We start from the raw sequence: 57671 nt of genomic DNA, 5'->3' as shown, positions 1-57671 counted from the left end.
AAAAACAAGGGTCAAATGAAAAATAAAGTTAAATACCATACATTTTTTTGTGCTTAGCTATTGCGTGAATGAAAAAAGCCGTATATTTGCACTGTGTTTTTCATGGTATTAGATTTAAGGTTAATGAAAGATTGGTTGTCGAGATGACAACCTTCTTTTTTTTAAGGGGGTACATCCGTTCGGGTGTGCCCCCTTTTCAGTCCGGAGCGTATGAGAGGGAGCGGTTCCGAAAAAATACGATTCTTTTTTTTGTTTCCGGCGTGATTTTTCCGTATGTTTGTTCCGTTAAATAGAGAATATCATGAAAAAAACTTGGATTTTTTTGCTTTTGGGAGCTTTGTGCCACGGGTGCAAAGATAAGAACCCCAGTTTTCGCCTTCCTCCCGATGCTGTGGCCGAAATCTCCGTGACTTCCTTGTCGGTGGATACCTTGTGGTTGGATACGGTGCCCACGTCTTATATGATTGAATCCGGAGTTTGCGATGACTATCTGTACGTGGTGGATAAGAAACTTTGTGTGCTATACCGTTATGAACCCACGGGACGGTTGCGTGATAAGAAACTGGGGGTGGGACATGCCCGCAATGAAACGGAAGTAGGGCAGGTGTACGGATGTTGCATGCTTGACGGAGGTGGAATTTTGCTCAGTAATTCCAGTGGGTGGTATTATTCCTATGACAAGGATTTCCTTTTCAAAGACCATTTCTTCATTTCCTACAATGGACGCAAGGACAAGGACCAGTTGGACGAAAGCGTCTTTTCAGATCCGCTGTATTACGCGCACGGGTCGGACATGCACTTCCGTTCCCATGGGAATAAGATTTATAGTACAGTACATGATTTGTGGGGGTATGATTATTTGGAAGATACGGGGATTTATCTCGACAAGGCTGCTAATATACGGGAAATAGACTTAGGAAAACATGACTTCGGGCGATTGTTGGCATTCGGCTATCCTGAGAGTTATTACGACAAGCCTCTCACCAAAACGCTTTTTGCTCAACTGAATTTCGATATTGCGGACAATGGGGATTTTTACGTGTCGTTCGAGGCCGATTCTTTAATGTACCGTTACGACCATGATTATAACCAGTTGGCCTGTTTCGGCTTTGCCGGACGGGACATGGATTTGAACTACCTCCGTTGGGACAGTTATGACCAGCCTTGGAAGGAAAGGTTGGCCGAGCGTATGTCGAGGGGCTTTTATAATGCTGTGGAATATGTGGACGAGACGGGATTGTTGTTCCGTTCTTACCGGAAAGGCGGCGGTTCGGCTACGGACGGGTTGCAGGTCTACCGTGATGGAGTTTTGGTAGGCGATGTAGACGTTCCCCTGGGATTCCGGATGGCCGGTTATGTGGCTCCTTATTATTATTCCTATGTGGTGCCTGACGAAGAGGGGGAGCGGCTGTATATGTTCCGTTTCAAATGGCCTTCCGCACCGGAAGAATAAGTTCCGTGCTCTTGCCGGTGCTTTTCGCTCTTCTTTATTTACATGAATCATTCTGCTGAGAATGGAAAATCAATCTCAGCAGAATGAAAAATCGTTTGGCTGAGAACGGAAAATCGTTTGGCGCAGATTGATTTTATGGGTTGTGGAGGATGCCCGATGATGTTATTTAAAGCTTTTTTTTCTAATTCATTTTAAGAGGGTTAGGTGTGCTGTACGAGCGGAAATCTTGTACCTTTCTTGGGTTTTATTTATCTTTACATCCGATGAAATATGATAGAGTGTATGTCGATGAAACAAGTTTGGATTGGAACAGCAGTTTGCTTGTGCCTGTCGTGCACGCGGATGCGAGACGGGCAGGAGGGCGTGGTGCTCGATTTGACGGAGACGGGGATGGATACGTTAGGATTCGGCGACGTTTTCGAGGTGGTAGGCGTTGTCCCGTTGGAGACAAAAGACGAATGCCTTTTAGGGTATGTGAGTAAGGTGGAAGTCGTGGATGGAAACTATTATGTGCTGGACGGCCAACGGAAGGCGGTGTTCGTCTTCGACGGACAAGGGACGTTTCTGCGTCGCATCGGAATCGTGGGGCACGGGCACGGCGAATACGAGCGTGCCTCGGATTTTACGGTAGACCGCGACCGCGGACGTGTGGTCATTCTCTGCGGCCCCCGGGAGGTGTATATGTATGATTTACAGGGACGGTTTGTCGGCAAGAAAGATGTCAGTCCTTGGTTGGTCTGGAAGATAGCCTCTTGTCCGGAAGGCTTTGTCGGTTCGACGGAAGACGCCACCTACTCCGAAGGCGAGATGGCTTATTTGTTTTATGCTTTCGACCCCGAATTTCATGCACGGGGCAAGTGGGTCGGAGTGCGTCGGGACTATGCCATGTCGACGGCCTATTTCCCTTTGCAAAAGGCCGGCGGCAAGGTGTTCGGCTTCGACGGCGCAAGGAATGCCGTCCACGTGTGGGACGGACAGGCCGACAGCGTGAGGACGGCATACGCCGTCCGTTTCGCCTCTCCCATGCCCGGAGGCATGAAAGGCCAGGAGGAATACATGCGGAACATGTTTCTTTACGACGTGCTGATGGGCGGCGCGTGGGGCGGTGACGGTTTGGTGTTGTTTTATTTGCACGAGGCCCGTCAGCACGTCGCTGTGTTTGCCCCGGACGGGGAACGGCGTATGTCGGGGCCGTACCGGGATGTCTTTCCGGACTTGTACGTCGGGCGTGAGGGAGAAGTGCTGATCGTGCCTTCCGCTGCGCGGTTCCTGGAACTTGTACGTCGGCATCCGGATGTAGTGCCCGGTGCGCCCGTGTCGGAAGACGGCAACCACGTGGTGTTGCGTTGCAGGTTGAGGTAATCCGTGGTTTGGGATTTTTTAATGGATATTTGTGTCGCTTTTTTTGTCCGCACCGGCATGGAAACGGATTTTTTTGTGTAAGTTTGCATATCATAATAGACTGTGGAATACATAAAACGTGAGAGCTATGAAATTAAAGATGCGCTTGACGGTGATGAACTTCCTGGAATACGCCGTGTGGGGGGCTTATCTGACCTCGATGGGAAGTTATTTGGTGAAAATCGGTATGGCCGAGAATATCGGTTGGTTTTATTCGGTTCAGGGCATCGTGTCTTTGTTCATGCCCGCGCTGATAGGTATTATTGCAGACCGTTGGATGCAGGGGCAAAAGGTGTTGAGCCTCTGTCATTTTCTGGCGGGCGTTTTCATGCTGGGAGCTTCGCTTTATGGGTTTGAAGCCGGCGCGGAAGCTTCATTTTCCACCTTGTTCACTCTTTATTCGTTGAGCGTGGCTTTCTTTATGCCCACTATCGCGTTGGCCAATTCCGTGGCTTATTCCGCCTTGGAGGGAGCCGGTCTGGATACGGTGAAAGACTTCCCGCCGATACGCGTGTTCGGTACGGTCGGTTTCATTTGTTCCATGTGGGCCGTAGATTTGGGCGGTATGCAGGAGAATGCGGGACAGTTCGCCTTTTCCGGTGTTCTGAGCTTGTTGTTGGCGGCTTACGCCTTGACCCTTCCGGCATGTCCGGTAAGCCATGCGGCGGAACGCAAGAGCGTGGTGGAGGCTTTGGGGCTTCGTGCCTTTACGCTGTTCCGGCAAAAGCGTATGGCCTTGTTTTTCATCTTTTCCATGTGTCTGGGCATCTGTTTGCAGATCACCAACGGTTTTGCCAGTCCCTTCATCTTCTCTTTCGGGGGGATTCCCGAATATGCGGATACGTTCGGGGTGCAGCATGCCAATATCCTGATTTCCATATCCCAAATCAGTGAGACATTTTGTATTTTGTTGATACCGTTCTTTTTGGGGCGTTTCGGCATCAAGCGGGTGATGCTCATAGCGATGTTGGCGTGGGTGTTCCGTTTCGGGTTCTTCGCCTTGGGCAATCCCGGGTCGGGCGTGTGGTTGTTTGTCCTGTCCATGCTGGTTTACGGGGTGGCTTTCGACTTTTTCAATGTTTCGGGTTCCTTGTTTGTCGACAAGGAGACGGACATCAGCATACGCAGTAGTGCGCAGGGATTGTTCATGATGATGACCAATGGTTTGGGTGCAACCATAGGAACGTTGTCGGCTCAGGCCGTCATCAATCGTTTTGTGTACGCTTTGCCGGAAACGGCCTCCGGACAAGAGGTCATAGCCGGGTGGAACACCTGTTGGTATATATTTGCAGCCTACGCTTTGGTCGTAGCAGCCTTGTTTGCCATATTTTTTAAGTATAAACATGTAGTTAAAGATGAATGCGGAAGATGAATGAGGCGATAAAAGAACTGAAAGTGGTGACCGTGTCCAAATGTACGGAAGACGGTGCTGCATACATAGCTGTCCTGAAGGAAAAGGACGGTGAACGTATCTTGCCGGTCTTGATAGAGAGAAGCGAGGCTTACCTCTTGTTGATGAAGATGAAAGGGAATAAAAAGAATGCTTTGCCCTCTTCCATGTCCGACATTATGCGGGCGGCTTTCATGCAATGCAATATGAGCATAGAAGAAGTGCGCATAGCCACTGTGGAGGGAGGCGTAACCTATTGTCACGTCCTTTACCGGCAAGAAAGCGTTTTTCACATGATTCGTTATTGCAAGGCGTCCGATTGCCTGATTCTGGCCTATACGTTCGATTGCCCGATTACCATCGGCGAGGCGTTGCTGGAGCACCAGTATATGCGCGAAGTAGGAGACGGAATGTATTCCATCCCGGTAAATTCGGTGAGCGTGGATGCATTGAAAGAGGCGTTGAAAAGGGCTGTGGAAGACGAGAACTATGAACTGGCCTCGCAGTTGCGTGACGAAATAGAACGACGAAAATGAAGGAAATCCGTTTTTTTTATGCACCGGACGTCGCGGTGGATGCCGAACTGCCGGCAGATGAGGCCGCGCATTGCTTGCGGGTCTTGCGCTTGCAGGCGGGCGATGAGATTCGTCTGACCGACGGGAAAGGAATGTTTTATAAAGCCGAGATTACGACGGCCACCGGAAAACGTTGCCTCTTTAAGGTCTTGGAAGCCGTTCCGCATCCCAAGGAGTGGAGCGGGCACCTGCATTTGGCCTTGGCGCCTACCAAGAATATGGATCGGATAGAGTGGTTGGCGGAGAAGGCTACCGAGATCGGCTTCGACGAGTTGACGTTTTTGGATTGCCGCTACTCGGAGCGCAAAGTGGTCAAGACGGAACGCATAGACAAGATTTTGGTGTCGGCCATGAAGCAGAGCCACAAGGCCCGTAAACCGCTATTGAACGAGATGGAGGATTTCAAGCGTTTTGTGGCCCGCCCCTTCGCCGGACAGAAGTTCATCGCGCATTGTTATGACGAAGCCGATGTGGCCGGTGTGGCCAAAGCATCCGAAGACAAGGCCATGGACGGCGGAAAGCCTTTTCTGTTGGACGAATTGGATGCCGGACAGGATGCTTTGGTATTGGTGGGGCCGGAAGGGGATTTTAGCATCGACGAGGTGCGGTTGGCGCAGGCTCACGGTTTCCGTTCCGTAAGTTTGGGCCGGAGCCGCCTGCGTACGGAGACGGCGGCGTTGGTGGCGGTTCATCTGATGCACATCCACCATGCCCGCATGTAAAAGCTTGCAAGATTAACACAATACTGAGATAAAATGAAAAAGAAATGGATATGGGGCGCAGCCGTGGTGTTGGTTTTGGCGCTTTCACTGGGGCTTTACAGGTTTTTCACGGCAGACGATTACCGCCGTACCTTGCCATCGCGTCCCTTGGCTTTGGCAGCCGTAGACTGGGTGCGCTTGTCGGAAGAAAACGACATGGGCATGCAGGATTGGAAGAAACTGTTGCCGGAAGGACTGGAACCCGGACAGACCGGAATCGACTGGTCGAAGAAAATGTATGCCTTTGTTTCTTCCAAAGAATACGTAGGCTTGTTGGCCGCTGTCTGCGACGAGGCAGACTTGCGGCGTTTGTTGGATGAGGCCGCAAAGAAAGGCCGGTGCACGCCTGTGGAAGACTACCGGGGCTACTCTTGGACGGTATGGGACGGCAGTTGGATGGTGGGTTTCGGTGACGGTGCGTTGCTTATGATGGGGCCGGGACTGAAAGCCGACATGGATGCGTTGCGCTATGACATGCTGGCTTGTTTCAGGCAGAAAGAGGCGGAAAGCGGGATGTCTTCGCCCCTCTTTGCTGAGTTGGACCGTAAGGATGCTTCTTTCCGCGTCGTGTCGCGGTTGGACGTGTTGCCCAACTTTCGCGGTGTGGAATTTTTGGAGGGCTTGCCCGAGCATGCGAATCTGAGCGATGTGTATGTCTGTGCCGGTTTGAACCTCTCTCCGCACGGGGTGACTATGGAGGCGGAAATCAGTTCGCAGAACAGTGACATCAATAAGTATTATGAGCGGTTGGCTTTCTTGGGCAAACCGTTGGACGGCGAATTTGCCGGACGGGTGCCGGAGGATGCTTTGGCGTGGGCTTGCGTGAATGTGGACGGCGGCTCTTTGTTGGAGATGTTGCGGCAGAATCCCGTGGCGCGTACGTTCCTGATCGGGCTGAACATGGGTGTGGATGCAGACTTGATTATTCGCAGCATCAAGGGGGACGTGGCTGTTACCGTTCCGGCTTCTGCCTTGCAAAATCCCGGTAATGTCCTCGTGACGGCCCATCTGGCAGAGAAGGACTTTTTGAAAGAAGCCGCATATTGGAAGGAAAGCGCTGCGCGAAGCGGCGCATGGACTTTCCGTGATTTCGGGAGCGACCGCTTTTATTTGGCAGCCAATGGCGTACAGACCTATTTCGGGGTAGAAGGGGAGACGCTCTACGTCACGCCTGAAGAGGAAATGACGGGTTGGGTAAGCGGTCCGGAGACAGAGACCCTCTCGGAATGGAACAGCCGGATAAAGGACAGCCGTTTCTTCTTATGGGTGAATTTGGAACAGGTCAAACGTGACCCGATGATGGGTGCGTTGTGCCGGGAAAGCGGAGTGGACGAAGGCCGAAAGATATTGGATTTGTTCGATGCAGTAGTGCTGAGGTCGTCCGACGCCCGCCGTCTGACCTTGGAGTTGCATACGCGTGGGAATCGGAATCTATTGAAGGATTTATTGAAATAATGGACAAGATAGAATTGAAGAATGCGTTGCCGGAGGTGTTTGCCTTACGGGACGACATCCGGAGCGAGATTTGGCACCGGGAAGTGACGTTCGAGCGGGGGCATTTGTATTTGGTCGAGGCAGGTTCCGGTACCGGCAAATCATCCCTTTGCAGTTATATCATCGGTTATCGTAACGACTATCAGGGTATCATCAGCTTTGACGGGAAGAACATCCGCAATTATAAGGTGAAGGATTGGGTGGAGCTTCGGAAACGTTCGTTGAGTCATTTGTTTCAGGAACTCCGTTTATTTCCCGAGTTGACGGCTTACGAGAACGTGGCGATTAAAAACAATTTGACGGGATTCAAGAAGAAAAAACAGATAGAAGCTTGGTTCGACGCGTTGGGCATCGGCGACAAGTTGCATGCTCCGATAAGCCGCATGAGTTTCGGCCAGCAGCAGCGGGTGGCCATGATCCGGGCTTTGGTGCAGCCTTTCGATTTCTTGTTGGCTGACGAACCGATAAGCCATCTGGACGAAGAGAACGGAAAGACGATGGGAGAAATCATGATGGAGGAAGCCCGCTCGCAGGGAGCGGGTGTCATCGTGACCAGTATCGGCAAGCATATCGCATTAGATTACGAAAAGACATTCAGGTTATGAGTTTGGTTTGGAAATTATTGCGTCGGCACGTCAGCGTACCTCAGTTTGCAGGTTTCTTCTTTGCCAATTTGTTGGGTATGCTCATCGTCCTGTTGAGTGTACAATTTTATTATGACGTCCTGCCTGTTTTCACGCAGGGCGACAGTTTCATCAAGAAAGATTATCTGATTGTCTCCAAGCGGATCAGTATGGTCAGCTCTTTCAGTGGCCGGAGCAATACGTTTTCTGCGGCGGACATCGATGAAATCAAGGCGCAGAAGTTTTGCAAAAGCGTAGGGGCTTTCACTTCAAGCCGATATAAGGTGAGTGCGAGCATGGGCGTAGAAGGCATGGCTTACATGAGTACGGAAATGTTCTTTGAATCCGTGCCCGACCGTTTTGTGGACGCAGACCTGAAAGACTGGCACTTCGCGGATGGTGACCCCGTGGTGCCCATCATTTTGCCGCGCAGCTACCTGACGATTTACAATTTCGGCTTTGCCCAAAGCCGTTCGCTGCCTAAGCTTTCGGAAGGAGTGGTCAGCATGCTGGACTTGAACGTACGTTTGCGGGGCAATGGCCGGGAGAGCGTGATGAAAGGACGGGTCATCGGTTTCAGCAATCGGCTGAACACCATCTTGGTGCCCGAGAGTTTCATGAAGTGGAGCAACAGGCTGTATGCCCCGGACGGGGATGCCGGTCCCACACGGCTTATCGTTGAAGTGTACAACCCGGCAGATGATGCCATCGCGCGTTTCTTGCAGCAAAAGGGATATGATACGGAAGAAGACAAGCTGGATGCCGGAAAGACCACTTATTTCCTGAAAATCGTGTCGGGTGTGGTGATGAGCGTAGGACTACTCATCAGCGTCTTGTCATTCTACATCCTGATGCTGAGCATTTATCTGTTGGTGCAGAAGAATACGACGAAGCTGGAGAACCTGCTGCTCATCGGTTACAGCCCTTGGCGGGTCGGTCTGCCTTATCAGATCCTGACGGTAGGAATGAACGTGCTGGTATTGTTGTTGGCCATTGGCTTGCTGACGTGGCTTCGCGGTTATTATCTGGATATGATTCTATTGTTGTTTCCCCAGATGGAGGAGGCAAGCCTTTGGCCTGCATGCGCCTTGGGTGTGGTGCTCTGCGTGGCGGTCAGCGTGCTGAACGTATGTGCCATACAGCGTAAGGTGATGGCCATTTGGAGACATAAAGACTGAGAGACATGGAAGAGTTGTTGCGATTATACGAAGACTGGCGGGGCTGTGCGCCGCAAAGTGTGGAGCAGTTGCCCGGAGCCGGAAGCAACCGTACGTATTACCGGTTCCGGGATGCCGAAGGGGATTCCCTGATAGGCGTGGTGGGTACGTCACGGGAGGAGAACGAGGCTTTCATTTATTTGGCCGGGCATTTCGGGCAGAAACGGTTGCCTATGCCCCGGGTTGTGGCTGTTTCGACGAGCCGTTTGTGCTATTTGCAAACCGATTTGGGGCATCGCAGCCTGTTCGACGTGCTGTCGGAAGGCCGCGAAAAAGGCGGCCGTTACGCTCCTGAAGAGAAGGAACTGTTGCGGCGGACGATAGCGGAATTGCCACGCATCCAGTTTGTCGGGGCGGAAGGCTTGGATTTCGGGCGGTGTTACCCGATGGCTTCCATGGACAGGACGGCTGTTTTCTTCGATTTGAACTATTTTAAATATTGCTTCTTGAAGACTACGGGACTGGACTTTAACGAGGTGAAGTTGGAAGAGGCGTTTTCGGAGATGGCCAAGGATTTGGTGGGAGACCCGGACAGGCACGCGTTCCAATACCGGGATTTCCAGGCGCGTAACGTCATGTTGGACAGGGACGGGCAGCCCCGTTTCATCGACTTCCAAGGCGGGCGGCGCGGGCCGGTGGAGTATGACGTGGCTAGTTTCCTGTGGCAGGCTTCGGCGCATTACGCCCCGGAGCTGCGCCACGAGCTGATGGCGACGTACCTCGATGCGGCACGGCTGTACACGGACGTGGACGAAGGACGGTTCCGTGAACGCATGCGGCTGTTCGTCTTGTTCCGCACGTTGCAGGTGTTGGGGGCATACGGTTTCAGGGGGTACTTCGAGCGGAAGAAGCATTTCTTAGACAGCATCGCCCCGGCCATACGGAACTTGCGCGAGTGGCTCTCGGAGGGCGAATGTCCTTATCCTTATTTATATGACGTGTTGAGCCGGATGGTGGATTTGCCCGCTTTCCGGACAGAAGTTTCCGCACAGCCGGACGAACCGTGCGGAAAGGATACGGGAATGGAGCGTGCAGCCGATGTGCTCCGTGCGGACATCGGGCCGGTTTCGGTTTCCCGATACGATGGCCGGGGGCCGTTGGTCGTGCGCGTGTTCAGTTTCTCCTATAAGAAGGGGATTCCCGAAGACACTAGTGGGAACGGAGGCGGTTATGTGTTCGATTGCCGCAGTACGCACAATCCCGGAAGATATGAACCGTACAAAGCCCTGACGGGCTTGGACGAACCCGTTATCCGTTTTTTGGAAGAGGACGGAGAGATTCTGACGTTCTTGGACAGCGTCTACAAATTGGCGGATGCCCATGTGGCGCGTTACCTCCGACGCGGTTTTACCGACCTGATGTTTGCTTTCGGATGTACGGGCGGCCGTCACCGCAGCGTCTATTCCGCCCAACATCTGGCCGAGCATCTGCATGCGAAGTTCGGCATAGAAGTACGGATATGTCATCGCGAGCAAAATATAGAACGGATATTGCCTCCGACGGAGCTATAGCGCAGCATACGTCATTTTCCTGTCTTTATACATTCATCAAGTCGTTCAAGGCTTCGCTCATGCTGGGATGAGTGAAGATGAAGTCGCGCAGGAATGTGTAATCCATTCCGGCCTTCATCGCTATGGCCACGCTGTTGAGCACTTCGCTCGATTCCGGTCCGAAAAGCGTGCAGCCCACAATCTTGTTTGTGTCAGCGTCTATCACCACTTTAAACAGCCCTTCCGTTTCGCCCAATGTGCGGGCTCTTGGAATACCTGCTACGGGCAGCTTTCCGATTTTTACATTCAAGCCCTTGCGGAGGGCTTCTTCTTCGTTTAAGCCGATACGCGACAGAGGCGGGTCGATGAATACGGAATAGCCTACCGGGTCGCGGTCGGCTGTAGAACGGGCGGAGTCCCCGAAAAGGTCTTCACGGATGATGCGGTAATCATCCAATGAGATGTAGGTGAACTGTAATCCGCCTTTCACATCGCCGATGGCCCATACGTGCGGATTGGTGGTCTGCAAGCGTTCGTTCACTTTGACGGCCCCGCGCTCGTCCGTTTCTACTCCGGCTGCTTCCAGATTCAGCCCTTCCGTGAAGGGGCGTCGGCCGGTAGCCAATAATATGGCATCGGCTTCCAGATGGAAAGGTTCTTCGCTGACAGCATCGCGGACTGCTATTTCTTTTCCCGCTATACTCTGTACCTTAGCATTCATCCGGAAGGTGATACCTTTCTTTTCCAGTACTTCTTTTACGATGTCTGCCACGTCCCGGTCTTCCCGCGGAATCAAATCGGCATGTCCTTCGAGCACGGTCACTTGCGAACCGAAAGAGGCATACATCGAAGCAAATTCCAGTCCGACATACCCTCCACCGATAACAGCCAGTTTTTCCGGAAGCTCTTTCAGTTCCATGATAGAAGTGCTGGTGAAAACGTGCGGATTGCCTTTGATTCCTTCTATGGGCGGAATGATGCTTTCCGCTCCCGTATTGATGAAGATGCGAGGAGCTTGCAACGATTCTTTTTCTCGCCCTGAGAGGCTTACTTCCACCTTGTCCGGGGCGGTAAAACTTCCCGTTCCGGTATACACTGTGACATTCGGATGATGGGTCAAGTTATCGTAATTCTTTTGGCGTAATAGGGATACAACATCCTCCTTTTGCCTGATGGCTTGGGCGTAGTAGTTCTTTTGGTCCGTCCACGAAACGCCATGCGGAGCCAGTTTGGCAGCATGAACCAAGGTTTTTGTAGGGATACATCCGATGTTGATACAGGTGCCTCCGTACATTTTGTCCGAGCGTTCTATCATTGCTACTTTATGCCCTCGTCGAGCCAGTTCGGCAGCCAGCGTCTTTCCGCCTTTACCGAATCCTATGATAATGTCATCATATTGTTTCATCATACTGTCTTTTTTATTTGGTTTAATACTCCTTTGGCACTGTCGGCCAGCACCACGATGGCGCCGGCCAGTATGGCCGTATCCTTTATCACCAGTCGTCCGGCTCCGCTCAACAGTGGGAATCCGTGTTCGCCGCTTCCTAAATCGGGCACCCATACCTCGGGAGTGGTCACAAGGAAAGACAAAGTGCCCAGCGTCATGATGATGGCCAGTCCGGCTCCGGCTAATCCGAGTTTAGGGGAGAAGATACCCAGAAAAGTAAGGATACCGATAGTCATAATCAGGATGCCTAACCCGCGGGAAAAAACATACGTACGGTTGGTCTCGTGCCACTGGTGTTTGGCTGGGTCGAATTCGCCTTCTTTCAGTTTGTATTCCTTATATTCGGGTGCATTTTCAGCATAGAAAAAACTCATGAAAGGGCTGTTGGCTACAAAGGGTACGATACCTTCCGCTTCGTAGTTCCAGAATTTCAGACCGCCGATCCATACGAAGATAATCAGGATGGCTACACGAATCAGGTGTATGCCCAGCTTTTGGGAAGATGCGGCCCATGTAAGAGTGGCCACAAACAAGGATTTTAATTTTCTCATAGTCTGTAATGTTTAGAATTTGACTTTGCAAAGATGCGGATTTCTTCCGTTTGCCGAAATAGCAATTTAACTGTCTGAGTTGGCTATACTTCCTTTTTCTCTTCTCTTCGGAAGTCGGAGATGCTTTTTTGATTCATTTTCTTGAAAAAACGGCTGAAAGTAGCCAAATCTTCAAATCCCAGTATTTCGCTGATTTCCTTGGCGCTCTTCGAGGTATAGAGCAACAGGCGGCGGGCTTCGGCATCCACCCGTTCGTGTATGATGCGCAGCGGTGAGTTCAGTCCGTAGAGCGAGAAGAGGTTGGAAAGGGTCTTGGGAGAACGGTAGAGCATTTCCGCATAGTCCTGCACCTGCTTCTTTTCTTTGAAATGGTTGTCCACCAGCACGTAAAACTGACGGATGATGTCGAAGCCGTTTTCCCGCTCTTGGTCGACTTCCAATCGCAGGCGTGCCATGCGGGTGCATACGATAATGAACCGTTTCAACAGTATACGGAGCATTTCCTCTTGCAGGTTGTCGCGGACGGTGCATTCTTCACGCAGAGTTTCAATGATATGCTCCAGGAGTCTCGATTCCGTGAGGGTAAGTTTCAGCCTCATGACGTTCGACGAACCGTGGAACAGAAAGCCGTTGCACGACACCTCGTTGTCGTGTCCGTAGATACAGTAGAAGTTACTGTTGAAGAGCAACGACAGGTAATCGCCCTCTGCGCGCAGCATGTCCACGTGGTGCAAGGGAGACAGCGAGATGATTTCGTTTTCTTTCAGATGCATGACTACGTGGTCTATTTCGATGTCCAGGCTTCCGTGCCGCACCCAGATGAATTTGTAGAAGCTTTTGTTACGTTGTAAGCCCGCGTCTTCATGAAAGCGGGAAGTCAGGGCGATGGTTCCGTCCAAACGGGTCTTTAACTGGAATTCCATATCGTCGGTTTTTAGTTCATCGGGTAAATATAGGTTTATTTCGCGGACTGAAAAAGGGATGGAGACGATTTCTTCGTTCCATCCCTTCATTTTCAGTGTCAGTATAGCAAGTCATGCTGTCAGGCAGACCGGACTTTACGGTTTTGCGTTTAAAAGAACCTCGTCTATCATTTTTTTAAGTTCTGTTTTGGGCATGGCACCTTGAGTGACGGTCGGTTTGCCGTCCTTTGGAATCCACAACAGGGTGGGGATACTGCGTATGCCGAACGTGGCCGCCAGTTCCTCTTCCTTGTCCACGTCTACTTTGTAGATGTAGATTTTGCCGTCATATTCCTTAGCCAACTCTTCCAACACCGGGGCAAGAGCCTTGCACGGGCCACACCACGTAGCGTAGAAATCTACGATACACGGTTTGTCACCTTCATATTTCCAGTCATTGGGATTGGCCTCGTAGTTATATACCTTGTTTAAGAACTCTGTTTTGGTTAAATGAACGATTTCCATATTTGCTCCTTTCTTATTTTGGTTTTTACTTTCTTTGTTGTTGGCGCATGCGTTGAGGCCTAATGCCAGACACAGCGCGGCGATAATGGGCTTTATCAGTTTCATAATTCTACGTTTTGTGAATACTTTTATTGAACATTGCAAATATCCGATAAAAATCCGGATAATCGCATAGCAATTCTACCGGAAAAGTTAGCAAAACCTCCCGTTAGGGATTTTTGGCTTATTTTTCCGCTTACGGAATGGGTATTGGGCAGAGGAGGAAGTGGCGGTTGCTTCCGAAGTAGAAACTGTTGATATTTTTATTTATATCTAATCGGCTGTGTGTCAGTGTGTAGAGACTTGCTGAAAAATCTGCGCCAAACGATTTTTCAATCTCAGGCGAACGATTTTTCGTTTGGCTGAGATTGATTTTTCGTTTACCGCAGAACGTTTTTTGTATATTCTTTTGTTACATCTTGCCTGTCAATATCTCCTTGCGTCGATAAATTGGTTTTGAGAATGGATTAGGTGTGCAAAGAATGTGCGGCTCCATAGTATTGTAAGGAACATTTTGATAAATTGGTACAATGTCGTATCTTTGTCGTATGTCTAAGGTAGAGCATGGCAATAGAGAATATCATATATTAAAAGCGGAATATGAAGTACAAATTTATGCGATTGCTTACCATGGTTGCGTGGTTTAGCGTGGTTAGTGTCAGTCTTAGTGCGGCCGAAAAGGATAAAGTGTGGCCGGACATCCCGTTGTTGGACGTCATAACGGAAAATGGTGAGTTTCCTGATTGCACGGTATTACATCCACCTGTGGGATGCGTGGGTACAGGCATCACTGCCGATTACGTGCTGGGACGCTTGACAATGACCTTGGCAGGAGATACCTTATATGAGTCGGGCGAATACGTCAAGGGCGAATCGGGCATGAGAATCAAAATCCGTGGTAACTCTACTGGGGCAGCCGCTGGGCAGAAGCCTTATAAGATAAAGTTGTCGAAGAAGTTCGATTTGTTGTGCCGGGGTGATGAGGCTTATAAGGAAAAGGATTGGAATTTATTGAAGATTAGCACATGGAATACTGGGTTGCAAAATGAAGAAAGCAACCTCTTGACCGCCTTGGGGTTTATCTTGAGCAGGACGGTAGGGATGGAATGGGTGCCGGAATACACGTTTGTCAATTTGGTGATGAATGGGCGGTATATGGGGTTGTATTATCTAACCGATGCAGTGGAACGAGGTGACAAACGGGTGGACATCCAAAAGACGGGGTTCTTGATTGAGAATGATGCTTATTGGTGGAAAGAAGACGTTTATTTCAAAACAGCCCACCAAATCACAAGTATGGGATATACTTTTAAATATCCAGATACGGATGATTTGGACGATAAGACCATGGGGCAGATTAGACAATATATGGATGATTTTGAAAAGGTGTTGTTTTCAGGCGGTGATGTCGGCGAGTATATAGATTTACGTTCATTTGCGCGATGGCTCTTGGTGCAGGACATTACTTATAATGACGATGTGGCAGGGAGTAACATGTACCTGTATAAGGATGATTACGATGAATCCGTTCCAATGTCGACCAAACTGAAAATGGGGCCATTGTGGGATTTTGATGCGATGTTTAGGGGAACCTCTTATAAGGATCAATGGGGCTTGTTCCATTCATCGCCTTTTTTCTATTATGGGCAATTGTTCGAAGATGAAAATTTTGTTGAAATTTACAAAGAAGAGTGGGAGGCAGTGAAACCCATTCTCATGGAGTGCGTGGAAAAGGGTTTTGCCGATTTGGAGGCTAAGTTTGGAACTGCGCTTGTGGAGAGTTTCGAGTTGCACAAAACACTTTATCCAAGGGAATGCAAGAACAGTCTGCAAGCGCAGATGGACGAACTCATGGGGTTATTGAGAGAACGTATTAGCGTGATGGATCGTTTGATGGAGGATTGTGGCGAGAGCGGCATCAAGGCACCGGAAGTTGTAGGTGGCAATATGCCGGAAAGGCTGTTCAGCGTGGATGGACGACAGTATCTTGAAAAAGATGGAGAAAAATTCCCTACAGGTCTGTATATCCGTCAGAAAGCCGATGGTACGGTGGAGAAATTCATAAGTCGATAAGAAGAGGGTTGCAAATATGAAAGCCATGATTTTTGCAGCGGGGTTGGGAACCCGCCTGAAGCCTTTGACGGACACGATGCCGAAAGCACTTGTCCCGGTGGGAGGAAAACCCTTGTTGGAGATATTGATTCGTAAACTGGTGGCTTCCGGATTTACGGAGATTGTGATTAATGTGCACCATTTTGCCGACCAGATTATAAGCTTTGTGGAGGAACATGATGCTTTCGGTGCGGATATTCGTTTTAGTGACGAGAGCGGGAAGCTTCTGGAAACAGGAGGAGGCATCAAGAAGGCCATACCTCTTTTATTGGAGAGCGGTGTCGCGGAACGCCCGTTTCTGGTACACAACGTGGATATATTGAGCAATGTGGATTTGCAGGATTTTTATCGGCACGGGGCAGGAGCGGCGGCTTTATTGCTGGTGAGCGAACGGCAGACGCAACGTTATCTGTTGTTCGATGAGGAAAACCGTCTGGTAGGGTGGACGAACGTCAAGACCGGAGAGGTGAAGTCGCCTTACAAGGGGCTGGACGTGGAGGCTTGCCGGAAGTATGCTTTTGCCGGTGTGCATCTGTTTTCTCCGCGGTTGTTCCCTTATTTCGATGCGTGGCCGGACAAGTTTTCCGTGATTGACTTTTATCTTTCGGTGTGCGACCGGGAGCCGATTTATGCTTATCCTTCTCCCGGGCTTAAAATACTGGACGTGGGGAAACAAGACGCTCTGGAGAAGGCGGAGGATTTCTTAACGGGAGAGTGTTGTCAGTCTCGATAATTTGTTGTACTTTTGCGCACAAAATCAGATAAAAATCTTTTTATGCAACAGAAAATCATCATTCTTGATTTCGGGTCACAGACTACACAGCTTATCGGACGTCGTGTCCGGGAGTTGGATACTTTCTGTGAGATATTGCCTTATAACAAGTTCCCGAAAGAAGATCCGTCGGTTATCGGTGTGATTTTAAGCGGTTCGCCTTTCAGCGTATATGATAAGGAGGCATTTAAAATCGACTTGGACGAAATTCGCGGGAAATATCCGATATTGGGTATTTGCTATGGCGCGCAGTTCATGAGTTATACTTTGGGCGGCAATGTGGAACCGGCCGGAACGCGTGAGTACGGGCGTGCCAATTTGGCTTCGTTCGACAAGGAGAATCCTTTGTTCAAGGGATTTGAGGAGCATTCCCAAGTGTGGATGAGCCATGGCGATACCATTACGAAATTGCCCGAGGGCTTTAAGGTTATAGCTTCTACCGACAAAGTCGTGAACGCCGCTTATCAGGCAGAGGGAGAACCGCTATGGGGTGTGCAGTTCCATCCGGAAGTGTTTCATTCCGTACAGGGAACGCTGTTGCTGAAAAACTTTGTAGTGGACATTTGCGGCAGCAAGCAGGATTGGAGTGCGGCTTCGTTCGTAGACACTACGGTGGCCGAGTTGAAGGCGCAGTTGGGAGACGACCGGGTGATTCTCGGATTGAGCGGCGGTGTGGATTCTTCCGTGGCCGCTGTGTTGCTGAACAAAGCTATCGGTAAGAATCTGACCTGTATCTTCGTAGACCACGGGATGTTGCGTAAGAACGAGTTCAAGAATGTGTTGCACGACTACGAGTGTCTGGGGCTGAACGTGATTGGCGTGGACGCCAGTGCGAAGTTCTTCAAGGATTTGGAGGGAGTGACCGATCCGGAGCAAAAGCGTAAGATTATCGGCCGCGACTTCGTGGAGGTGTTCGATGCGGAAGCCCGGAAAATAACCGATGCCAAGTGGTTGGCGCAGGGAACGATTTATCCCGACCGTATCGAGAGCCTGAATATTACGGGAAAGACCATCAAGAGCCATCATAACGTAGGCGGTTTGCCTGAGGAGATGCACCTGCAACTTTGTGAACCGTTGAAGTGGTTGTTCAAGGACGAGGTACGTCGCGTAGGGCGTCAGATGGGAATGCCGGAACATTTGATTACCCGTCATCCGTTCCCCGGACCGGGACTGGCCGTGCGCATCTTGGGTGATATTACGCCGGAGAAGGTACGGGTTTTGCAGGATGCCGATGACATTTTCATCCAAGGGTTGAGAGACTGGGGATTGTACGACCAAGTCTGGCAGGCCGGTGTAATCCTGTTGCCCGTGAAAAGCGTGGGCGTGATGGGGGACGAGCGTACGTATGAACGCGCTGTAGCCCTGCGTGCCGTGACCAGTACGGATGCGATGACAGCCGATTGGGCACATTTGCCTTACGATTTCATGGCGAAGGTGAGCAATGATATAATAAATAAGGTGAAAGGAGTGAATCGTGTATGTTACGATATCTCTTCCAAACCGCCTTCGACGATAGAATGGGAATGACAATCGTATACCGATATATGGTTGATAATAGCCTCAACTTTTGCAGTTGGGGCTATTTTTCATGTCGGAGTTTATTAAAATGAAATAAAAAATCATATCAGAATGAACAGATTGGGCATAAAGGTTTTGTTGTGGTGTGCGCTGCCTGCTTTGACCGGTAGGGCACAATCCGACACGACGTTGACTTATCGTGTCGAGGCCTCTGCGAATGTCAGTTCCGGAGATTATGCACCGTTGTGGTTTACGGCCAATCGGAACGGTCTGTCGAGCCAGAAACCGAACAGTGCTTATTTGCGTGCGGGGCTTACTTATCGTAAATCTTTTAATCATGGTTGGCGGATTGGAGCCGGATTGGATTTGGCTGCGGCCGTGAACAGTCCTTCCGAATTTATCGTGCAACAGGCTTATGCAGACTTTTCGTGGAGAGTTCTTAATTTGAGTATCGGGAACAAGGAACGCAATCCGTTGGGGAAGAACCCGCTGTTGAGCAGCGGCGGAATGGTGGAAGGAAACAATGCGCGACCTGTTCCTCAGATAAGGGCAGAGATTGCGGATTATTATACGGTGCCGGGAACGAAGGGATGGTTTGCTTTTAAAGGCTATATCGCTTACGGACGTTTTACGGACGACCGTTGGCAGCGTGATTTTGCGGGGGCAAACCACCAGACTTACGTGGAGGACATTCTTTATCACAGTAAGGAGTTGATGTTCAAGGTGGGAAACAAGGAAAGGTTTCCTTTGGAAGCAGAGCTCGGCATGCTGATGTCGGCTCAATTCGGAGGAACGCAGCATACCTTTTCTTTGAAAGACGGTGAGTGGAAAGAGACCGTGTACGAGATGCCTCATGGATTGAAGAATTATGCCAAAGTTTTCTTGGCCCAAGCCGGGGGAGACGGCACTACCGGGGGAGATCAGGTGAATGTGGAAGGCAATCATGTGGGCAGTTGGAACTTTTCGTTGAATTATTATTGGCGCGATTGGAAGTTCCGTGCATATTATGAACATTTCTTTGACGACCATTCACAAATGTTCCTCCAATACGGACGTTGGAAAGACGGGCACTTAGGATTTGAGATTACTTTGCCCAGAAACCGTTGGGTCAATACATTGCTTTGGGAGGGATTGGCCACGAAAGACCAGTCGGGTCCTATTTTGTATGACGGAGACGAACGTTTTCCGGGAGCGGCTTTTCCAGGTATGCAAGTGAGTGCTTGTGACGATTACTACAATAATTTCTTTTATCAGTCTTGGCAACATTATGGTCTGGGTGTTGGTAACCCATTGTTGCCCGGACCGATCTACAACCGCGACGGTAGCCTTAAGTTCCGGAGTAACCGCGTGCGTGCCAATCATTGGGCTTTCAGCGGGACACCGTCTGACGAGTGGGCCTATCGCGTACTGATGTCGTATGCGCTTCATTGGGGAACATACGTCAATCCTTTGGATAAGATCTGCAAACAGTTCAGTTCGCTGTATGAAGTGACGTATTCGCCCAAGGCATTGTCCGGATGGCATTTTTCCGTTTCGGCGGCCGTGGATCACGGTGATTATCTCGGTAATAGCGGTGGCGGTATGATAACCATAAGAAAGGAGGGGATATGTATAAAATAAACAGTTTGGTTTTTAAATGGATTTGTTTCTGTCTGCTTGTTCCGTTCTGTTTGTCTTGTACGGATAAGGCTCCGGAATATCCAGACTTGGAAGGATATTGGAAACAAGAGTGGATAGAGGATGAGGCTACGGACGGGCAATCGGAATGTAATCGCCTTTTTTGGGCATTTCAGCTCGGAGTGTCCGAGATTCGGGATTTGGGCGGAAACGGTTATGGGACGTACGTGTGCAGGTATGATTATAATGAGGGAGCTGCTACCTTGCGTATGTATAATTTCAGGGTAAAAGGGAATCAGTCTCAAGAGGCGGATGTGGATAAACTGAAACATTTCGGTATACCTTCCGGAGATGTGACATTTGAGGTCGTACGGCTCGACGGCGACCATATGGTGTTGCGCTCGGGAGGGACTTCCTTGTATTTTCGTTCCTTTTAATTTTTTCCTCTTTTATATGCTCTATTTCAAAAGAAATTCATAAATTTGCAGTGCGCAAGCGGAGGGAGGACAGACTTCAAAATGCTCATGCTGCAAAATAGTAGAAAAGAGTTAAATAACTTATATTAGAACCTTTAATTTTAAAGATTAAGTAAAATGATTAAAGTAGGTATTAATGGTTTCGGTCGTATCGGCCGTTTCGTATTCCGTGCTGCTCAGAACAGAAGCGACATCCAAATCGTAGGTATCAATGACTTGTGTCCGGTAGATTACTTGGCTTACATGCTGAAGTATGACACTATGCACGGTGCTTTCGAGGGTACAATCGAAGCTGATGTTGAAAACAGCAAGTTGATTGTGAACGGCAAGGCAATCCGCGTAACTGCAGAACGTAATCCGGCTGATTTGAAGTGGAACGAAATCGAGGCTGAATATGTAGTTGAGTCTACTGGTTTGTTCCTGACTCAGGAAAAGGCTCAGGCTCATATCGATGCAGGTGCTAAGTACGTAGTTATGTCTGCTCCTTCTAAGGACGCTACTCCGATGTTCGTTTGCGGTGTAAACTTCGACAAATACGTAAAGGGTACTCAATTCGTTTCTAACGCTTCTTGTACGACAAACTGTTTGGCTCCTATCGCTAAGGTTTTGAATGACAACTGGGGTATCACAGACGGTTTGATGACAACTGTTCACTCTACTACTGCTACTCAGAAGACTGTTGACGGTCCTTCTATGAAGGATTGGCGTGGTGGTCGTGCTGCTTCTGGCAACATCATCCCGTCTTCTACAGGTGCTGCTAAGGCTGTAGGTAAGGTTATTCCTGAATTGAACGGTAAGTTGACCGGTATGTCTATGCGCGTTCCGACTTTGGACGTTTCTGTAGTAGACCTGACTGTAAACTTGGCAAAGCCGGCTAAGTATGATGAAATCTGCGCCGCTATGAAGGCTGCTTCAGAAGGCGAATTGAAGGGTGTGCTGGGTTATACTGAAGATGCAGTGGTTTCTTCTGACTTCTTGGGTGACACTCGTACTTCTATCTTCGATGCTAAGGCTGGTATCGCTTTGACTGATACTTTCGTTAAGGTGGTTTCTTGGTATGACAATGAAATCGGTTATTCTAACAAGGTATTGGAATTGATCGCTCACATGAAGAAGGTTAACGGTTAATCCCGTTTTCTACGATAAAATTGAAGCCATCTTCCTTTTGGGAGGGTGGCTTTTTTCGTATCTTTGCTTTTGTTATTATAATATGGTAAACGGAGATACGATGAAATATGATCTTATTACGATATTAGGGCCTACGGCATCGGGAAAGACTGTATTGGCTGTAGCTTTGGCTTACGAACTGAAGACGGAGATAATTAGCGGAGACAGCAGGCAGGTGTACAGGCGTATGGATTTGGGAACCGGAAAAGACTTGAAAGATTATGTTGTCGATGGTCACTTTGTTCCTTACCATTTGATTGATATCGTGGAGCCAGGTACGAAATATAATTTGTTTGAGTATCAGCGGGATTTTTTGAAAGTTTATGAAGCGTTGAAAGCGCGTCGTATGCTTCCTATATTATGTGGAGGTACAGGCTTATATATCGAGTCCGTGTTGAAAGGATATAATCTGATGCCCGTACCGGAAAATCCGGATTTGCGTGCAAACTTGGCTCAAAAGAGCCTTCCCGAACTGACAGAAATACTGAGTTCATATAAGGTGCTTCATAATACGACGGATGTCGATACCGTAAAACGTGCGATACGCGCGATAGAAATAGAAGAGTATTATCGTTTGCATCCTACGGAAGCAAGGGCTTTTCCCGAAATCCGTTCCTTGGTCATAGGAGTGGACATAGAGCGGGATTTGAGACGTAATAAAATAACGAAACGTCTGAGGCAACGTTTGGACGAGGGGATGATTGATGAGATAAAAGGACTGTTAGACGAAGGGATACCGGCGGAAGACCTGATATATTATGGTTTGGAATATAAATATCTGACACGGTATGTACTCGGAGAGTTGACGTATGAGGAGATGTTCTGTGGTTTGGAAACCGCTATCCATCAGTTTGCCAAGAGACAGATGACTTGGTTTCGCGGAATGGAGCGTCGTGGCATCAAGATAAACTGGTTGGACGCAGGTTGGCCGATGGAACAGAAAATCGGCCAGATTAAAGATTGGCTGTTGCAGTGAAGATTTAGAAGAAGATTCAAGTAGAGAATAAATAGTTTTGTGTATATTTGTGCGTTTTTAGCGAATTGAATTATGGAACCATCAAGATGGGGGATTATATATTGTCCGAAAGACGGTGTCCGTCATATACATAAAGAGTGGGAGGCTATACGCTCATATTTGACGGAGAAAGGCGTACTTTATGACTTCGTGCAGAGTGAAGGACCGAAATCCGTAGAACGCTTGGCGGCTATGCTTGCTTCCAATGGTTACACAACGATTATTATCGTCGGGGGCGATGCAGCGTTGAATCGTGCGTTGAACGGAGTGCTGTCGCAAGGAGAGGAGGTGCGTCGTAGCGTTGCTTTCGGGGTTATTCCTAACGGATGGGGAAATGATTTTGCACATTTTTGGGGATTTGAGGAAGATAATTACAAGCAAACGATAGATTGGCTGATAAAGCGAAGAATCCGTAAGGTGGATGTAGGGTATTGTGTTCCGAGGCGGACAGAGGACAGCCATCCCCGTTTCTTTTTGAATTGTGTGAACGTCGGTCTGGTGGCGAACATTATGAATATCAAGCACAAGACACGCCGTTTTTGGGGAATGCTGACCCTTTCTCATCTATCGTCTATGTTTTTGTTGCTGTTTCAGCGTATGGAACACAAGATGCATTTCAAAGTGAATTTGGATGACATCGACAAAAGTGTGATGACGGTATGTATCAGTAGTGCCAGAGGCTATGGCCAGACTCCGAGCGGAGTTCCGTACAATGGATTATTGGATGTTTCAGTCGTGTCGCATCCGGAAATCAGCCAGATGGTGGAAGCTTTATGGATGCTTTTTCGTGGGCGCTTTTTGAATCATAAAGCCGTGAAGTCGTATAGAACTAAGGAAGTGGACTTTTTTGATAACGGAAAGGCTATGATTAGTTTGGATGGGGCAGTATGGGAAAATGGTTCTACGCCCATGAAAATAGGTATACATCAGGAATGGGTGAATTTCATTATACCGGGTTGAACGGTTCGGAGCCGACAACCATGAGACTTATCCTATTTTAGATATCTTTTCCAATCTGTCTTCCGATATAATTTTGATTTTCCGGCCGTCTATCGCAATGATTTTCTCTGAAGCGAAATTCGTCAATGTGCGAATGGCGTTGGAGGTTGTCATGTTGGACAGACTGGCCAAATCTTCGCGGGATAGATAGATGCTGAGCGTGCAACCATCTTCTTCCAGTCCGTAACTCTCCTTCAAAAACAGAATAGACTCGGCCAACCGTCCCCGTATATGTTTTTGAGTCAAGTTGACCGTACGTTCGTCGGCTATACCCAAATCTACAGATAATTGTTTGATGAAGAACCACGCCAAGTCATTATTGCTACTTACCAACTTTGTGATGGTAGTCATAGGAATCATGGCTATCGTTGAGGCTTCGAATGCGGCTGCAGCAGTCAGAAATTCCTGATGGGCAAAATACGCACGATAAGCAAAGTATTCTACGGGCTTGATGACGCGAATGATTTGATTACGCCCGCTGACACCGTTCTTGAATATTTTTACCTTTCCGGATAAAAGACACATAAGTTGAGTCGGGAATTCACCTTCACTGTAAATCGCTTCGTTTTTTCTAAATGTATAAACCGTGAGGTTTTCTGTTAAATATTCGCGTTGTTCTGGGGTGAGTGGTTTACATAAATCAGAGATTTTTTCCAGAATCTCTTTGTTGTCCATTTCCTTTTTGACCATAAATCAAATCTGCTGCAAATTATGTTTTACGACACAAAATTAGTAAATCTTGATAGATTCATGAAATCTTAAGATTATAAAAACATATTCTACAGCATATTTTTATGAATTCTTAAAAATATGTTATCAAAAAATTTCGCGCATAATTGGATTTTTATTATTTTTGGGTTGCATAAATAAAAACAGAGACAAAATAAACAGTAAAGTGAAAACCTTATATATAATTTCTAGACTATGAGTTACATTCATTTTGATAAGACTCTGATGACCAATTTGGAGGAAGCGTTACCCAAAGAGATTTTGAGGTCTAATCGCTCGGGTGCTTATTCTTGTTCTACGATCGTGGATTGTAATACAAGAAAATATCATGGTTTGCTGGTCGTCCCGATACCGGAATTGGGCGATGAGAATTATGTGTTGCTGTCTTCGTTGGACGAGACGGTGGTGCAACACGGGGCTGAGTTTAACTTAGGGCTTCACAAGTATCAAGGGAACAATTTCAGTCCGAATGGTCATAAGTACATTCGAGAATTTAATTGTGATCAGGTGCCTACTACAATCTATCGTGTAGGAGGGGTGGTTCTGAAGAAAGAAAAGGTGTTTCAACATTATGAAAACCGCATTATCATCCGTTATACGCTTTTGGACGCCCATTCCGAAACGACTTTGAAGCTCCGTCCATTTCTGGCATTCCGTTGTGTGAGGGAGTACACACATGAAAACACAAGGGTGAACCGGGACTATCAAGAAGTGTCGAATGGTATCAAAACTTGTATGTATGACGGTTATCCCGAGCTTTACATGCAGTTGAACAAGAAAAACGATTTTGTTTTTCAGCCGGATTGGTATCGTGGAGTGGAGTATCCGAAAGAATTGGAGAGAGGATATGCCTTTAATGAGGATCTCTATGTGCCCGGTTATTTTGAACTGAAGATTAAGAAAGGCGAGAGTGTGGTTTTTTCCGCCGGGTTGTCTGAGATAAAGACCACTCAGTTGAAACAGATAGCAGATTTTGAAGCGAAGATCCGTACTCCACGGGATAATTTCTATCATTGTTTGGTTAATTCTGCACATCAATTCTATTATCATGTAGACGGAGAGAATTATATTCTGGCTGGTTATCCATGGTTTAAATGCCGTGCTCGTGATATGCTGATTGCTTTGCCGGGATTGACTTTGGTCAATGAAGAGGTGGAGCAGTTTGAAATGTGCATGAAGACGGTGGAAAAAGGCATTCGGGAATTTATGGCCGGCGAGCCGTTGAGCGTGAAAATACATGAAATAGAACATCCGGATATTCTTTTGTGGGCGGTTTGGTGTATCCAACAATATGGTAAGATTGTTTCTTTGCAGAAATGTGTCGAGAAATATGGCCTTTTGGCCAAGGACATCATGATGTATCTGAGTACAAGTTCTCATCCCAATTTGAAAGTCAGAGAAAACGGATTGGTATACGCTCAGGGGAAGAGTAAAGCCGTGACTTGGATGAATTCTACAGCAAACGGCCGTCCTATTGTACCGAGAAGCGGCTATATCGTGGAGTTCAATGCCTTATGGTATAATGCATTGAAGTTTAGCGAGGAGATATGTCAGATGGTAGGGCGTAAAGAAGAGGAGGCTCACTTTGCTGCCATGGCTGTGAAGGCGGAACAGGCGTTTAAGGATGTGTTTCTGAACCAATACGGATATTTGTTCGATTACGTAGACGAGAAAGACCAAGAACAGGATTGGAGTGTCCGCCCCAATATGATATTTGCTGTGGCGCTTGACTATTCTCCTTTGAGCCTTCCGGAGAAGAAAACGGTTTTTGATATTTGTACAAAGGAGTTATTGACTCCCAAAGGACTTCGTTCACTGAGTCCCAAGAGCGGAGGATATAATCCGATGTACGTCGGCCCGCAAGTCCAGCGTGATTATGCTTATCATCAAGGTACGGCATGGCCTTGGCTGGCTGGCTTTTATATGGAAGCCTGCTTGCGTCTGTATAAAAAGAGCCGTGTAAGTTTTGTGGAACGTGTGTTGGTGGGCTTTGAAGAGGAAATGTTTTCGCATTGCGTCGGTACCATACCGGAACTGTTCGACGGGAATCCGCCTTATCATGCTCGGGGAGCCATATCCTTTGCGATGAATGTGGCTGAGATTCTCCGTGTAGTGAAATTAATCGAAAAATACGATATATAAAGACAGGAGGAACTGAATATGAAAGTATTAATGTTTGGTTGGGAGTTTCCTCCTCATATTCTTGGAGGACTCGGTACGGCAAGTTATGGTCTGACGAAAGGTCTTTCTTTGCAGCCCGATATGGATATCACTTTTTGTATTCCGAAACCTTGGGGAGATGAAGACCAAAGCTTTATGAGGATTATAGGTATGAACAGCGTGCCTATCGTTTGGCGTGATGTGGATTGGAATTATGTAAACAGCCGGGTGGGCAGTTACATGGACCCGCAACTGTATTATGATTTGCGCGATCATATTTATGCCGACTTTTCATATATGTATGTGAATGATTTGGGCTGCATGGAGTTTTCCGGCCGCTATCCGGACAACCTGCACGAGGAGATCAACAATTATTCCATCGTGGCAGGAGTTGTAGCCCGGCAGCAGCAGTTCGACATCATTCATGCGCACGATTGGCTGACCTATCCGGCGGGCATCCATGCCAAGCAAGTCAGCGGGAAGCCATTGGTGATTCATGTGCATGCCACGGACTTCGACCGGAGTCGTGGAAATGTGAATCCCACGGTCTACAGTATCGAAAAGAACGGTATGGACCATGCGGACTGCATCATGTGCGTGAGCGAGCTGACGCGTCAGACGGTAATTAACCACTATCATCAAGATCCGGCAAAGTGTTTTGCCATGCACAATGCCGTGTATCCGTTGGCACAGGAGCTTCAGGAGATTGTGGACCAGAGGAAACCTTATTCGGAACGCAAGGAGAAAGTCGTGACTTTCTTGGGGCGTATTACCATGCAGAAAGGGCCTGAATATTTCATCGAAGCGGCCAAGCGAGTGTTGGACCGTACACACAACGTACGTTTTTGCTTTGCCGGGAGCGGCGATATGATGAACTCCATGATTGAGATGGCGGCAGCCTACGGGATAGCCGACCGTTGTCATTTTCCCGGTTTTATGAAAGGGAAACAGGTGTTCGAATGTTTCCGTGACAGCGATGTGTATGTGATGCCTTCCGTGTCGGAGCCGTTTGGAATATCCCCGCTCGAGGCGATGCAAAGCGGAGTGCCTTCCATTATCAGCAAACAATCCGGTTGCGCCGAGATTCTGTCCAAGTGCATCAAGGTGGACTATTGGGATATAGATGCCATGGCCGATGCCATGTATGCGCTTTGCATGTATCCCTCTTTGCATGAATATTTGCAGGTGGAAGGAAAGAAAGAAGTGGACGGCATCACGTGGGAAAAAGTGGGCCAACGCATCCGGAAACTTTATGATGAGACAATTCAAAAATATAAATAATCTAAAATCCTAAGACATGAAAACGATATGCCTTTATTTCGAAATTCATCAAAATATACATTTGAAACGTTATCGCTTCTTTGATATCGGTACGGACCATTATTATTACGATGACTATGAGAACGAGTGCAGTATTACCAATACGGTCGAGCATTCCTATCTGCCGGCTCTTCAGACCCTCCTCCAGATGATTAAGGAGAATCCCGGTTTCTTCAAAGTGGCTTTTTCCATTTCAGGTTGCGCCATTGAGTTGTTGGAGAATTGTGCGCCGGCGGTGATAGAGTTGTTGCAGGAACTGAACGAAACGGGATGTGTGGAGTTCTTGGCGGAACCTTATTCCCACGGCTTGTCTTCCCTGGCCAATGAGGAAAGTTTCCGGGAGGAGACTTTGAGAATGTCACGCAAGATCAAGGAACTTTTCGGCAAGTCTCCTAAAGTATTCCGCAATTCTTCCTTGATATATTCCGACGATATCGGGAGCACGGTGGCTTCTATGGGATTCAAAGGAGTATTGACGGAAGGAGCCAAGCATATCTTAGGCTGGAAGAGCCCGCATTTTGTATATCATTGTGCGCAAAACCCGAACCTGAAACTTCTTTTGCGGGATTATAAATTGTCGGACGATATATCCTTGCGTTTCAGCAATTCCACTTGGAGCGAATATCCGTTGTTTGCCGACACCTATATGGATTGGATAGCAGCAGTACCGGAAGAGGAGCAAGTGATTAATATCTTCATGGAGTTGTGCGCATTGGGTATGTTCCAGCCGCTTTCGTCCAATATACTGGAGTTCCTCAAGGCTCTGCCGGCTTGTGCCAAAGCCCGTGGAATCTCTTTCTCGACCCCGTCGGAAGTGATAGACCATCATAAGTCGGTGGATGCGCTTGAAGTACCTTATCCAATGTCGTGGGTTGATGAGGAGCGCGATATCAGTTGCTGGTTGGGAAATGGCATGCAGCGCGAGGCCTTCAACAAGCTGTATAGCGTGGCCGACCGCGTGCGCATTTGTAACGACCGCCGTATCAAACAGGACTGGGATTATCTGCAAGCCACCAACAATTTCCGTTTTATGACTACGAAATCCAGTAGCTGGAACATGTATCGCGGAATTTATGATTCTCCCTACGATGCCTTTACGAACTATATGAATATCCTCGGTGATTTCATTAACAGGGTGAATGGCATGTATCCTCGCGATATAGACAACGAAGAGTTGAATTCACTGCTTACGCTGATTAAGAACCAGGGAGAAGAATTGGAGGTGAAGGACAAAGAGATTGCACGTTTGAATGCCCGTATGAAGAAGTTGGTTCCCGAGGAAGGCGAACCTAAGAAAGTTTCTACGCGCAAGTCTTCCGCTAAAAAATAGTGTTTGCGTGAGCTTCCCCAGGGATACCGAATCCGGGGAAGGGTAAAGGCATGAAGGCCAACTTGCTGTGAAAAGGGGCAAGTTGGCCTTTTCCGTGTATGTCGGGGATGGTGTTCCGTTTATCCCAAACGTGGAAGGCTGGAGCCTTTTTGTCAAAATATAGTTTTTTTATAACTATTTGGATTATAGTGTAGTTACATTCTCCTGAGATTCGTATTCCGTTCTCCTGAGATTTGAAAATCGTTTGGCTGAGATTGGTTTGCCGTTTGGCGCAGGATGATTTTTGGGCATGCCCGTGTCTGTTTTTCCGAAAAGGGTGGGGGTAAAGAGGGTGTGGGAGAAGATAAAAAGAACAGGCGGAAGGCTTATTACCTTTCCGCCTGTTCTTTTTATATCTTGCCAGAAGTCTGACAAATAGGTCTGTGTCAATTGAATGTGCTGTAAATCACCTGGATTTTGAGCTTGTCCGTCGCGCCGCCCACCAGCTTTGCGCTTCCCAGTCCCATGTCATGCGTTACGCTGACGATATTGTTACTGTTGTCCCGGTTGGTTTCAACAGGAATGAGTACCACTTTGTTCCAGTCCTGATGCTGCTGTTCCCAAGCCTCCGGTGTGATGCCGGCTTTGGCAGACTCTTCGTTCCTCTCTCTCTTACAGTATGATACCAAGTTGCTGATGTTGGAGAAAGTATAAGTATTATAACTGCTGTTGAAAGATGTGACGTAGGATGTTTTCTCGTCCGGCACTTTCCCTTCTTCAAAGAACGTGTACATGTCTTGCTTGCGCACCAACAACAGGGTCTGGGGAACCTCGAAGGCCGATTCCTGGTTTGCGGCATTATAGCGATACAAGGAGAATTGAGCCTGACTGATGCTGTCGTTGAGGTGTTCTTGGTAGATTTCGTTTACGGGAAGTGTGATTTCCGTAAACACTCCGGCGGGAGTTTTCAAGTAAGTGCATTGGGTGTCATGTTCTATCAATTCGGCCAGACCATCATTTTCCACGTAAGTATTCTGCAAGACTTCGGGAGTAGCTGCAAAACGGCTCATACCCACGTAAACCGTGTCTTTTTCAGCGTCTTTATACCTGAAATAGAGATTCATGGCTCCTACTCTCATCTTAACCATCGTACCGTCCCCGTCCGTCAGTTTGAAATAAAAGCCGGGGCATACGTGGTGTATGAAATTATATGAATTCTTGAAAAAGTCTTTGTTCTCGTAGTATTTCTTTATGATGAATGTACCGTATTCTTTAGGCAGCACGATACGTATGTTCGGAGTGTATGAGCTGCTTTCCAGATAGTCGTCCGACAACGTGAAATCCTTTGTCGTGAAGACCTTTCGCGTAATGGGACCCGTTGCGTGACGGTTGATATACCGGCTGAAATCGGCATTGCTGTAATACGTAGTGTCCTCGCGCACGACGTTTGCAGTGTCCAGTTCATATACATCGACCTTCATCGGATTATTCTCGTCTCCATAATACTTTTCATAGTATAATCTTATTTCAATGGAGTCCGCCTCGATTTCTCCTTGCTCGTTCTTGACCATCAGGTCGTAAGCAGGGAATTCATAGTTTTCCAACGTGCTGAACTGGGCCAGAAATTCGGCTTTGATTTGCATGTTCGTTTCCGGGTCGGTCATACGTCCCAGATAGGAACTGTTGCTATTGCTTAAAACGGAATCAGCCAATAGTGACTGTGTACTTGCTTCATACACCGAAGTGGAAGCGTTGATGTTATCGGAATCCGTGAAAATACCGATGGTATCGGTCGTGTCGTCACAAGCCACGCTGCATAATCCGATCAACGTGATGAATGAAGTTTTGAATTTCATGTTTGCGGAGGATGATAAATGTTTTTAGTCTTCGCTCTTGCCCTGGCTCCATACTTTGTCGTAGAAGTCGGCAAAAGCATCGGCATCGGCAGCACTGACGTTTTCCAACACCGGAATCTGTTTGCTTTGTGCGTATTCGGCAAAGGCTTGGAACTTGTCCGTATCGGGTACGGTCAGTCCGTCGGAATAATTGATGGCTAATTTGTTCAATTCGTCGTATGTCACTTCCGGGCTGAAATCCTCGAGAACAGATGCGTTCACGTCCCTGAACGTTATGCAATTGCCGAAGTTCGTGCCCATCGACTGTTTCAAGCCCTCGGAAGACATGGAATATACGATTTTGCTGTCGCGGAATGAAGGCTCTTCTTTATAGGCGGTCTTGACATAGAGGGGAACCAAAGCCGACATCCATCCCTGGCAGTGGATGACGTCCGGAACCCACCGAAGTTTCTTTACAGTCTCCAATACGCCCCGCGCATAGAATATGGCCCGTTCGCTGTTGTCCTCATATTCGTTGCCATTTTCGTCGAGAGCCATCAGGCGTTTCAGGAAGTAATCGTCGTTGTCTATGAAATATACTTGCATCCGGGCGGCCTGAATCGAAGCTACCTTGATGATGAGCGGATGGTCGGTATCGTCTATGATTAAATTCATGCCGGAAAGACGAATCACTTCGTGGAGCTGGTTGCGACGTTCGTTGATATTTCCCCATTTGGGCATAAATGTTCTGATTTCTCGTCCTTTTTCCTGTATTTCCTGAGGAAGTTCTCTACCCATAGCAGCCAGTTCCGAATCGGGAACATAAGGCGTCATTTCTTGAGTAATGAATAGTATTTTCTTTGCCTTCATTGTCATGTTCACTTTTTCCTTGGCACAAAGATACGAAAAAAGTTTGGCATTATTGCCTTTTTCAAGGGAATAGAGCTTAATTCTTTCATTAATTTCACGTATTTATTTGGCTAATGTTTTTGCTATGTGGTATTTTATATGTTATTTTGCAGAGTTTTTTAGGGAATGCAGTTTAAAATCAACCACAAATGAAGTTAATTCATACAATTGAAGATTTGCAACGCAACTTGACAGAGGCGCGTGCAAAGGGTGAAAAGATTGGATTGGTGCCTACGATGGGTGCATTGCATGAGGGCCACGCTTCCTTGGTGAGACGTTGTGTAGCAGAAAATGATGTGACCGTAGTGAGTGTGTTTTTGAATCCTACGCAGTTTAATGATAAAAAAGATTTAGAGAAATATCCTCGGACGTTGGATGCGGATTGCGCTTTACTGGAAAGCGTGGGGGCTGATTTCGTCTTCGCACCGTCTGTGGAAGAGATGTATCCGGAACCGGATAGCAGGAAATTCAGCTATCCGCCGGTGGATACGGTGATGGAAGGGGCTTTCCGTCCCGGACATTTCAATGGCGTGTGCCAGATTGTGAGCAAATTGTTTGCCGTCGTGGAACCTGACCGTGCTTATTTCGGGGAGAAGGATTTCCAACAAATTGCCGTGATTCGTGCCATGGTCGAAGATTTGCATCTGAAGGTAGAGATAGTGCCTTGTCCGGTTGTCCGTGAAAAAAGTGGTCTGGCCATGAGTAGCCGTAACACCTTATTGACGGATGGGGAGAAGGCCGTAGCGGCCCATATCTTCGGCATTCTTTCTAAAAGCAAGAATTTTGCCACGAACCATACCTTGAAAGAGACCCGGCAATATGTGGTGGATTCGTTGAATGCCATAGTGGGACTGGAAGTGCAATATTTTGCCATAGTGGATGGCGGGTCTTTGCAGGAACTGGACAGTTGGTCGGATTCGGATGACATCGTAGGGTGTATCACCGTTTTCTGTGGAAGCCAGCCTATTCGTTTGATAGATCACGTTAGATATAAAGAATAAGATTAAAAGCAAAAGGGTATGATGATCCAAGTGCTGAAGTCGAAGTTGCACTGTGTGCGTGTGACGGAGGCTAATTTGAATTATATGGGGAGTATCACTATTGATGAGGACTTGATGGATGCGGCTAATTTGATTGCGGGAGAAAAGGTCCAGATTGTGAACAACAACAATGGTGAGCGTTTGGAAACCTATATTATAAAAGGTGAACGCGGTTCGGGGTGTATTTGCCTGAACGGCGCGGCTGCCCGTAAAGTGCAGGTAGGAGACATTTGTATTATCATCTCATACGCCATGATGGATTTTGAAGAAGCCAAGACGTTTACTCCTACTGTCGTTTTTCCGGATTCTGCGACTAACCGCTTGGTGCGTTAAGGATTTGCGATAGGGGAGGGCGTGCATTTGTGGAGTGCCGCCATCGTTCTTATATAATTGTTCCGGCCGACTGTGTCCGTAAAGAGACGGTCGGCCGGTTTCTTGTTTGTTTCAGGGTGTTCCGCATTGTTGTGAGACCGTCTTTTTATAGTTCTCTTGGGGCTTTCTACACCTTATTAATATAAGTGAAATGGGAATCCTTTCTTCTTATTTTTCCTATCTTTGTGAACGGATACAAAATATTAGTCAAGGGTTTGCCATGTGGTTGTCGAAGACGGCACGGGGATCTTCGACATTATTCTATTTAGATAATTATGAATCGAATGACATTACAAAATACTTGAATCATCATGCACTCTATGCAATTTAATATCCGAATTTCTTCTAATTGTATCAACTGCATCCGATGCGTTGCAGTCTGTCCTTCTCATGTATTGGTGAGGAACAGTGCAAACCGGATGGTTGAAGTAGGTTCGCTCGGTCGGTGTATCGGTTGCGGACAGTGTGCTGCTGTTTGTCCGACACACGCTTTGCACCATTCCGCCTATCCGACGGAGAAGATACATCCGTTCAAAACGGAAGATTGTCCGACAAGTGAACAGTTCCTGCTGTTATGCAAGAAAAGGAGGTCGAACCGGACGTTTTCCGGTCAGCCCGTTCCCAAAGAATGTTTGCAGAAAATTATGGAGGCCGGAAGCTATGCACCTACAGCCCATAATGCACAAGATGTATGTTACAAGGTGATAAACTCCGCATCGCAGTTGCAAATCCTTAGCCGTTTCGTGGCGGACACTTACAAACACATCATTCATATATTGCAAAATCCTCTGTTGAAACCTTTCCTGCGCCGGTTTCGTCCGCAGTATTATGACAATCTGCCATCCATGCTGAATGTTGTAGCTGAGTACGACAAAGGAAATGACATTATTCTCCGGAAAGCCAGAACGGTAATCCTCATCTGTACCGACCAAAGGGATTTTTTCGGAGCGACCAACGCTGATTTGGCTTATCAGAATATGTCTCTGATGGCTGAGACCTTAGGAGTAAGCCAATTCTACGCAGGTTTCCTTTGTTCTGCCATCAGATTGAAAAAGGGAGGTTTGGAACAACTCCTTGGCATTAAGGGGAAGATTCATGCGGCTATGGCATTGGGAATTCCTAAAGTTAAGTTCAACAACTACGTGGAAAGACCTCTCCGGTTTGAATTTATTTAATGGTATGCAAAATGGAAGCCGACTATACTGACACTTATACGACAGTCCTTCGAAATACTAGCAGGATGACTGCCAAAGATTTATTTCGGATGATGTTTGTTTATTATCCTAAGCCCGTTCAATACCTGCTCAGGTTTCGTGACTGGCTGGTAAAGCCTTTCGGACTTCAAGGAGGAGATGGGTTTACAGATTTGATAAAGGAGAAAGACGAAGGAAAAGTCACTTTCGGAAAGTCCGATAAGCATCTGGAGTTTCAGGTATTGTTGCAATGTGATATACCCGATGCTCCGACGCAGTGCCAATCCATTCGGATGACAACCGTTGTCAAGTATCACAATTTGTTAGGTAAAGTCTATTTCTTTTTCATCCGTCCTTTTCATGCTTTGATTTGCAAATGGCTTCTGAAACGGGCGGCAAGAAATTGGGAGAAAGAAAACACTCATATTGTAAAATGAGATTATGAGTGTCAAGAATTTACTGATTCGGAAAGCAACCGAGGATGGCCGTTACAGTGTCGCTTTCTGTTGGAAATTCCAGTGTAAGATGCTCTTTGGTTTTAGGAAGCATCTTACACTGGATTTTCCAACGGTCAAACGGAGCATGATTCCCGACTTGCCTTCTTTGTTTACTTGATTCTTCCGAATGTAGAAAAGAATCTTGAATGTACTCTTGCTCATAATACCTCTTTTTTTGCCTCTTTGCCGAGGGTGAAAACTTTTAGCGGCAAAGAGATAATTAATAATTGGGTTGTGAGCAGACACATTGAAGACAACAAACGACAAATCAAAGACTTACCATAAAAATCGTTACTAAAATCAATCGTCCGTTTTCAGTAACGATTTAGTAACGGTACTCTGTTCAAACGGTTTTTTTTGTGTCTTTCGGGTGTCCGAGAAGAGAAATAAAAAATCCCGTAAAACCTTGATTTTACGGGATTTGTCATACTTTGACCCCTTTTTGTCTTCGGGGTTCTGCGGAGAGACAGGGTTATGAACCTACTCCCCAATATCCTTGAAATTCAATTCTTTATCATCATGTCAAAGCCTTAGGGGGTACAACTTAGGTTACAAGAATAACGCTTTTCTGTCACCTTTTGGCTGTTCGTTGTCTGCCTAAAACTACGGTTCAAAGATACGGCTTTCTTTTGAATTATACAAATCATTGAAAATAAATCTTCTGCGGTTAGTGCAAGGTGCAAGCTATATATAAAGATATATACTTGCACCTTGCACTAAAGAAATCCCATCTTGTAATAACCATGATACCAATAAAATAAGTATCTTTGTAAAATGATTCAAGAGGAGTTCAATTTTTACAAACCTTGTAAGTTGTTACAACCTTACGTTAGGTATTATTGGGTATTCAAAAGTAACCAACGACTGAATACCCTGACTTTTCCTATTGGCTGCCCTCAAATCATCTTTCATAAGCAAGCACCACTATATATACCCGAACTGAACAGGATACAAGACAGGTTGACTATCAGCGGGCAAGTTAATTTTTCATCACATCTGTATGCTGATGAAAATATCGAAATGGTAGTGGTCGTATTTCAACCTCATGCCATGAGTACATTCTTGAATGTACCGACATCACTCTTTTATAATCAGGAAGTTTCAGGTTACGACATTGAAAGCACGAATTTGAATGAACTGGCTGCACGGATATTCGATTGCGAAGATAACAACCGTTGTATAAATCATATAGAAGAATGGCTGTTGTCACAAATTGCAGATACATTATCTGATGCGACATACAAGACTAAAAGAATTACTGCGGCAGTAAAACAAATATGTATTGCTCCTGCGACACCCGTAGCCGAACTATCCTCTATCGCCTGCCTAAGTAAAAAGCAATTTGAGCGACTATTCAATTCATTGGTAGGTATCAATCCCAAAGAATACACTCGTATTGTTCGTTTTCAAAAAGCACTGGAACAAATGCAGCACCAATCGGGCGAAATCAACCAAGCGCAAATAGCTTACGCAAGTGGTTATGCAGACCAATCACACTTTATACGGGAGTTCAAGAAGTTCAGCGGATATACGCCCACATCTTTATTGAAAGTGTCAAATCCTTATTCTGATTTGTTCACCAGCCCTGTATAAATGTCTCTTTTGTTCTATCCGGGTTCAAATGCTTCCCCTACTTTTGCTGCCTAATTCATTAAATGAAAATAGCATAAGTATGAAAGAAGTAAATCCCAAAGAAACCAGCCGGGCATACGCCTTTGAAATGTGGATGAATGCACCTATGCCAATGGTGACGTTCTTGAAAACACTCAATGTGTCACGTCTTGTAAGAATCAGCCGAAAAACAGGAATGAAATTCAATATGCTGATGTGCTATTGTATCGGCAAGGCAGCAAGCGGTGTGAAAGAATTTTATATGCTCCCCGTGGGCGACAAGCTGATGCAATATGGCAGCACAGCAGTAAATACCATTGTCGCCAACAAAGAGGGTGAAGTAAGTTCGTGCGACATTCCTTTCAATGATGATTTAGACCTGTTCAACAAACATTATCTGCAACTTACCCGACAAGTCGCCGAAAGCTGCACGAACCATGACCTGACGGAAAGTATGGTTATCGGCACTTCCGCATTGGCGCAATACGAAATAGACGGGGCGATAGGTATGTATAGCGGAATCTTCAACAATCCGTTTCTCATTTGGGGCAAGTACAAACGCCACCTGCTGAAAACGACACTAACCGTTTCTTTCCAGTTCCACCATACGCAAATGGACGGGGCACACGCTTCCCACTTTTTGGACGGGGTACAGAAAGAAATTGATACTTTGAGAATATAAGTTCAGGGAAAAACGCTATCTTTGCAGAACTAACAGAAAAATAAATAGTTGTTCAACAATATGAAATGGCAGTTGTGCATATAGCTACGCTCAACGAATAGCACCCTCAATTAACGCTATTCAGCAATAGACAGGCTTATCGTTTAAGTTTGCCTGTTATTGTTTTGTCATTGTCCCTTATTACAAATCTATAAAATTGTTATGCTGCTTGAAGTGGCATGGCTCATTGTATCATATTGGTTTGAACAAATGAATTATACCTATAAAAATATATGGCTCATCGCTTTTCCCGTGATGATGAGCATTCTAATCGAACAACTGATAAACATCACCGATGCCTTGTTCTTGGGGCATGTGGGTGATGTGGAACTGGGTGCATCTGCCCTTGCAGGAATATGGTTCTTGGCTATTTATATGCTCGGCTTCGGGTTTAGTTTGGGACTGCAAGTGATAATTGCCCGCCGTAACGGGGAACAGCGGTATTCGGAAACAGGGAAGGCTTTCTTTCAAGGTTTGTCCTTTTTGTTGTCGCTGGCGGCTGTTCTTTGCCTGTTGTCCCAAACACTTTCCCCTATTTTCTTGAAACATCTGATTATTTCGGATAATGTCTATAATGCGGTTATCCGTTATTTGGACGGACGCATTTGGGGACTGTTTTTCTCTTTCCCGTTTCTTGCCTTACGTGCATTCTTGGTAGGCATCACGCAGACAAAAGCCCTGAACATGGCGGCTTTTACTGCCGTGCTGGTAAATATCCCTATGAACTGGCTTCTGATATTCGGTTTCGACATGGGTATATCAGGGGCAGCTATTGCATCTTCTTTTGCTGAATTGTGTTCGCTAATCGTTTTGACCATCTATGTGTTTCGACACATTAACAGACATCTGTATGGTTTACATTGGAGTATAGATATAACCGTATTGAAAGAAGTCTTTTCTATCTCGGTGTGGAGCATGTTTCAATTCTTTATGAGTGTAGCCATTTGGTTTCTGTTCTTTTTGGCTATCGAGCGTTTAGGGGAAACGGAATTGGCGGTGTCGAATATTATAAGAAGCGTTTCTGCCTTGTTCTCCGTCATTGTCAATGCTCTATCGGGTGTTACCGGTTCTTTGGTCAGTAACCTGATTGGAGCGGGTGAAAAGAGAAATGTTTTTCCGCTTTGTCACCGGATTATTCGTTTGGGATATGCGGCAGGTGTTCCGCTGATACTCCTTGCCTTGTTGTTCCACCAATTCATTATTGGGGCTTACACGGGAAATCCGACAATCGTACAAGCTGCATGGCTACCTTTTGCGGTCATGCTATTGGATTACTTCTTTGCGCTGCCCGGCTATGTCTATCTGAATGCCGTAACCGGAACGGGAGCGACACGGACTGTATTCGTCTTTCAAGTGACGACTACGATTGCCTATCTGTTCTGTTTATGGGGACTAAGCCGTTGCAATGTCCCATTGGCAGCTTATTGGGCAGTAGAATACCTGTTCGTGATATTGCTTGGTGTACAATCCGTTTTTTATCTGAAATACAAACAATACTAAAAGCAGAAAATTATGATGAATAAAATATATCCTCGTAGTGGCGATACGCAAACCGTATATCTAAACGCAGTAGTGAAAGACCCGTCCATTGAAATTGGCGACTATACCATTTACAACGATTTTGTTTCAGACCCTTGCCTGTTTGAGCAAAACAATGTGTTGTATCACTATCCGATTAATCACGAGCGGCTGATAATCGGAAAGTTTTGTTCGATTGCCTGTGGAGCAAAGTTTCTGTTCAACTGCGCCAACCATACCCTGAAATCCCTGTCCACTTATACATTCCCGCTGTTTTATGAAGATTGGGAATTGAATAAAGCTGATGTGGCTTCAGCTTGGGACAACAAAGGTGACATCGTGATAGGCAATGACGTGTGGATAGGGTATGAAGCCGTAATTATGGCTGGTGTCCATATCGGTGACGGGGCTATTGTTGGCACAAGGGCGGTTGTGACGAAAGATGTGCCGCCTTATACCATTGTGGGCGGTGTCCCTGCTAAAGAGATACGAAAGCGGTTCAGTGCTGATATGATAGAACAGATACAGGCTTTGAAATGGTGGAACTGGTCAGTAGATAAGCTACGGGAGTTTTTGCCTTATCTAATGAATGGCGATTTAGAAAAAGTAGCGGCAATGAAAAATAGGTAGCCATGAGAACAATAGCGGAAGAAATATTGTCCCGGATAAATGCTGAAATAGAATTGCTCAATTATGACAATGATATTACTGTTGATGATGCTTTGCACATGGTAAAGTTCATCACTCCGCTATACAGCCAATTAAGAAAGCTTGTATCAGACTATGTATTTCCGACAAATGAAGAAGAAATACGCTTTTTCAAGGAAATCAAACCTAATATTCTCGACAAGTATCTATATTTTAGTAAGGTCTATAATATTGAAATGAAATGCCCCATTGGTAACAATGAAATTATAAAGGAATATTTGAACCAAGAATTAGAGGAATTAACCCGTTTTTTTCGTGACAATTTGAATTTTTATCAATATTACAGGTCAAAATCCACTTATATGGATAGCCTGTATTTTGTCCGTAAGAAAGCGGATATTCAATTATTGCTTGACTGCTTCCAATATGACCGTGACCCTCTATTTTCAACCGAATACGATTATAAGGTAGCGAAGATACTATGTAATGAAATGTTGCGAATCTACTTAAACCAACGATTGGTAAAACTGGGGAATACCAATCAGGTAGAACATAACCTACAACAACTGGATAAATATATTTTCCGCTTTACTGGTAAAAAGGCATATCTTATTGAGTTGGGATATTCTCTTGTTTCTTCGGGTGACATAAATAATGGCAACGTGGAAATAAAAGAAATGATGAATTTCCTTAGTACGATATTCCATATTGATTTAGGGGATTATTATGCTTCATATATAGCCATGAAAGAGAGAAAAGACCGGACAATGTATCTGCACCACTTGATAGACTACCTTGTTAAGCGGATGAATGAGGATGATATGAAATAATTCCCTGTATTACAGAATTAAGAAGTACCATGTTTACCCCAACATGGTACTTCTTTTTTGTAAATAATCCCTTTGAGAAAACACCGTTTTTCAGAGGGATTATTTGTTATTTCATCCGATTTTCCCCTCAAAAAAAGTAATACCATGATAGGTACAACCATGACTTTTAGGTTATTTCTTCTACCGAACTTTGCGGCAAATCAATAAGTTAGCAATATGGAGATTATAACATTTGAGTCAAAAGCCTACAAGGAACTTGACAACAAGATTACCGCCATAGCAAACTACATCTTCAATCATTTGGACGAAAACAAGACCGATGAAGATGAAATTTGGGTGGACAGTTACGAAGTATGTACTTTCTTGAAAATCAGTGACCGAACCCTGCAACGCCTGCGGGCAGCAGGAATGATTTCTTACTCCGACATCAAGGGACATTACTTCTATAAGATTAAGGAAGTCAAACGAATGTTGGAAGAACGCCTGATTAAGCGTGACAAGGAGTGTATAAACGAACTGATAACCAATCACCAGCAATATGTTAAGGAAAGAAGAAATACTAAGCAGGACAAATAACGGTCTGTTCGTTTTCAAGCATTACTTACCCGGTGACTGGCGTATAGGCAGGCATTTTCTTAACCCGCTCTATCAGGACAAGAAAGCATCATGTAATATCTACTTTGACCGCCATAGCGGTATGTATAAAATGAAAGATTTCGGTAACGACAATTATAGCGGCGACTGCTTTTTCTTAGTTGGACAGTTAAAAGGATTGGACTGTAACCGGGCGGCTGACTTTGTGGAGATACTGGAAATTATCGACCGGGATTTGGGGTTGGGGCTGGGGCTGGCGGCAGGAACTCCAATAGCCATTCCAACAATGGTAAATAATCGGAATGCGGCAGACAAAACCGAAGAAACACCCGAAAAACCCGTCAAGCCCTACCAGTTCCGGGAACAGAAGTTTCCGCTTGCAGAACTGATGTATTGGCAACAATATGGTATCACGCCTGAACTATTGGAACATTACAAGGTCTGTTCCCTCCGGGAGTACGGCAGCGAAACGGCAGAGGGGAAACCATACGCCTATGTTTCATCGGTAACAGAACCCATGTATGGTTACAAGGGCAAACAGCATATCAAGCTGTACCGCCCGTTCTCCACTCCCCGCTTCCTTTATGGCGGCAGTTTCGGCGAAAACTACTGTTTCGGATTGGAACAACTGCCAGCCAAAGGTGATACGCTGTTCATCACGGGCGGCGAGAAAGACGTACTTTCTTTGGCGGCACATGGATTTCACGCTATCTGCTTCAACAGCGAAACGGTGACTGTCCCACCCACGCTGGTTTATAGGCTGACATTCCGCTTCAAGCATATTGTATTGCTCTATGATACGGATAAAACAGGCAGGGAAAGCGCACGTAAGCAGGAAAAACTATTGGAAGAATTTGGCGTGAAACGTCTGCTCCTGCCACTGCCGGGAACGAAAGAGGAAAAGGATATTTCCGACTACTTCAAAGCCGGAAACACCCGTGAAGATTTCCTGAAACTGTTTATAGAATTTTTAGACAACCTATATAGTGACACATTGATTATGCTAAAATCGTGCGAGATAGATTTCAACAACCCGCCCGCCAAAGCGCAAGTGATTATTTCGGCGGGCGATGTTCCATTGGGAACACAAGGCAACCTGTTCGGCATCACCGGGGGCGAGGGAACGGGAAAGAGCAATTATGTAGCTGCAATCGTGGCTGGCTGCATCTGTTCGGCTGATGCGGAAGTAGATACGCTGGGCATACAGATAACGACCAACGGGAAACGTAAAGCGGTCTTGCTATATGATACCGAACAATCGGAAGTACAGTTATTCAAAAATGTGGGAAACTTGCTGATAAGAGCCAAACAGCAGGACAAACCGGAAGAACTGAAAGCGTTCTGCCTGACGGGCATGTCACGCAAGGAACGCTTACACGCCATTGTGCAGAGCATGGATAAGTTCTACTACCAGTACGGCGGCATCCAGTTAGTTGTCATTGACGGCATCGCCGACCTCGTAAAGAGTGCCAACGATGAAGCGGAAAGCGTGGCGGTGATAGATGAACTCTATCGGCTGGCTGGTATCTATAACACGTGTATTCTTTGTGTGCTGCACTTCGTCCCGAATGGTTTGAAACTGCGGGGACATTTGGGTAGCGAACTGCAACGCAAGGCGGCTACTATCCTGTCGATAGAGAAAGACGATGAACCCGCCCTGTCGGTGGTAAAAGCTCTGAAAGTGCGTGACGGTAGCCCACTGGACGTACCCCTGATGCTCTTTGCATGGGACAAGGAAGCCGGGATGCACGTGTACAAAGGGGAAAAGCCTCGTGAAGAAAAGGAGAAACGCAAGGAAAAGGAGTTGGTGGGCGTTGCCCGTGACATCTTCGGGCGGCAGACACATATCACCTACATAGACCTTTGCGAACAGTTACAGCAGGTCTTGGACGTTAAGGAACGCACCGCCAAAAGCTATATCCGCTTCATGCGTGAACGGGACATCATCGTTAAAGACCCGGCAAACCAAAGTTATTTTATGATAGGTCTAATTTAATCCGACAGCACTATGTATATAGATAAAGAAAATTTCGTGGCATGGATGGAACGTATCATGGACAGGTTCGATATGCAGGAAAGAAAGATAGACCGCCTGTTAAGTGAACACAACTATCTGAACGGTGAAAAATTGCTTGACAATCAAGATTTATGCTTCATGCTGAAAGTGAGTACCAAGACCTTGCAGCGTTACCGCAAGAAAGGCATATTGCCCTATATCATGCTGGACGGAAAATATTTCTACCGGGCAAGTGACATACACAAGTTAATTCGTGAACGCACAGATTAAGTGACTACAATTTGATTGTATATACTTTCCGTTATCCTGTCGTATTATTGTAATATGGCAGGATTTCTGTTATTTACAAGGTTATTCCGGTGATTTTCGCTACTTTTGCAAAAGTAACATAAGAGAATAACGGCGATTGAACAACTCCGGTCGTGATTTCGTCTTTATATATAACATATACGTTCGCCGAACGTCCCAAAGCGAAAACTGGCACTTTTCAAAATGAGGGGATATTCAGCGCAGGATATGCTATGCTTTGTCATAGCGTGGTCTTGCCTGTTTCCTCATTTGGGTATGCCAGTACCTCGCTTTGAAGCAGTGTAAGAACCACGCTTCTTTTTTGAGATATTGGCGGACAGTTTGAAAAAGATTATCAACTGTTTAATACTTGATAGGATGAAACAAATTAAAGCGCACATCGCCGTATCTCTTGACGGACACACAGCCACCTTAGACAAGGAACTGGACTGGCTACCTCGTGAAATAAAAAATATCGTTGGCAAGCAATACTTGGAAGCGGATTGCCTGCTTATGGGGGCGAACACCTACAACTACATCTTTGAACACTGGGGCGGGTGGCCGCACAAAAGCAGGCGGTCTTTTGTGGTGTCACACTACGACACCAACGTGACACCGGACTGCGGCGTGGAGTTCCTGACCGAAGAACCGCTGCAAAGGGTCTATGAGCTGAAACAGGAAACCGACATGCTAATGGTGGGTGGCGGCAGACTGCTTACCTCGCTGATAAAAGCAGAACTATTGGATAGCCTGACTATCTACACCGTACCCGTCATGGTAGGCAAGGGCATCGGTTTCATCGGTGAAACGCTCGGCTCGCAGTGGAAGCTGTCGGAAAGCGGGGTGCTGGACAACGGGGTTATCCGTTCTACCTATCTGTTTGACGGGAGTTTGTAACAAGTAAAGAAGCATTAAAAATGCGCCCGGTTTCCCTCCGGGCGCAACCACTAAAATTTCAATTATCATAAGCGGCAAAACTTATCACAATGAAATTTCAGCGGTAAAGATAGGCTATTTCTTCGGTTTTCCTTTCTTTTCGGGGAATGAAAAGGCGACATTGAACTGCTCGTCCAGTACCAGCGAGGCATCGAAAGCCTTGCCGTTCTTGCCCTTGAAGCCCTTGATTAGTCCGGTCTTGCGTTTCGTCACCAGCTCGACAATCTGTTTGTCGGAAAGCTGCTTGTCGCACTTGTTGCGGAATATGGTAAGCGTACAGTCCACGTTGGAACATTTCGCCACTTTCGGGTAGAACAGGATGCGCCCGCTTCCGCACTTCGGGCAGGGACAGGTTTCACTGCCCGCAACAGATAATTGTACCGAAAGCAGTTCCGCCGTGATTTGCGCTGCGTACACCTCGATACCCTTTCGGAACGTGTCGGCATCCATGTTTCCCGCTTCTATCTTGGAAAGGGCGGTTTCCCACATGCCCGTCATTCCGACATCGGCAATCTTCTTGTCCTTGACTATCCTGTAAACGGCAAGCCCCTTGTCGGTTGGTACAAGGTTCTTCTTCTCACGCACGATGTACTGGCGGGTGAACAGCGTTTCGATAATCGCCGCACGGGTGGCGGGTGTACCTATCCCGGCATCTTTCAGGCTGGCTTTCAGTCCGGCATCCTCCAGTTCCTTTCCGGCGTTCTCCATTGCGGCAAGCAGGCTGCTTTCCGTGTGCAGCGGTTTCGGCTTGGTCTGCTTCTCCAGCAAGTCCACGCCGGAGAGTGGCAGACATTCGCCCTCTTGGAGTGGCGGCAGGCTGGCGGCTTCTTCATCCCCACCCGTTTCCCGCTCACCGAACACGGCACGCCACCCGGCTTCTTTCATCACCGCACCTTTCACCGTGAAGTCGGTATCTCCGGCAGACAGCACGGCGGTGGTTACGTCTTTCACGCACCTGCCCGAAAAGGCTTCCAGCATACGCCCGGCTACCAGTTCATAAACCGCCCGTTCGTCTTTGGAGAGTTCGCCGGGCAGGTTCTCGGTAACAATCAGGGCGTGGTGGTCGGTCACTTTGCCGTCATTCACGCTGCGGCGGTTCAGGGCTGCGCCGTCCAGCCCGGCGGCATACCCGGCAAAGCGGGGGTACTGCCCCAGCATGGCGACACGTTCCGGCATTTCATCGAAAACGTCCTCCGATATGTAGCGGCTCCCGGTTCGGGGGTATGACATCACTTTCTTTTCGTACAGGCTTTGCACTATGGAAAGGGTCTTGTCCGCCGAAAAGTTCAGTTTCGTGTTCGCTTCCTTTTGTAGCGTGGTAAGGTCATACAAAAGGGGCGGTTCTTGGCTGGTTTCTTTCCTTTCAACGGACTTCACCGCAAGCTGCCCGGCATCCTTTACCCGTTGCAGGGCGGCTATGGCTTCGGGCTGTTGCTCCCACTTGGCGGTAGATTGGGCGGTGAAACTTATTTCCCCGCTGGCGGTCGCCGCTTTGAGTTGCCAGAATTTGGCGGGTACGAAATTCTTGTTCTCCAAATAGCGGCTGCATATCATCACGAGCGTGGGTGTCTGCACCCTGCCCAGCGAGAATACGCCCTGTCCGGCTGCCACGCTCAACGCTTGGGTGGCGTTTATCCCTATCAGCCAGTCCGCTTCGCTGCGGGACTTGGCGGAGAGGTAGAGGTTATCGTAACGCTCGCCCGGCTGCAAGTTGTCCATCCCCTCACGGATTGCCCTGTCGGTAAGGCTGCTTATCCACAGGCGTACAAAGGGCTTGGTACAGCCTAAATAGTTATAGATGTAGCGGTGTATCAATTCGCCCTCACGCCCGGCATCTGTTGCTACAATAATCTTGTCGCACCGGTCGAATACCTCTTTAATCACTTTCAACTGTTTCAGCACGCCGGGGTCTGCCTTGTAGCCTTTCTCGGCTTTCACCTGACGGGGGATTAGCCGGAAATCGGGCGGCAGGATGGGCAGGCTCTCCCTGCGGAAGTTCGCCACGCCGTAGGCTTCCGGCATGGCAAGCTGGATTAGGTGGCCGAACGCCCATGTCACCATATACCCGTTGCCGGAAAGATAACCGTCATTACGCTGGGTCGCCCCGATGATGCGGGCGATGTCTTTTGCCACGCTGGGCTTCTCTGCTATCAGTGCAATCATAATTCTTTACTTTTTAAGGGTGGGTACTACATTTTCATTCCTTTGGACTTCTTGGGTTTGTCCGCTTTCAGGCTCTTGTCCTGCGCTTTCTCCTGCTTCTCTTTCTGCTTGGCGGTGGGCTTCTGCTGCCCTTGTTTCAGCGGTTCTTTGCCCTGCTTGGTGGCTTCGTTGGTCTTGCCCTCTGTATTGACCGCTACCTGTGTCCGGCTCTCGGCGGCGGGGGTAACGTCTTTCGGCTGCACCTTGTCGGGGGATTTGCCCTGTGCGCCGGGCTGCACATGACCGTTGAACTCAACGCCCTGCCCGTCCTTTAGCCCGGCTACCTGCTGCTGTCCCTGCTGTAAGAACTGGACGGCTGACCTCGGCAGGAACTCCAAGCCACGCTCCACTGCGCTGACTTGCAGGTATGCGCTGCGCCGTGTACCGTCCTTGAATTGCAGGTTATCCATTTTGACCGCTTGCCCGGCTTCAAAGGCGGCTTTCTGTTCCGGGCTGACTTTTACGCCACAAATGGTGTCAGGGCATTTCCATTTGTCTGCCCGCATGTACTCCAGTTCGTGCGTGTACCTGTCCCGGCTGACGAACACGGGGATTTGTTCGCCGCTTTTCGGGTCTTTGATTTGTGCGATGCCGCCCAAGTTGCCAGTACCCTGCAAGTTACCCTGTTCCTGCTTGGTGAACTCGTGTCCGTTATACGGGCGTTGCAACAGTTTCTCGTCCTGCTGTACACCGTGCAGCTTGGGTACTACCGTACCGTCCTTTGCCTGATAGAAAGAGAGTTTGACATCGGTAGGTTTCAGGTAGAAGCCGCCCACCGTCCCCGAAACGGTGTAGGTGTTCCGGGACTTGTAGCCACGCATCACACGGTCGAAGTCTTTCGTGTTTTTCAGGGTGTCGGCGATGATACCGACTTTCTTCAGGTTCTCCCAGTCGATTCTTGCCGGGTCGAAGCGGTAGCCCTGCTTGAACTCGTGGAAGTCGGGCTTCGGCACTCGCAGCATTTCAGCCCGCTTGTTACCCTCCGGTGTCGGGTTGCGGTGGTTGTCCTCGATAGCCCTTGCCTGTTGTTCCGCTTCGGAAGCCTTTACGCTGAACAGTTCCAGCCCGGAAGTGTCCTGAAACTTGCGGAAGAAATTGGAAATGAAGTTGCTGAACACATCACCGTTCTTGTCCACCTGCATGAACCCGCCGCCCTGTGTCGGCGGTACGGTCTGCAAATTGCCGTCCTTGTCGATACCCTTAACGGCACTCACCTTGCCCTGCTGTTTATCCAAGACCAGCAGCACGTCTTTTTCCTGCCCCTCTGCGGGCGGGGTCATTCTGTTTGCCATAAATAATTGGAATTTTAGTGGTTACGGGAATAGTCCCGCCCAAAGGTAGCGACTAAATATGCTATATTTGGATAGGTGGAAAGGAGTGTCCGTATTTGTCCTGCGCTGTCCCGATTTGTCCGGGTAGGATAAATTACTGCAATTAATGGTTGCAGAATTGGAAACGGGCATAAAAAAAGAGAGCGAAGTTAATCACTCTCTTTAGATGAGCCATTTGTGAAACGTTTATGAAGCGTTTGTGATTTTAGCAAACGTCTTATAATAAGCTATATATAAAAATCAAAGCTAAAAAACAGCTTATTTTTGGAGCGTTTGTGAAGCGTTTGGTAAACCTTTGATTGTATAATATGTGTTTTTGCCAGTAACGCCCTGCATTTCCAACCACGTTTCCATTTGTTGCAACAAACGGTAAGCGGTGGTTCTATTGGTATTCAGTATTCTTTGAACGTCCGAATTGGTAACACTTCCATTTTGGGCTGCATATTCGATAATAGGTATATACCTTTCATCAACTCGCTGCGCCAATAGCTGCGAACGTATATCGGTATAATAGGTAATCATCAGACCGCTTAACATTTCAAGTTTGGGCGGCAACAGCTTGTATGCGCTGACCGCTTCCAAAATACGCTTGTAACCACGTCCCCAACTTTCAATGTCCCCGCTTCTGAAAAAGGCGTTGGCAATTAACGGATTATAGGGAGTAGACGGGTGGCTTTCAAAAAGTTTCTCGGTTGTCCAGTTCTCCGGCAATTGCCCAGCGTTCCAAAAAGTGATGTGGTCGGGGAACACGCTAATCTGTATCGGTACGGCACTGGCATAATCTTTATGGGCTATGGCATTCATCAGTGACTCCCTGACAGCTTCCACCGGGAACTGCGGCGTTTCACGCCGGGAAATACCCTCGTATGAAATGTGGTAGATTAGGTATTTGGTCTTTATCAAATCCATAGCCTTATCCACCTGTTCCATTAAAGAGCCGTGAACCTCGTCCTGAAACTCCAAGTTACCCTTATCATCCCGAAAGAAACCTATCTTGATATAAGCCCCGGTTACAAACCGTTCCGGGTCGGGGTGGAACAACAGCAAAGCAGCACGGGTCGGGCGGTTGGTTTGGGTGTCAATCAGCCGCAAATCGTGCAGCAAATTTTCGGTAATATCTTTCAACACATCTTCGTCCACACGCCCGCTTCTCGCCGCTTCCTTCCGGAAACGGTTCAATGCGCTGGGGGAAAGTTCCTCTATGCCTGCCCACTCTATGGGAAACTCGTCCCAATGCCTTCCAGTACGTTGCAGGATAAAACGGTTCAACGCCGCACCTTTCAACTCCTGTTTCGTGCTGCCGCTGCGATAGTGGTACTGACCTTTGTAATTGATAGGATTGGAATAAGGCGGTACGTCAATCTCGATATATTTCAGCCCGTTTTCTTCCAGCAGATTCACGTCCACGATGATACCCAGCACGTCACGCACTTTGTTCGGTATGTCCTCCAGCAGTTTGTCGGCATCGGCAACACCAACTACCTTGCCGTTGTCATTCATACCTATATATATCTTGCCTCCTGTGGCGTTGGCAAAGCCGCATATCCATTTCAGATATTCGTCACGCCAGCTTTCTTTCCACTCTATATTTTGACTTTCGTTCATAAAAATTCATTTTATATTGATATAACATTATTTTCTCCAAACCATTCTTTTGCCTTTGCTAAAACAACAGATGTAGGATTATGATAAAAAACAGCAAGATTTTCTTTAGCACGAGTACAACATACATAAAATATTTTTTGTGTTCGTTCTAAAACTCTCTGTTTTTCTGTTTGGTTCATAAATAAATATTCAAAATTATAATCATTCCATTTTCCATTATCTAATATAACAAGCACATTATCAAATTCAGCACCTTTAGTCTTATGCTGAGTTGAAAAAGGTGTTTGTCCCTCCAAATAAGCATACAACTTTTGGAATTCAGCATATTTGACGTTTTTCACTTGATTATATATGTATTCCTTTTCTATCAAAAAGTTTTCTAATTTTTCATCAATCAGGCAAATCCCTTTTCTATGAGCATCATTTATCACATATTCAATCGTTTTATCTCCTACCTCAATCAGACTTTCTATATTTTGTTTTAATTCTCTTTTATCTTTAATTGTATGTATTTGGTTATAATCCGTAACCCTTAAAAAATCATTATATTGTTTATTGACATATAGAGATATGTTCGTTTGAATTTTAAATAGATGCCTTATTAGATTATCTCTTTTAGAACCTTTCTTATTTTCGTCATCATCATCTTGTTTTTTATCATCTATCAATTGGTCTTTATCAAAATACATTCTCCGTACTTCGGAAAAAGGTCTATTTTTCAATTGATTATATAGCTCAACATTATGAGGGTTAGATAACAATATATCTTTTTTCAATTGCCGCTGTCTATTTTTTAACTGAAATTTGTCTACTACAATATCAAACGTATCGCTATCATCAATATGTATTTCTGGTTTCCCTTGCTTTTCGTTATCTTTAATCTTCTGTAAAATATCCTTTTTTAATCCCATAATAGGGTCTTTATCGTAAATATCCATCAATGTTCTAAAACCCGCTTTGTCAGCAATTAAATTATGGGTAAGATTCAGTTCTTTTGTTCTTTTTGTATCAGAAAAACTCCAGCTGTATTTTTCGGTTAAGAATTGTTCTACTCGCGAAATGTCTCCATTTGTTGAATGAATAAATATGATTTCACCTTCTTTTACTTTTCCGTCAATCATATTAGGGGCTGAAATATCATTTGAAGGTACTTGCACTATTCCATCCGTTCTCAACCTATTCGCTAATGCTATTACTTTTTGAGGATTTCTTCTATTTTGAGTTTTCTTGACTTCTCTCACTTTCCCTTTTTCATCCCCTTTATATTCATTAATATTACCAATACCGTCATCATAAATAGACTGCATTGTATCTCCAAAAAAGCCTATTATCGTATGTTTTTTGCTCTTCGGGAAATGCTCTAACAAAATTCTAATAACTTCTTTATGAGTATCTTGATATTCATCTATAAAAATAAATTTATACCTATCTTTTACGACATCACAAAGTTTAGAATATTTAGCAAACATATAATCAGCTATCACAAGTAATTCATCATGTGATATAATTCCATCTTTTAACCTTAAATATTCTTTATATTGTATTTTAACAGTTTCCTCTCCATTGTCAAAATAATCATTTGACACCTTACTTAATCCATCTATTTTTATCTTATTTACATTCTCATCATTGGACAAAGTAATAATTGCTATTTTTAATTCCTTTTGAAAATGCTTGATATTATCCCACAAAAAATCATGAATAGTGGAAACATTCAAATTCTTATGATTAACACGTTCTTCTATCTCTTTAACTGCCGCATTTGTATATGTCATACAGGCTATTTTCGAGGTTGGATTATCTTCAATAACCTTCTTGATTACTTGAACTAAAGAATATGTTTTACCACTACCAGCTCCACCACTTAGTAAAAAGTTGTCACCATTAGCAATATGCTCCATTATTTGTTGGAACTCATCTTTTACTTGCTCTACTCCTAATCTTGTTTCAACCATAATAATCCCTCCTTAATATATGCTGGAATTTGCCAATTACTTAACATTTCATCACTATGGTATAAAATATCCAAAGCAAAATGAGTTTTCTTTTTAATACATTCTTGAGCTAAAATATATGCGTTCTTATTAGGATTGTCAAAATAATCCTTATTTTGCAATCCTCTAAAATCAGCTTTATTGTTTTTTACAAAGTTTCTATTAAGATGAATAAATGCGTCCTCAAAACTACGAGCATTATAATCAGCTTCATTAGTTTGATAAACAACACATAATCTACCATTAGATTGATTTTTCCAACATCCGCCTATATTATTAAATAATTTATCTTGAAGCGAAAAAGTTTTCAGATCTGCTAATGTGGGATTATTGAAATAATGCGATAAGGCTTCATTTGAGTATGCTACAGCATTAACTACTTCACACTTTTTATTGTCAGCCCCTATTGCATCAAGGTCAGTTATAATAAGCGTTTTTATTCCTAGGAACTCTATGAACTTATCAAATATCTGTGAATAAGCCCCGACTTCAACAATAGAGATATTTTGAGATAATAAAGGCAAATAATCATCTTCTGTACTTTTTGCCTTGTGTGTTGCAGCTTCCTCAATATCTATTTTCTTCATCATTGTTGGAATTAACATCCTTTCAGTATCACCCTCAATCAATACAGCCTTTTCTGCAAAAAATATTTCAGCTCGACTAATAGTAAGATATTGGGTAAGGAATTGATATTGGGATGTTTTTTTATCATACTCTTTCTTCAAATCTTTCAGATTTTTTGCAATGACATTATTATCACCTTCCTTTTTAAGATATTTAATATCGTCAAAATCACTATCCGCAACAATATGTGAAGAATGGGTGCTTATTATATATTGTAAACTTCTTGCTTCACCATCTGCCCTTTGAATACCATCCTTTAGTAACCTTTTAATATTCTTAATAAATACATATTGCATTTGAGGATGCGTATGAGCTTCCGGTTCTTCTATAAACAACAAATTTATATCAGCTGGCTTTTTCTCTTTTTCGCGCTTAAATTCTTGAATAAGTATTTCTATCTCGAAAATCATACATATTAGGTTCATATAACCTAATCCATTATAATGTTCCGGTAGTTTATTATTCTCATCATGTTTGTAAACAACAGTCGTATTTCCTTTTAATAATTCCCTATGCTGTAAATTTGAAATAATTTCTATTTCTGATTCATTGGGTTTAACACCACCAAAATCACCAACTTTCTTAATTATATCTTTAAATAAATCTATATATATACTACTTAATTGATTATCTGTTTCACTTAGTTTATCTTTAAAATCTTCAACAGCCTTATTCTGTATAGGGTTTGTTTCTGTTTTCTCATATATTTATGGGGCACAGAACGAAACGTATATTGAGGATTGAGCGGAAAGAATATCAAACCTATTGATATACAAAATGTTATGCAAAATATGAGTGGATGGCTCTGCAAAACGAAACGTTTACGTGGGTTTAATTTGCAGCTACATTTATGTGCTTTTTAGGCATACAGATTTGCAGATAGGTTTAATTGGGTTTACATAAGGCTTACATGGTTGATTCTGGTGGGGGAGTGAGTGGCAGCTGCGGCTGCTTTTTTTGTGCCTGATTATTTGATATAATGCTGCTTAAATTATTCCATATAATAGTTATTTGGTATATTTGCGACAAAATATTATTAGTTATGGCAAAGGTAATACATATACATTTGACACACGGAATAGAAGGAACAAAGCGGAAAGACTGGTATTTTAGTAGTATAACGGCCATTTATACTGTTTTGACGGCAGAACAGGTGGGCGCAACGAAGAATTATCTGCTTCATGCAGGATTATCTGGTAACGGGACTGTATGCACCAAAAAGGCTATAATAAAGCAATCTACGCTCATTTCTTGCGGGCGTAGTGGAAATGTATCAGACGAATAATAAGCGGCTAAAAAGGCAATAAAAACGGCTTTAGAATGATCCGGTGTGGGGAGGTGGTTATACCTCCCCTTTTTTGTGCTTGAAATCGGTCTTTTTTGACGCTGGATATTCAGGTGGATATTCAAAGTGGATATTCACTTTTATAGAACTGGATATTCAAAATAGGGTTTTGGCGGTGTGCGATACAGACATGCTAAAATACCACAATTTTAAAAATACCCCTTGTTTTTTATTTGATAGCCCCCCCCTAAAAACCTATCATTTTTCACGTTTTACTTTTTAAATTCCCCAATATCAGTGCCTTTATGCCCTTATATAATGGTAGGGGAGGGGGATTGCTTGGGAGGGGGACATCATGGGGGATGATAGGGGGTACGCTTCGTTTTCCATCACCGGTGTATGGTAATAGTAAATCCGCCTACCCGACATTTGCAGTACCGGAAATGGGCGCATCCGATACATGTTTTTCCTTTTCGATTGTCATTTGCCGGATTCGTTCCTCTAAGCGTCCGATTTCTCTATCTTGTTCCCTGATGATTTCTTCTTTTTCTCTAATTAAGGCAAGGAGAGAGGATAGTTCGGTTGTTTGTGTTGTTGTAGATGATGTATTATAGTAAATATCACCTTTCCCAGTAAGTAACCAGGTAGGGTTTATATCATTATGTATTTCGATAATTTTCGACACCCATAAACTTGATATATCTGTTCCTTTGCTAATGCATCTTGAAATTACTCCATTCGAGCACCCAATAGCTTGTTCAAGTGCCCTTGTACTGATACCTTTTTCTTTAATTAGGATTGCAATCCTGTCGGAAATATTCGTCATAAGTCGTAAATTATCTACATAAAACTTTTTAGTGTCGAAAATATTCTATATATTTGCAGCGTGTTCAAAAAGGAACACCGCGCCAAATATACGAAAAAGGCATGTGATTAGCGAATTTTAAGGATTAAAGAAAATGAACGAAGAAATAAAAGAATGGCAGACACAGAGCGTGAAGCACAAGGTGGCTTACGTGTTGATGATGGACGGTATCAGCTTCAGATATACCGAAGAGACCGGGATTGTGTTTTCCGCACCTGATTTTTATGTGAAGAACCTTATCCGCCGCCTGATGAGTTGTTACGGCGTGAGTTTGAAACCGATTATAAACGAATTTAAATAAGTGAGATTATGGAAAACAAGAAAATGAGTTGCTGGGATTTTGTATTCAGTTCTGTAAAGACCCATATAGATGATTTGGTAAGACAGGCTGACAAGTACACCAAAGACATGAATGAGGATTTTGAACATTTCTTCTGCTGGTATGCCGAGGATATGTACAAGACGCAACGTGAACTTTCCTGTTACCGTGCCTTGAAGGTGGTTTTATCTGCCGGTAGCCATGATGATGTAAAGTTATACATGGAAAGCAAGATAAACAGTCTGACTGATAGTCTTCTTACCGGAAGCATCCGCAAGAACAGCACCAGTGCGGCTTCAAATTTGGCGCATACGTTGGAACTGGAAGTGAACCAGAAGATACGTGAGAAATTCACTATACTTCTTGGGATTATTGAAAAAGGTGAAAAGGTTGAGGGACAACAGTAAACCCAGCGTGACAACCCGGAAGGCGTTAAGAGACGGGTGACGGTGTGGAAAGACACACGGGAGTGCATGGTTCTTGTGCCGGGGTTCGATTCCCCGGACTCCCCCCAATATTAATCATTAAAACAAGTGAGATATGAACAAGAGGTACATTCACATTACGAAAGCCGACCGCGACTTTATCGCAAAGGCACTCAACGTGACAGAGAAGACTGTTTATAACGCTATCCGGTTTGATGACCGTCGTGGCAACTCCGAACTTTCTGCAAAGATCCGTAAGTTGGCCATGGATCGTGGCGGTATTGTGATGGTTGTTATTCCGGAAATAGAAACTTTCCATGATTATGACAATGTGATGCGTCAGTACTGTCCGAACGGTGCCTTGATAGAGCTTGACCGTAATGATGGTAGCGGTCAGGTAATATTCAAGGGAGAAACGGTGAAGACTTACGAGCATGTGATGGTTGCCGATATTAACCAAATCCAAGCGTTTGCATCGGCATTGAGATAGGAGGCGGCTATGTTGGTGTATTACGGTAACATACAGTGTATTTCTGCACGTGAGCTCATAGATGGCGGCTATATCACCGAATCCTGCTACAGGAACTGGGTGAACCGTGGCCGTATCAAGGTGGTGCGTCGTGGTGGAGGTGCTGCTGGAAATTGCGCGTTGGTCGCCCTCAATAGCCTGCCTACCGAGTGTCTGGAACGGGTGAAGGAAGACAACCCCGGTGGAACAGAGCAGGCACTTCGCCACTGGATACTCTCAAACTATGTGCTGGATCAGGCTGCAGTAGCCTATTTTTTGGATTGGGCTTCTCATTCTTCCAGCAACAGAGCAACAGACGAACTTGCCCGGAAATATGCGGTGAATGCTTCCGTGTTGAATACTTGTATCAAGCTTTATAACAGAAGCAATGATTACCGAAAACTGATGGGTGAAAAATATAACTGGGACATGATGGCCACCACCATCGAGACCCTACGCGAAGACTTTGGTCATGATCTTCCTGCCAGTACCCTTCGTTTCCGCAAGAAAGTGAACGAATATAAGCAATACGGTTATGAATGTTTGATAACCGGAAAATTCGGCAACCAGAACAAACGGAAGGTAACTCACATGGACGAACGCCTGGTGATGAGTTTGAAAGTACTTCCCAACCAACCATACGGCAGTGATGTGCATGAAATGTATCTGTCGTTTGTATGCGGTGAACTGGAAGTATGGGATCTGGAAACAGGAGAGATATTCAATCCGGAAAACTTTACGGATAAGAACGGGGAACCGAAAGAACTGAGCGAAAGCACTATCCGGAACATACTGAACAACCCGGCAAGCCAGCTGCTGATAGAAAAAGCCTTGCGTGGACGTATGGAATTCTATCATGAGCAAATGCCGCACATGCACCGCCATGGTGGTAAGTTCTCCCTGTCACAAATAACGATGGATGACGTGGATTTGCCGCGTCGGATGAAAGGCGGCGAGTATGTGCATGCCTATTATGCTTATGATGTGGTGAGCCAGTGCCGTATCGGGCTGGCCTACGGGCGGGATAAGGATGATGCCTTGGTAGTGGACTGTTTTCGTGATATGTTCCGGCTCATCGAACGCAACGGATGGGGTATTCCAGCCGGTATTGAGGTGGAGCAGCACTTGATGAGCAAGTATAAAGAAGGATTCCTGAAGGCAGGTGAGGTATTTAAGTTTGTGCATTTCTGTGCCCCACAGAACTCACAGGAGAAATATGCTGAAGCTCTGAACGGTGCGTTCAAGACAACCATAGCACATAAGAACCATGAAGCCATTGGCCGCTGGCATAACAAAGGTGCACGGCGGGTGGACCAGAAGAAAGTGAGTGACAGCAGCAACCACACCTGGGAAGACAGAAAGTATTATACGTTTGAAGAGCTTGTGGCGGACGACCGGCGCGATTGTGAAGAATGGAACAATACGCTTCACCCCAATCAAAAGAAATATCCCGGAATGACCCGTTGGGATGTGCTCGTAGCCAAAATCAATCCGACCCTTCGACCGCTTGATAAACTGACCTTGAGCAGATATATCGGAGAAAAGGTAGATACCAGTATTCGTAGAAATTCCACAGTACGTGTGGCAAATGCGGACTGGTGGCTGAGCGGTCCGGAAGTGCTGGAGCAGCTGGAACCAAACAACCGCAAGGTGACGGCTTACTATCTGCCGGATGAAGAGGGCAAGCCTACGGATGTCTTCCTGTACCAGAACGACCGCTACCTTGACAAGGTTCGTCCGGTAGTGACTTACAACCGGGTGATGGCAGAACAGACCGAAGAAGACCGGGTAGCCTATACAGAGCAAAACAAAGTTCTGAGTCATTTCAGCAAATACCTCAATGACCACGCCATCGGAAAGGTGGGAACCGGTACACCGGATCAGCCAACGGATGACCCGGAAGAGGAACTGGAACTTCCCCCGGTGGAACTATCCGATGATTTGCCAGCCGAATTGTCGGCAGATCCGGAATCAGATTATGAATGGCACTCCGGAATAAGCGAGGCAATGAGGGCCATCAGTGACATGTAAGAATAGAATTAGAACAACATTAAAACAGCGTTAGAATTATGATTACAGAAGCGCAAAAACAGAAGATTTTAGCAGCGATAGCCGCCAACCGTGCGAACTATCCCAGTGATGCCAAGCATGCTGCCTCTTTAGCCATCAGTACATCTGTGTACAGTGCAATCAAGAACGGACAGACAGACAAAGCCCTGAGCGATGCCAACTGGATAAGCATTGCCCGCAAATTAGGGGTGAACCTCCGTGGTGAAATGGAATGGAAAGCAGCCAAGACCCCGACCTTTGAATATATAACTGCCCAGCTGGAGTTCTCACAGCAGTCCAGTTTGTCGGGCATCTTGTGCGACATGCCCAATATCGGCAAGACTTTCACGGCACGTTATTATGTGCAAAGCCACAAGAATGCCGTTTATA

The 57671-nt window shown here is 46.0% G+C and carries 53 protein-coding genes (2 of these 53 running past the window's edge); 40 read left to right on the top strand and 13 right to left on the bottom strand.

Annotated features, from left to right (window positions below):
- The 10 genes from HMPREF9441_RS10650 to HMPREF9441_RS10600 form a co-directional block, all read left to right on the top strand.
- Nucleotide 1 carries a 1-nt sliver of a class I SAM-dependent rRNA methyltransferase gene (locus tag HMPREF9441_RS10650; RefSeq protein WP_039865200.1) on the top strand. It extends 1184 nt beyond the left edge of the window, so just 1 of its 1185 coding nucleotides falls inside the window; the start codon falls outside the window, past its left edge; the stop codon is cut by the window's left edge — 1 of its three bases falls inside, at nt 1.
- A 300-nt stretch (nt 2-301) separates the two neighbouring features.
- The gene (locus HMPREF9441_RS10640) at nt 302-1453 is read left to right on the top strand and encodes a hypothetical protein (protein ID WP_008620978.1); all 1152 of its coding nucleotides are present in this window, start codon (nt 302-304) and stop codon (nt 1451-1453) included.
- Nucleotides 1454-1741: 288 nt separating this feature from the next.
- Nucleotides 1742-2815, top strand: a complete 1074-nt coding sequence (locus HMPREF9441_RS10635; RefSeq protein WP_087943202.1) for a 6-bladed beta-propeller — start codon at nt 1742-1744, stop codon at nt 2813-2815.
- A gap of 127 nt (nt 2816-2942) precedes the next feature.
- Nucleotides 2943-4226 carry a nucleoside permease gene (locus tag HMPREF9441_RS10630; protein WP_008620976.1) on the top strand — a complete coding sequence of 428 codons (1284 nt, stop codon included), beginning with the start codon at nt 2943-2945 and terminating at the stop codon, nt 4224-4226.
- Nucleotides 4214-4780 carry a bifunctional nuclease domain-containing protein gene (locus HMPREF9441_RS10625; RefSeq protein WP_008620975.1) on the top strand — a complete coding sequence of 189 codons (567 nt, stop codon included), beginning with the start codon at nt 4214-4216 and terminating at the stop codon, nt 4778-4780. Before HMPREF9441_RS10630 ends, HMPREF9441_RS10625 begins: the two co-directional genes overlap by 13 nt.
- Before the next feature lie 5 nt (nt 4781-4785).
- A complete protein-coding gene (locus tag HMPREF9441_RS10620) occupies nt 4786-5541 on the top strand; it encodes a 16S rRNA (uracil(1498)-N(3))-methyltransferase (RefSeq protein WP_172634944.1) in 756 nt (251 codons plus the stop codon).
- A gap of 33 nt (nt 5542-5574) precedes the next feature.
- Nucleotides 5575-7035, top strand: a complete 1461-nt coding sequence (locus HMPREF9441_RS10615) for a DUF4836 family protein (protein WP_008620967.1) — start codon at nt 5575-5577, stop codon at nt 7033-7035.
- On the top strand, nt 7035-7679 hold the full coding sequence (locus HMPREF9441_RS10610) for an ATP-binding cassette domain-containing protein (RefSeq protein ID WP_008620966.1): 645 nt from the start codon (nt 7035-7037) through the stop codon (nt 7677-7679). Before HMPREF9441_RS10615 ends, HMPREF9441_RS10610 begins: the two co-directional genes overlap by 1 nt.
- Nucleotides 7676-8875 carry a hypothetical protein gene (locus HMPREF9441_RS10605; RefSeq protein WP_008620965.1) on the top strand — a complete coding sequence of 400 codons (1200 nt, stop codon included), beginning with the start codon at nt 7676-7678 and terminating at the stop codon, nt 8873-8875. Before HMPREF9441_RS10610 ends, HMPREF9441_RS10605 begins: the two co-directional genes overlap by 4 nt.
- A 5-nt stretch (nt 8876-8880) precedes the next feature.
- Nucleotides 8881-10425, top strand: coding sequence for a RapZ C-terminal domain-containing protein (locus HMPREF9441_RS10600; protein WP_008620964.1), 1545 nt, complete (start codon nt 8881-8883; stop codon nt 10423-10425).
- Nucleotides 10426-10450: 25 nt separating this feature from the next.
- Here HMPREF9441_RS10600 and HMPREF9441_RS10595 read toward each other — a convergent pair whose 3' ends face one another.
- The 4 genes from HMPREF9441_RS10595 to trxA form a co-directional block, all read right to left on the bottom strand.
- Nucleotides 10451-11809: an FAD-dependent oxidoreductase gene (locus HMPREF9441_RS10595; RefSeq protein ID WP_172634943.1), complete on the bottom strand. Its 1359-nt coding sequence runs from the start codon at nt 11807-11809 to the stop codon at nt 10451-10453.
- Nucleotides 11809-12402 carry a DUF417 family protein gene (locus HMPREF9441_RS10590; RefSeq protein WP_008620960.1) on the bottom strand — a complete coding sequence of 198 codons (594 nt, stop codon included), beginning with the start codon at nt 12400-12402 and terminating at the stop codon, nt 11809-11811. The genes HMPREF9441_RS10595 and HMPREF9441_RS10590 overlap by 1 nt, the downstream gene beginning before the upstream one ends.
- An 83-nt stretch (nt 12403-12485) precedes the next feature.
- A complete protein-coding gene (locus tag HMPREF9441_RS10585; RefSeq protein ID WP_172634939.1) occupies nt 12486-13325 on the bottom strand; it encodes an AraC family transcriptional regulator in 840 nt (279 codons plus the stop codon).
- Between the two features lie 135 nt (nt 13326-13460).
- The gene (gene trxA / locus HMPREF9441_RS10580) at nt 13461-13934 is read right to left on the bottom strand and encodes a thioredoxin (protein ID WP_008620958.1); all 474 of its coding nucleotides are present in this window, start codon (nt 13932-13934) and stop codon (nt 13461-13463) included.
- A 534-nt stretch (nt 13935-14468) separates the two neighbouring features.
- Between trxA and HMPREF9441_RS10575 the strand changes: the two genes are divergently transcribed.
- The 8 genes from HMPREF9441_RS10575 to HMPREF9441_RS10540 all read left to right on the top strand — a co-directional run bounded on the left by HMPREF9441_RS10575 (nt 14469) and on the right by HMPREF9441_RS10540 (nt 23505).
- The gene (locus tag HMPREF9441_RS10575; RefSeq protein ID WP_008620957.1) at nt 14469-15941 is read left to right on the top strand and encodes a CotH kinase family protein; all 1473 of its coding nucleotides are present in this window, start codon (nt 14469-14471) and stop codon (nt 15939-15941) included.
- A 16-nt stretch (nt 15942-15957) separates the two neighbouring features.
- Nucleotides 15958-16713, top strand: coding sequence for a nucleotidyltransferase family protein (locus HMPREF9441_RS10570; protein ID WP_008620956.1), 756 nt, complete (start codon nt 15958-15960; stop codon nt 16711-16713).
- A 42-nt stretch (nt 16714-16755) separates the two neighbouring features.
- Complete coding sequence (guaA, locus tag HMPREF9441_RS10565) at nt 16756-18279, top strand: glutamine-hydrolyzing GMP synthase (protein ID WP_008620955.1); 1524 nt, start codon at nt 16756-16758, stop codon at nt 18277-18279.
- A 102-nt stretch (nt 18280-18381) separates the two neighbouring features.
- Nucleotides 18382-19890, top strand: a complete 1509-nt coding sequence (locus HMPREF9441_RS10560) for a capsule assembly Wzi family protein (protein WP_008620954.1) — start codon at nt 18382-18384, stop codon at nt 19888-19890.
- Nucleotides 19878-20324, top strand: coding sequence for a lipocalin-like domain-containing protein (locus HMPREF9441_RS10555; RefSeq protein WP_008620953.1), 447 nt, complete (start codon nt 19878-19880; stop codon nt 20322-20324). The genes HMPREF9441_RS10560 and HMPREF9441_RS10555 overlap by 13 nt, the downstream gene beginning before the upstream one ends.
- 156 nt (nt 20325-20480) lie before the next feature.
- A complete protein-coding gene (gene gap / locus HMPREF9441_RS10550; protein WP_008620952.1) occupies nt 20481-21491 on the top strand; it encodes a type I glyceraldehyde-3-phosphate dehydrogenase in 1011 nt (336 codons plus the stop codon).
- 100 nt (nt 21492-21591) lie between these two features.
- Nucleotides 21592-22506 (top strand): tRNA (adenosine(37)-N6)-dimethylallyltransferase MiaA, encoded by a 915-nt coding sequence (gene miaA, locus HMPREF9441_RS10545; RefSeq protein WP_244949734.1) that lies wholly within the window; start codon nt 21592-21594, stop codon nt 22504-22506.
- A 72-nt stretch (nt 22507-22578) separates the two neighbouring features.
- Nucleotides 22579-23505, top strand: coding sequence for a diacylglycerol/lipid kinase family protein (locus HMPREF9441_RS10540; RefSeq protein WP_008620950.1), 927 nt, complete (start codon nt 22579-22581; stop codon nt 23503-23505).
- Between the two features lie 27 nt (nt 23506-23532).
- Here the strand turns inward: HMPREF9441_RS10540 and HMPREF9441_RS10535 are convergent, their stop codons facing one another.
- Nucleotides 23533-24234, bottom strand: coding sequence for a Crp/Fnr family transcriptional regulator (locus HMPREF9441_RS10535; RefSeq protein ID WP_008620949.1), 702 nt, complete (start codon nt 24232-24234; stop codon nt 23533-23535).
- Between the two features lie 234 nt (nt 24235-24468).
- Between HMPREF9441_RS10535 and HMPREF9441_RS10530 the strand changes: the two genes are divergently transcribed.
- From HMPREF9441_RS10530 to HMPREF9441_RS10520, 3 genes are read left to right on the top strand one after another with little or no spacing between them, the layout of a single operon-like run.
- Nucleotides 24469-26415: a glycogen debranching enzyme N-terminal domain-containing protein gene (locus tag HMPREF9441_RS10530; protein ID WP_008620948.1), complete on the top strand. Its 1947-nt coding sequence runs from the start codon at nt 24469-24471 to the stop codon at nt 26413-26415.
- Nucleotides 26416-26433: 18 nt separating this feature from the next.
- Nucleotides 26434-27714, top strand: a complete 1281-nt coding sequence (locus HMPREF9441_RS10525; protein ID WP_008620946.1) for a glycosyltransferase family 4 protein — start codon at nt 26434-26436, stop codon at nt 27712-27714.
- A gap of 16 nt (nt 27715-27730) precedes the next feature.
- Nucleotides 27731-29083 carry a glycoside hydrolase family 57 protein gene (locus tag HMPREF9441_RS10520; protein WP_008620945.1) on the top strand — a complete coding sequence of 451 codons (1353 nt, stop codon included), beginning with the start codon at nt 27731-27733 and terminating at the stop codon, nt 29081-29083.
- A gap of 425 nt (nt 29084-29508) precedes the next feature.
- Here the strand turns inward: HMPREF9441_RS10520 and HMPREF9441_RS10515 are convergent, their stop codons facing one another.
- Together HMPREF9441_RS10515 and HMPREF9441_RS10510 are read right to left on the bottom strand one after the other, a co-directional pair.
- Nucleotides 29509-30918 (bottom strand): DUF4270 domain-containing protein, encoded by a 1410-nt coding sequence (locus tag HMPREF9441_RS10515; RefSeq protein ID WP_008620942.1) that lies wholly within the window; start codon nt 30916-30918, stop codon nt 29509-29511.
- 24 nt (nt 30919-30942) lie between these two features.
- The gene (locus tag HMPREF9441_RS10510) at nt 30943-31767 is read right to left on the bottom strand and encodes a glycogen/starch synthase (protein ID WP_172634938.1); all 825 of its coding nucleotides are present in this window, start codon (nt 31765-31767) and stop codon (nt 30943-30945) included.
- A gap of 188 nt (nt 31768-31955) precedes the next feature.
- Here HMPREF9441_RS10510 and panC point away from each other — a divergent pair, with 188 nt between their 5' ends.
- The 13 genes from panC to HMPREF9441_RS10440 all read left to right on the top strand — a co-directional run bounded on the left by panC (nt 31956) and on the right by HMPREF9441_RS10440 (nt 44032).
- Entirely contained in the window at nt 31956-32807 is an 852-nt protein-coding gene (gene panC, locus HMPREF9441_RS10505) for a pantoate--beta-alanine ligase (RefSeq protein WP_008620940.1), read from the top strand.
- Between the two features lie 18 nt (nt 32808-32825).
- The gene (gene panD / locus HMPREF9441_RS10500) at nt 32826-33179 is read left to right on the top strand and encodes an aspartate 1-decarboxylase (RefSeq protein WP_008620938.1); all 354 of its coding nucleotides are present in this window, start codon (nt 32826-32828) and stop codon (nt 33177-33179) included.
- Between the two features lie 350 nt (nt 33180-33529).
- A complete protein-coding gene (locus HMPREF9441_RS10495) occupies nt 33530-34393 on the top strand; it encodes a nitroreductase family protein (protein ID WP_336495118.1) in 864 nt (287 codons plus the stop codon).
- A gap of 11 nt (nt 34394-34404) precedes the next feature.
- Nucleotides 34405-34848, top strand: a complete 444-nt coding sequence (locus HMPREF9441_RS10490; protein ID WP_244949733.1) for a DUF2867 domain-containing protein — start codon at nt 34405-34407, stop codon at nt 34846-34848.
- A gap of 834 nt (nt 34849-35682) precedes the next feature.
- Nucleotides 35683-36501 (top strand): helix-turn-helix domain-containing protein, encoded by an 819-nt coding sequence (locus HMPREF9441_RS10480; protein WP_008620930.1) that lies wholly within the window; start codon nt 35683-35685, stop codon nt 36499-36501.
- A gap of 79 nt (nt 36502-36580) precedes the next feature.
- On the top strand, nt 36581-37201 hold the full coding sequence (locus HMPREF9441_RS10475) for a CatA-like O-acetyltransferase, family 2 (protein ID WP_039865174.1): 621 nt from the start codon (nt 36581-36583) through the stop codon (nt 37199-37201).
- 201 nt (nt 37202-37402) lie between these two features.
- Nucleotides 37403-38740 carry an MATE family efflux transporter gene (locus tag HMPREF9441_RS10470; RefSeq protein WP_008620927.1) on the top strand — a complete coding sequence of 446 codons (1338 nt, stop codon included), beginning with the start codon at nt 37403-37405 and terminating at the stop codon, nt 38738-38740.
- Nucleotides 38741-38752: 12 nt separating this feature from the next.
- Nucleotides 38753-39388 carry a CatB-related O-acetyltransferase gene (locus tag HMPREF9441_RS10465; RefSeq protein WP_008620926.1) on the top strand — a complete coding sequence of 212 codons (636 nt, stop codon included), beginning with the start codon at nt 38753-38755 and terminating at the stop codon, nt 39386-39388.
- Between the two features lie 2 nt (nt 39389-39390).
- On the top strand, nt 39391-40236 hold the full coding sequence (locus HMPREF9441_RS10460; RefSeq protein ID WP_008620925.1) for an RteC domain-containing protein: 846 nt from the start codon (nt 39391-39393) through the stop codon (nt 40234-40236).
- Nucleotides 40237-40452: 216 nt separating this feature from the next.
- Nucleotides 40453-40812, top strand: a complete 360-nt coding sequence (locus HMPREF9441_RS10455; protein ID WP_008620924.1) for a helix-turn-helix domain-containing protein — start codon at nt 40453-40455, stop codon at nt 40810-40812.
- Nucleotides 40775-42826, top strand: a complete 2052-nt coding sequence (locus HMPREF9441_RS10450) for a bifunctional DNA primase/helicase (protein ID WP_008620923.1) — start codon at nt 40775-40777, stop codon at nt 42824-42826. Before HMPREF9441_RS10455 ends, HMPREF9441_RS10450 begins: the two co-directional genes overlap by 38 nt.
- A 12-nt stretch (nt 42827-42838) precedes the next feature.
- The gene (locus HMPREF9441_RS10445) at nt 42839-43117 is read left to right on the top strand and encodes a helix-turn-helix domain-containing protein (RefSeq protein WP_007845607.1); all 279 of its coding nucleotides are present in this window, start codon (nt 42839-42841) and stop codon (nt 43115-43117) included.
- A 396-nt stretch (nt 43118-43513) separates the two neighbouring features.
- Entirely contained in the window at nt 43514-44032 is a 519-nt protein-coding gene (locus HMPREF9441_RS10440) for a dihydrofolate reductase family protein (RefSeq protein ID WP_008620914.1), read from the top strand.
- A gap of 114 nt (nt 44033-44146) precedes the next feature.
- Here the strand turns inward: HMPREF9441_RS10440 and HMPREF9441_RS10435 are convergent, their stop codons facing one another.
- From HMPREF9441_RS10435 to HMPREF9441_RS10415, 5 genes are all read right to left on the bottom strand, one after another.
- Complete coding sequence (locus HMPREF9441_RS10435; protein ID WP_008620900.1) at nt 44147-46234, bottom strand: type IA DNA topoisomerase; 2088 nt, start codon at nt 46232-46234, stop codon at nt 44147-44149.
- A 26-nt stretch (nt 46235-46260) separates the two neighbouring features.
- Nucleotides 46261-47565 carry a DUF4099 domain-containing protein gene (locus HMPREF9441_RS10430; RefSeq protein ID WP_008620899.1) on the bottom strand — a complete coding sequence of 435 codons (1305 nt, stop codon included), beginning with the start codon at nt 47563-47565 and terminating at the stop codon, nt 46261-46263.
- Between the two features lie 297 nt (nt 47566-47862).
- On the bottom strand, nt 47863-49209 hold the full coding sequence (locus tag HMPREF9441_RS10425) for an RNA-binding domain-containing protein (protein ID WP_008620898.1): 1347 nt from the start codon (nt 49207-49209) through the stop codon (nt 47863-47865).
- An 11-nt stretch (nt 49210-49220) separates the two neighbouring features.
- Nucleotides 49221-51164, bottom strand: coding sequence for a UvrD-helicase domain-containing protein (locus HMPREF9441_RS10420; RefSeq protein ID WP_008620897.1), 1944 nt, complete (start codon nt 51162-51164; stop codon nt 49221-49223).
- A complete protein-coding gene (locus HMPREF9441_RS10415; protein ID WP_301280209.1) occupies nt 51146-52510 on the bottom strand; it encodes an ATP-dependent nuclease in 1365 nt (454 codons plus the stop codon). Before HMPREF9441_RS10415 ends, HMPREF9441_RS10420 begins: the two co-directional genes overlap by 19 nt.
- Before the next feature lie 362 nt (nt 52511-52872).
- Between HMPREF9441_RS10415 and HMPREF9441_RS10410 the strand changes: the two genes are divergently transcribed.
- Nucleotides 52873-53115, top strand: coding sequence for a hypothetical protein (locus tag HMPREF9441_RS10410; RefSeq protein ID WP_008668359.1), 243 nt, complete (start codon nt 52873-52875; stop codon nt 53113-53115).
- 418 nt (nt 53116-53533) lie between these two features.
- On the opposite strand, the gene HMPREF9441_RS10405 is transcribed toward HMPREF9441_RS10410, so the two are convergent.
- Nucleotides 53534-53941: a hypothetical protein gene (locus HMPREF9441_RS10405; protein WP_008620893.1), complete on the bottom strand. Its 408-nt coding sequence runs from the start codon at nt 53939-53941 to the stop codon at nt 53534-53536.
- Nucleotides 53942-54074: 133 nt separating this feature from the next.
- Here HMPREF9441_RS10405 and HMPREF9441_RS10400 point away from each other — a divergent pair, with 133 nt between their 5' ends.
- The 5 genes from HMPREF9441_RS10400 to HMPREF9441_RS10380 form a co-directional block, all read left to right on the top strand.
- Nucleotides 54075-54281 carry a hypothetical protein gene (locus HMPREF9441_RS10400; protein WP_008620891.1) on the top strand — a complete coding sequence of 69 codons (207 nt, stop codon included), beginning with the start codon at nt 54075-54077 and terminating at the stop codon, nt 54279-54281.
- A gap of 8 nt (nt 54282-54289) precedes the next feature.
- Nucleotides 54290-54706, top strand: coding sequence for a hypothetical protein (locus tag HMPREF9441_RS10395; protein ID WP_008620889.1), 417 nt, complete (start codon nt 54290-54292; stop codon nt 54704-54706).
- 133 nt (nt 54707-54839) lie between these two features.
- Nucleotides 54840-55214, top strand: a complete 375-nt coding sequence (locus HMPREF9441_RS10390) for a hypothetical protein (RefSeq protein WP_005798318.1) — start codon at nt 54840-54842, stop codon at nt 55212-55214.
- 9 nt (nt 55215-55223) lie between these two features.
- Nucleotides 55224-57263, top strand: coding sequence for a hypothetical protein (locus HMPREF9441_RS10385; protein ID WP_005798315.1), 2040 nt, complete (start codon nt 55224-55226; stop codon nt 57261-57263).
- A gap of 38 nt (nt 57264-57301) precedes the next feature.
- Nucleotides 57302-57671 carry the beginning of an AAA family ATPase gene (locus tag HMPREF9441_RS10380; protein ID WP_005798313.1) on the top strand. Its footprint extends 509 nt past the window's final position, so 370 of the gene's 879 nt are visible here — the first part of the coding sequence; the start codon lies at nt 57302-57304; the stop codon falls past the right edge of the window.

Origin of the sequence: Paraprevotella clara YIT 11840 (assembly GCF_000233955.1) — a bacterium.
Classification (GTDB): domain Bacteria; phylum Bacteroidota; class Bacteroidia; order Bacteroidales; family Bacteroidaceae; genus Paraprevotella; species Paraprevotella clara.
The sequence above is the reverse complement of the archived record's forward strand: the minus strand, read 5'-3'. Positions and strand labels throughout refer to the sequence as shown.

Coding starts and splice junctions, on each gene's coding strand:
- HMPREF9441_RS10535 (WP_008620949.1), bottom strand. CDS start 24,234: ATGGTCAAAAAGGAAATGGACAACAAAGAGATTCTGGAAAAAATCTCT.
- panD (WP_008620938.1), top strand. CDS start 32,826: ATGATGATCCAAGTGCTGAAGTCGAAGTTGCACTGTGTGCGTGTGACG.
- HMPREF9441_RS10540 (WP_008620950.1), top strand. CDS start 22,579: ATGGAACCATCAAGATGGGGGATTATATATTGTCCGAAAGACGGTGTC.
- HMPREF9441_RS10405 (WP_008620893.1), bottom strand. CDS start 53,941: ATGACGAATATTTCCGACAGGATTGCAATCCTAATTAAAGAAAAAGGT.
- HMPREF9441_RS10445 (WP_007845607.1), top strand. CDS start 42,839: ATGTATATAGATAAAGAAAATTTCGTGGCATGGATGGAACGTATCATG.
- HMPREF9441_RS10635 (WP_087943202.1), top strand. CDS start 1,742: ATGAAACAAGTTTGGATTGGAACAGCAGTTTGCTTGTGCCTGTCGTGC.
- HMPREF9441_RS10515 (WP_008620942.1), bottom strand. CDS start 30,918: ATGAAATTCAAAACTTCATTCATCACGTTGATCGGATTATGCAGCGTG.
- HMPREF9441_RS10575 (WP_008620957.1), top strand. CDS start 14,469: ATGAAGTACAAATTTATGCGATTGCTTACCATGGTTGCGTGGTTTAGC.
- HMPREF9441_RS10510 (WP_172634938.1), bottom strand. CDS start 31,767: ATGAAGGCAAAGAAAATACTATTCATTACTCAAGAAATGACGCCTTAT.
- HMPREF9441_RS10455 (WP_008620924.1), top strand. CDS start 40,453: ATGGAGATTATAACATTTGAGTCAAAAGCCTACAAGGAACTTGACAAC.
- HMPREF9441_RS10435 (WP_008620900.1), bottom strand. CDS start 46,234: ATGATTGCACTGATAGCAGAGAAGCCCAGCGTGGCAAAAGACATCGCC.
- HMPREF9441_RS10520 (WP_008620945.1), top strand. CDS start 27,731: ATGAAAACGATATGCCTTTATTTCGAAATTCATCAAAATATACATTTG.
- HMPREF9441_RS10475 (WP_039865174.1), top strand. CDS start 36,581: ATGAAAGAAGTAAATCCCAAAGAAACCAGCCGGGCATACGCCTTTGAA.
- HMPREF9441_RS10555 (WP_008620953.1), top strand. CDS start 19,878: ATGTATAAAATAAACAGTTTGGTTTTTAAATGGATTTGTTTCTGTCTG.
- HMPREF9441_RS10560 (WP_008620954.1), top strand. CDS start 18,382: ATGAACAGATTGGGCATAAAGGTTTTGTTGTGGTGTGCGCTGCCTGCT.
- guaA (WP_008620955.1), top strand. CDS start 16,756: ATGCAACAGAAAATCATCATTCTTGATTTCGGGTCACAGACTACACAG.
- HMPREF9441_RS10400 (WP_008620891.1), top strand. CDS start 54,075: ATGAACGAAGAAATAAAAGAATGGCAGACACAGAGCGTGAAGCACAAG.
- HMPREF9441_RS10530 (WP_008620948.1), top strand. CDS start 24,469: ATGAGTTACATTCATTTTGATAAGACTCTGATGACCAATTTGGAGGAA.
- HMPREF9441_RS10390 (WP_005798318.1), top strand. CDS start 54,840: ATGAACAAGAGGTACATTCACATTACGAAAGCCGACCGCGACTTTATC.
- HMPREF9441_RS10385 (WP_005798315.1), top strand. CDS start 55,224: ATGTTGGTGTATTACGGTAACATACAGTGTATTTCTGCACGTGAGCTC.
- HMPREF9441_RS10430 (WP_008620899.1), bottom strand. CDS start 47,565: ATGGCAAACAGAATGACCCCGCCCGCAGAGGGGCAGGAAAAAGACGTG.
- HMPREF9441_RS10585 (WP_172634939.1), bottom strand. CDS start 13,325: ATGGAATTCCAGTTAAAGACCCGTTTGGACGGAACCATCGCCCTGACT.
- HMPREF9441_RS10395 (WP_008620889.1), top strand. CDS start 54,290: ATGGAAAACAAGAAAATGAGTTGCTGGGATTTTGTATTCAGTTCTGTA.
- HMPREF9441_RS10625 (WP_008620975.1), top strand. CDS start 4,214: ATGCGGAAGATGAATGAGGCGATAAAAGAACTGAAAGTGGTGACCGTG.
- HMPREF9441_RS10465 (WP_008620926.1), top strand. CDS start 38,753: ATGATGAATAAAATATATCCTCGTAGTGGCGATACGCAAACCGTATAT.
- HMPREF9441_RS10595 (WP_172634943.1), bottom strand. CDS start 11,809: ATGAAACAATATGATGACATTATCATAGGATTCGGTAAAGGCGGAAAG.
- HMPREF9441_RS10450 (WP_008620923.1), top strand. CDS start 40,775: ATGTTAAGGAAAGAAGAAATACTAAGCAGGACAAATAACGGTCTGTTC.
- HMPREF9441_RS10425 (WP_008620898.1), bottom strand. CDS start 49,209: ATGAACGAAAGTCAAAATATAGAGTGGAAAGAAAGCTGGCGTGACGAA.
- HMPREF9441_RS10420 (WP_008620897.1), bottom strand. CDS start 51,164: ATGGTTGAAACAAGATTAGGAGTAGAGCAAGTAAAAGATGAGTTCCAA.
- HMPREF9441_RS10440 (WP_008620914.1), top strand. CDS start 43,514: ATGAAACAAATTAAAGCGCACATCGCCGTATCTCTTGACGGACACACA.
- HMPREF9441_RS10480 (WP_008620930.1), top strand. CDS start 35,683: ATGATTCAAGAGGAGTTCAATTTTTACAAACCTTGTAAGTTGTTACAA.
- HMPREF9441_RS10640 (WP_008620978.1), top strand. CDS start 302: ATGAAAAAAACTTGGATTTTTTTGCTTTTGGGAGCTTTGTGCCACGGG.
- HMPREF9441_RS10490 (WP_244949733.1), top strand. CDS start 34,405: ATGGAAGCCGACTATACTGACACTTATACGACAGTCCTTCGAAATACT.
- HMPREF9441_RS10460 (WP_008620925.1), top strand. CDS start 39,391: ATGAGAACAATAGCGGAAGAAATATTGTCCCGGATAAATGCTGAAATA.
- trxA (WP_008620958.1), bottom strand. CDS start 13,934: ATGAAACTGATAAAGCCCATTATCGCCGCGCTGTGTCTGGCATTAGGC.
- panC (WP_008620940.1), top strand. CDS start 31,956: ATGAAGTTAATTCATACAATTGAAGATTTGCAACGCAACTTGACAGAG.
- gap (WP_008620952.1), top strand. CDS start 20,481: ATGATTAAAGTAGGTATTAATGGTTTCGGTCGTATCGGCCGTTTCGTA.
- HMPREF9441_RS10590 (WP_008620960.1), bottom strand. CDS start 12,402: ATGAGAAAATTAAAATCCTTGTTTGTGGCCACTCTTACATGGGCCGCA.
- HMPREF9441_RS10610 (WP_008620966.1), top strand. CDS start 7,035: ATGGACAAGATAGAATTGAAGAATGCGTTGCCGGAGGTGTTTGCCTTA.
- HMPREF9441_RS10525 (WP_008620946.1), top strand. CDS start 26,434: ATGAAAGTATTAATGTTTGGTTGGGAGTTTCCTCCTCATATTCTTGGA.
- HMPREF9441_RS10570 (WP_008620956.1), top strand. CDS start 15,958: ATGAAAGCCATGATTTTTGCAGCGGGGTTGGGAACCCGCCTGAAGCCT.
- miaA (WP_244949734.1), top strand. CDS start 21,592: ATGAAATATGATCTTATTACGATATTAGGGCCTACGGCATCGGGAAAG.
- HMPREF9441_RS10600 (WP_008620964.1), top strand. CDS start 8,881: ATGGAAGAGTTGTTGCGATTATACGAAGACTGGCGGGGCTGTGCGCCG.
- HMPREF9441_RS10470 (WP_008620927.1), top strand. CDS start 37,403: ATGCTGCTTGAAGTGGCATGGCTCATTGTATCATATTGGTTTGAACAA.
- HMPREF9441_RS10605 (WP_008620965.1), top strand. CDS start 7,676: ATGAGTTTGGTTTGGAAATTATTGCGTCGGCACGTCAGCGTACCTCAG.
- HMPREF9441_RS10630 (WP_008620976.1), top strand. CDS start 2,943: ATGAAATTAAAGATGCGCTTGACGGTGATGAACTTCCTGGAATACGCC.
- HMPREF9441_RS10410 (WP_008668359.1), top strand. CDS start 52,873: ATGGCAAAGGTAATACATATACATTTGACACACGGAATAGAAGGAACA.
- HMPREF9441_RS10615 (WP_008620967.1), top strand. CDS start 5,575: ATGAAAAAGAAATGGATATGGGGCGCAGCCGTGGTGTTGGTTTTGGCG.
- HMPREF9441_RS10495 (WP_336495118.1), top strand. CDS start 33,530: ATGCACTCTATGCAATTTAATATCCGAATTTCTTCTAATTGTATCAAC.